The sequence below is a fragment of the Tardiphaga sp. genome (genome assembly GCF_028290495.1).
In the GTDB taxonomy this organism is placed as follows: domain Bacteria; phylum Pseudomonadota; class Alphaproteobacteria; order Rhizobiales; family Xanthobacteraceae; genus Tardiphaga.
Genome location: NZ_JAQGJT010000062.1, coordinates 1 through 51,199 on the forward strand (window position 1 = coordinate 1; position 51,199 = coordinate 51,199).

General features: G+C 63.8%; 43 protein-coding genes and 1 pseudogene. 26 read left to right on the top strand and 18 right to left on the bottom strand.

Features of this window, described 5'->3' with window-relative positions; translation table 11 throughout:
* The 10 genes from JWQ24_RS11620 to JWQ24_RS11665 all read left to right on the top strand — a co-directional run.
* The coding region (locus JWQ24_RS11620) for a nitronate monooxygenase family protein (protein WP_299807777.1) at window positions 1-706 on the top strand (706 nt) is incomplete at its 5' end.
* Between the two features lie 31 nt (window positions 707-737).
* Window positions 738-1,928 carry an ABC transporter substrate-binding protein gene (locus JWQ24_RS11625; RefSeq protein WP_299807779.1) on the top strand — a complete coding sequence of 397 codons (1,191 nt, stop codon included), beginning with the start codon at window positions 738-740 and terminating at the stop codon, window positions 1,926-1,928.
* A gap of 73 nt (window positions 1,929-2,001) precedes the next feature.
* Window positions 2,002-3,522, top strand: a complete 1,521-nt coding sequence (locus JWQ24_RS11630) for an acyl-CoA synthetase (RefSeq protein ID WP_299807781.1) — start codon at window positions 2,002-2,004, stop codon at window positions 3,520-3,522.
* A 362-nt stretch (window positions 3,523-3,884) separates the two neighbouring features.
* Window positions 3,885-4,025: a hypothetical protein gene (locus JWQ24_RS11635; protein ID WP_299807783.1), complete on the top strand. Its 141-nt coding sequence runs from the start codon at window positions 3,885-3,887 to the stop codon at window positions 4,023-4,025.
* A gap of 10 nt (window positions 4,026-4,035) precedes the next feature.
* Window positions 4,036-4,125, top strand: a complete 90-nt coding sequence (locus JWQ24_RS11640; protein WP_299807785.1) for a K(+)-transporting ATPase subunit F — start codon at window positions 4,036-4,038, stop codon at window positions 4,123-4,125.
* A gap of 13 nt (window positions 4,126-4,138) precedes the next feature.
* Window positions 4,139-5,842 (top strand): potassium-transporting ATPase subunit KdpA, encoded by a 1,704-nt coding sequence (gene kdpA, locus JWQ24_RS11645; protein WP_299807787.1) that lies wholly within the window; start codon window positions 4,139-4,141, stop codon window positions 5,840-5,842.
* A 22-nt stretch (window positions 5,843-5,864) separates the two neighbouring features.
* Window positions 5,865-7,982: a potassium-transporting ATPase subunit KdpB gene (gene kdpB / locus JWQ24_RS11650; protein ID WP_299807789.1), complete on the top strand. Its 2,118-nt coding sequence runs from the start codon at window positions 5,865-5,867 to the stop codon at window positions 7,980-7,982.
* A gap of 11 nt (window positions 7,983-7,993) precedes the next feature.
* Entirely contained in the window at window positions 7,994-8,599 is a 606-nt protein-coding gene (locus JWQ24_RS11655; protein WP_299807791.1) for a K(+)-transporting ATPase subunit C, read from the top strand.
* A 54-nt stretch (window positions 8,600-8,653) separates the two neighbouring features.
* Window positions 8,654-11,377, top strand: a complete 2,724-nt coding sequence (locus JWQ24_RS11660) for a sensor histidine kinase KdpD (RefSeq protein WP_299807793.1) — start codon at window positions 8,654-8,656, stop codon at window positions 11,375-11,377.
* On the top strand, window positions 11,374-12,063 hold the full coding sequence (locus JWQ24_RS11665; RefSeq protein ID WP_299807795.1) for a response regulator transcription factor: 690 nt from the start codon (window positions 11,374-11,376) through the stop codon (window positions 12,061-12,063). Before JWQ24_RS11660 ends, JWQ24_RS11665 begins: the two co-directional genes overlap by 4 nt.
* A gap of 47 nt (window positions 12,064-12,110) precedes the next feature.
* Here the strand turns inward: JWQ24_RS11665 and JWQ24_RS11670 are convergent, their stop codons facing one another.
* Window positions 12,111-13,079 (bottom strand): tripartite tricarboxylate transporter substrate-binding protein, encoded by a 969-nt coding sequence (locus JWQ24_RS11670; protein WP_299807797.1) that lies wholly within the window; start codon window positions 13,077-13,079, stop codon window positions 12,111-12,113.
* 66 nt (window positions 13,080-13,145) lie between these two features.
* Window positions 13,146-14,219, bottom strand: coding sequence for a tartrate dehydrogenase (locus tag JWQ24_RS11675; RefSeq protein WP_299807799.1), 1,074 nt, complete (start codon window positions 14,217-14,219; stop codon window positions 13,146-13,148).
* Window positions 14,220-14,356: 137 nt separating this feature from the next.
* On the opposite strand from JWQ24_RS11675, the gene JWQ24_RS11680 reads away from it, so the two are divergent.
* The gene (locus JWQ24_RS11680; protein WP_299807801.1) at window positions 14,357-15,262 is read left to right on the top strand and encodes a LysR substrate-binding domain-containing protein; all 906 of its coding nucleotides are present in this window, start codon (window positions 14,357-14,359) and stop codon (window positions 15,260-15,262) included.
* A gap of 155 nt (window positions 15,263-15,417) precedes the next feature.
* Here JWQ24_RS11680 and JWQ24_RS11685 read toward each other — a convergent pair whose 3' ends face one another.
* Window positions 15,418-16,473 carry a 2-dehydropantoate 2-reductase N-terminal domain-containing protein gene (locus JWQ24_RS11685; protein WP_299807803.1) on the bottom strand — a complete coding sequence of 352 codons (1,056 nt, stop codon included), beginning with the start codon at window positions 16,471-16,473 and terminating at the stop codon, window positions 15,418-15,420.
* Window positions 16,474-16,724: 251 nt separating this feature from the next.
* Here JWQ24_RS11685 and JWQ24_RS11690 point away from each other — a divergent pair, with 251 nt between their 5' ends.
* The 6 genes from JWQ24_RS11690 (at window position 16,725) to JWQ24_RS11715 (ending at window position 23,251) form a co-directional block, all read left to right on the top strand.
* Window positions 16,725-17,711 carry a tripartite tricarboxylate transporter substrate binding protein gene (locus JWQ24_RS11690; protein WP_299807805.1) on the top strand — a complete coding sequence of 329 codons (987 nt, stop codon included), beginning with the start codon at window positions 16,725-16,727 and terminating at the stop codon, window positions 17,709-17,711.
* Between the two features lie 173 nt (window positions 17,712-17,884).
* On the top strand, window positions 17,885-18,889 hold the full coding sequence (locus JWQ24_RS11695; RefSeq protein WP_299807807.1) for a zinc-binding alcohol dehydrogenase family protein: 1,005 nt from the start codon (window positions 17,885-17,887) through the stop codon (window positions 18,887-18,889).
* Between the two features lie 244 nt (window positions 18,890-19,133).
* Window positions 19,134-20,144, top strand: coding sequence for a 2-keto-3-deoxygluconate permease (locus JWQ24_RS11700; RefSeq protein WP_299807809.1), 1,011 nt, complete (start codon window positions 19,134-19,136; stop codon window positions 20,142-20,144).
* 4 nt (window positions 20,145-20,148) lie between these two features.
* A complete protein-coding gene (locus JWQ24_RS11705; protein WP_299807811.1) occupies window positions 20,149-21,399 on the top strand; it encodes a four-carbon acid sugar kinase family protein in 1,251 nt (416 codons plus the stop codon).
* Window positions 21,396-22,394, top strand: coding sequence for a 4-hydroxythreonine-4-phosphate dehydrogenase PdxA (pdxA, locus tag JWQ24_RS11710; RefSeq protein WP_299807813.1), 999 nt, complete (start codon window positions 21,396-21,398; stop codon window positions 22,392-22,394). Before JWQ24_RS11705 ends, pdxA begins: the two co-directional genes overlap by 4 nt.
* 92 nt (window positions 22,395-22,486) lie before the next feature.
* Window positions 22,487-23,251: a DeoR/GlpR family DNA-binding transcription regulator gene (locus tag JWQ24_RS11715; RefSeq protein ID WP_299807815.1), complete on the top strand. Its 765-nt coding sequence runs from the start codon at window positions 22,487-22,489 to the stop codon at window positions 23,249-23,251.
* A gap of 128 nt (window positions 23,252-23,379) precedes the next feature.
* Here the strand turns inward: JWQ24_RS11715 and JWQ24_RS11720 are convergent, their stop codons facing one another.
* From JWQ24_RS11720 to JWQ24_RS11780, 13 genes are all read right to left on the bottom strand, one after another.
* Window positions 23,380-23,967: a TetR/AcrR family transcriptional regulator gene (locus tag JWQ24_RS11720; protein WP_299807817.1), complete on the bottom strand. Its 588-nt coding sequence runs from the start codon at window positions 23,965-23,967 to the stop codon at window positions 23,380-23,382.
* A 29-nt stretch (window positions 23,968-23,996) separates the two neighbouring features.
* Window positions 23,997-24,941, bottom strand: coding sequence for a fatty acid desaturase (locus JWQ24_RS11725; protein ID WP_299807819.1), 945 nt, complete (start codon window positions 24,939-24,941; stop codon window positions 23,997-23,999).
* 17 nt (window positions 24,942-24,958) lie between these two features.
* Window positions 24,959-25,978 (bottom strand): alpha/beta fold hydrolase, encoded by a 1,020-nt coding sequence (locus JWQ24_RS11730; RefSeq protein WP_299807821.1) that lies wholly within the window; start codon window positions 25,976-25,978, stop codon window positions 24,959-24,961.
* Between the two features lie 251 nt (window positions 25,979-26,229).
* Window positions 26,230-26,751: a carboxymuconolactone decarboxylase family protein gene (locus JWQ24_RS11735; protein ID WP_299807823.1), complete on the bottom strand. Its 522-nt coding sequence runs from the start codon at window positions 26,749-26,751 to the stop codon at window positions 26,230-26,232.
* 204 nt (window positions 26,752-26,955) lie between these two features.
* Window positions 26,956-28,407: an amidohydrolase family protein gene (locus JWQ24_RS11740; protein ID WP_299807825.1), complete on the bottom strand. Its 1,452-nt coding sequence runs from the start codon at window positions 28,405-28,407 to the stop codon at window positions 26,956-26,958.
* Window positions 28,407-29,444 carry an ABC transporter substrate-binding protein gene (locus tag JWQ24_RS11745; RefSeq protein WP_299807827.1) on the bottom strand — a complete coding sequence of 346 codons (1,038 nt, stop codon included), beginning with the start codon at window positions 29,442-29,444 and terminating at the stop codon, window positions 28,407-28,409. Before JWQ24_RS11745 ends, JWQ24_RS11740 begins: the two co-directional genes overlap by 1 nt.
* Before the next feature lie 120 nt (window positions 29,445-29,564).
* Window positions 29,565-30,146, bottom strand: a complete 582-nt coding sequence (locus JWQ24_RS11750) for a TIGR00730 family Rossman fold protein (protein WP_299807829.1) — start codon at window positions 30,144-30,146, stop codon at window positions 29,565-29,567.
* 22 nt (window positions 30,147-30,168) lie between these two features.
* Complete coding sequence (locus tag JWQ24_RS11755; RefSeq protein ID WP_299807830.1) at window positions 30,169-31,116, bottom strand: acetamidase/formamidase family protein; 948 nt, start codon at window positions 31,114-31,116, stop codon at window positions 30,169-30,171.
* A gap of 10 nt (window positions 31,117-31,126) precedes the next feature.
* A complete protein-coding gene (locus JWQ24_RS11760; RefSeq protein WP_299807832.1) occupies window positions 31,127-31,903 on the bottom strand; it encodes an ABC transporter permease in 777 nt (258 codons plus the stop codon).
* Window positions 31,900-32,739: an ABC transporter ATP-binding protein gene (locus JWQ24_RS11765; protein ID WP_299807833.1), complete on the bottom strand. Its 840-nt coding sequence runs from the start codon at window positions 32,737-32,739 to the stop codon at window positions 31,900-31,902. Before JWQ24_RS11765 ends, JWQ24_RS11760 begins: the two co-directional genes overlap by 4 nt.
* Before the next feature lie 4 nt (window positions 32,740-32,743).
* Entirely contained in the window at window positions 32,744-34,171 is a 1,428-nt protein-coding gene (locus JWQ24_RS11770) for a dihydroorotase family protein (RefSeq protein ID WP_299807834.1), read from the bottom strand.
* An 8-nt stretch (window positions 34,172-34,179) separates the two neighbouring features.
* Window positions 34,180-34,974, bottom strand: a complete 795-nt coding sequence (locus JWQ24_RS11775; protein WP_299807835.1) for an SDR family NAD(P)-dependent oxidoreductase — start codon at window positions 34,972-34,974, stop codon at window positions 34,180-34,182.
* 141 nt (window positions 34,975-35,115) lie between these two features.
* Window positions 35,116-36,165: an ABC transporter substrate-binding protein gene (locus JWQ24_RS11780; RefSeq protein ID WP_299807836.1), complete on the bottom strand. Its 1,050-nt coding sequence runs from the start codon at window positions 36,163-36,165 to the stop codon at window positions 35,116-35,118.
* A 156-nt stretch (window positions 36,166-36,321) separates the two neighbouring features.
* Here JWQ24_RS11780 and JWQ24_RS11785 point away from each other — a divergent pair, with 156 nt between their 5' ends.
* Window positions 36,322-37,227 carry a LysR family transcriptional regulator gene (locus tag JWQ24_RS11785; RefSeq protein ID WP_299807837.1) on the top strand — a complete coding sequence of 302 codons (906 nt, stop codon included), beginning with the start codon at window positions 36,322-36,324 and terminating at the stop codon, window positions 37,225-37,227.
* A gap of 27 nt (window positions 37,228-37,254) precedes the next feature.
* On the opposite strand, the gene JWQ24_RS11790 is transcribed toward JWQ24_RS11785, so the two are convergent.
* A complete protein-coding gene (locus JWQ24_RS11790; RefSeq protein ID WP_299807838.1) occupies window positions 37,255-38,433 on the bottom strand; it encodes an acetate/propionate family kinase in 1,179 nt (392 codons plus the stop codon).
* A gap of 6 nt (window positions 38,434-38,439) precedes the next feature.
* Window positions 38,440-40,844: pseudogene (locus tag JWQ24_RS11795) on the bottom strand (phosphoketolase family protein).
* Window positions 40,845-41,132: 288 nt separating this feature from the next.
* Here JWQ24_RS11795 and JWQ24_RS11800 point away from each other — a divergent pair.
* The 8 genes from JWQ24_RS11800 (at window position 41,133) to JWQ24_RS11835 (ending at window position 51,024) form a co-directional block, all read left to right on the top strand.
* A complete protein-coding gene (locus tag JWQ24_RS11800; RefSeq protein WP_299807839.1) occupies window positions 41,133-43,835 on the top strand; it encodes a bifunctional acetate--CoA ligase family protein/GNAT family N-acetyltransferase in 2,703 nt (900 codons plus the stop codon).
* Window positions 43,836-43,974: 139 nt separating this feature from the next.
* Window positions 43,975-45,105 (top strand): ABC transporter substrate-binding protein, encoded by a 1,131-nt coding sequence (locus tag JWQ24_RS11805; RefSeq protein ID WP_299807840.1) that lies wholly within the window; start codon window positions 43,975-43,977, stop codon window positions 45,103-45,105.
* Between the two features lie 61 nt (window positions 45,106-45,166).
* Window positions 45,167-46,069 carry a branched-chain amino acid ABC transporter permease gene (locus JWQ24_RS11810; protein WP_299807842.1) on the top strand — a complete coding sequence of 301 codons (903 nt, stop codon included), beginning with the start codon at window positions 45,167-45,169 and terminating at the stop codon, window positions 46,067-46,069.
* 11 nt (window positions 46,070-46,080) lie between these two features.
* Window positions 46,081-46,923 (top strand): branched-chain amino acid ABC transporter permease, encoded by an 843-nt coding sequence (locus JWQ24_RS11815; RefSeq protein ID WP_299807844.1) that lies wholly within the window; start codon window positions 46,081-46,083, stop codon window positions 46,921-46,923.
* Complete coding sequence (locus JWQ24_RS11820; RefSeq protein ID WP_299807846.1) at window positions 46,920-47,708, top strand: ABC transporter ATP-binding protein; 789 nt, start codon at window positions 46,920-46,922, stop codon at window positions 47,706-47,708. Before JWQ24_RS11815 ends, JWQ24_RS11820 begins: the two co-directional genes overlap by 4 nt.
* Window positions 47,705-48,418, top strand: coding sequence for an ABC transporter ATP-binding protein (locus JWQ24_RS11825; RefSeq protein WP_299807848.1), 714 nt, complete (start codon window positions 47,705-47,707; stop codon window positions 48,416-48,418). The genes JWQ24_RS11820 and JWQ24_RS11825 overlap by 4 nt, the downstream gene beginning before the upstream one ends.
* A 92-nt stretch (window positions 48,419-48,510) precedes the next feature.
* Complete coding sequence (locus tag JWQ24_RS11830; RefSeq protein ID WP_299807850.1) at window positions 48,511-49,215, top strand: GrlR family regulatory protein; 705 nt, start codon at window positions 48,511-48,513, stop codon at window positions 49,213-49,215.
* A 189-nt stretch (window positions 49,216-49,404) separates the two neighbouring features.
* Window positions 49,405-51,024, top strand: a complete 1,620-nt coding sequence (locus JWQ24_RS11835) for an ABC transporter substrate-binding protein (protein ID WP_299807852.1) — start codon at window positions 49,405-49,407, stop codon at window positions 51,022-51,024.
* Window positions 51,025-51,199 lie beyond the last annotated feature (175 nt).

A 51,199-nucleotide genomic window follows, 5' to 3' on the forward strand; every position in this document is an offset into this window, starting at 1 on the left:
GCTGATGAAAGACATGGAGACCTGCGTCAAGCACCAGGTGCCGATCATCATCACGTCGCTGCGGCCGCCCTCCGAAATCGTCGACGCCGCGCATTCCTATGGCGGCGTGGTGTTCCACGACGTCATCAACGTCAAGCACGCGCGTAAAGCCGCCGAACAGGGCGTCGACGGCCTCATTCTGGTCTGCGCCGGCGCCGGCGGTCACGCCGGAACGCTGTCGCCGTTCGCGCTGCTGCGCGAGGTCAAGCAATGGTTCAAGGGCACTATCCTGCTGTCGGGTGCGATCTCCGACGGCTGGAGCATTGCGTCGGCGCTCGCGCTCGGCGCCGACCTCGCCTATATGGGCACGCGCTTCATCGCGACCGAAGAAGCCAACGCGGAGCCGGCCTACAAGAAAGCGCTGACCGAATACGCCGCGCAGGACACCGTCTACACCAATCTTTTCACCGGCATTCACGGCAACTACCTCGGCCCCTCCATTGCCGCAGCCGGCCTCGATCCGGAGAATCTGCCGGTGGCCGACAAGAGCAAGATGAACTTCGGCTCCGGCGGCAACATGAAGGTCAAGGCGTGGCGCGACATCTGGGGATCGGGCCAGGGTATCGGCCAGATCGTGGACGTGCCGCCGGTGGCGGAACTCATTGATCGCCTGAAGCGCGAGTTTGCAGACGCGACCGGAGACTTTGCGAGACGGGCACGCGCATAAGCGCGGTTCGATCAACTGGGAGAAGACGACCATGAAGCGATCAGCGGCGCTGACGGCGCTTGGACTGCTCACGCTTGCGTTGGGCATGAACGCGGCGAATGCCGATTCCAAAGGGGAGATCAGGATCGGACAGACGCTGCCCTATAGCGGGCCGCTGTCCGGCTTCGGTGCCATCGGCCGTGCGCAGGAGGCCTATTTCGGCAAGCTCAATGCCGAGGGCGGCATCAACGGCCGCAAGGTCAAATTCATCAGCCTGGACGACGCCTACTCGCCGCCCAAGACGGTGGAGCAGACGCGCAAGCTGGTTGAGCAGGACGAGGTGCTGCTGATGTTCGGCACGCTGGGGACGGCGACCAACAATTCGGTGCACCGCTATCTCAATGGCAAGAAGGTACCGCAGCTGTTCGTGCTCAGCGGCGCCGCGAAATGGGCGGATCCCAAGGCCTTCCCGTGGACGATGCCGGGCATGGCCGCCTATGAATCCGAAGGCGTCGTCTATGCCAAATACATCATGCAGGCCAAGCCGGACGCAAAAATCGCGATCCTGTCGCAGAACGACGATTTCGGTCGCGACTATCTGGCGGGATTCAAGCGCGCGCTGGGTGCCAAGGCCGCAACAATGATTGTTTCGGAGGCGACTTACGAGAGCAGCGCGCCGACCGTCTCCTCGCAATTGGCGACGCTCAAGGCGTCTGGAGCGAATGTGCTGTTCGGGGTGACGCTGGGCAAGTTTACCTCGCAATTGATCAAGGGCATTACCGAGATCGGCTGGAAGCCCGAGATGGTATTCGTGCCAACCTCCGCCTCGTCGGTTTCCTTTCTCGAGCCTGCGGGGCTGGAGAACGCTGTCGGCCTGCTGTCGTCGAGTTATCAAAAAGACGTCAACGACGAGCAGTGGGCGAGCGACGAAGACGTCAAGGCCTATTTCGCCTTCATGAAGGAGTCGATGCCTGGCTCCGATCCCCGAAACACCAACTACGCGACGGGTTACCTCAACGCACACCTGATGGCCCACGTGCTCAAAGCCTGCGGTAACGATGTCAGCCGGGAGAATATTTTGCGCCAGGCAACATCGCTGAATAAAGTGACGCTCCCGTTGCTGCTTCCCGGAGTGACGGTCACCACCGGAAAGGACGATTACCTGTCGTTCCAGCAACTGCGGCTGCGGCGCTTCAGTGGCAAGATCTGGGAAGGTTTTGGCGAACTTCTGGACGATCAATAGGCCCGTTTCTGCGCAGATCCCAAATCAGCGACCGGAGGGTTTGACCTTCGGTTGGCCACATCAAGGACAGAACATGATCGTCAGCGGCGACCGACAAATCGGCTTTCCGGAGATGCAGGAACGCATCGCGCGGGCGGCGAGCGGCTTCGAGGCATTGGGATTACAGGCGGGTGCGCCGGTGGCGCTGATGCTGCGCAATGATTTCGCGCTGTTCGAGGCCTCGTCGGCGGCGGCCAGGCTGGGATCGCCGGTGGTGCCGATCAACTGGCACTTGAAGGCGGAGGAGGTCGGATACATTCTTGCCGACTCCGGCGCGGCCATCCTGGTCTGTCATGCCGATCTGCTGCCGCAGATCGCCGCGGGAATTCCCGTAGGCGTGAAGCTCCTGATCGTAGCCACGCCCCCGGAGATCGTGACGGCCTTCGGGCTTTCCCCGGATGCTGCGCGCGTGCCGGATGGTTGCGAGGACTGGGATCATTGGCGCGACAGCCATGCGCCGTCGTCAAAGGTGCCGATGCGCGCAGCCGCAATGTTCTACACGTCCGGCACGACCGGGCGACCGAAGGGCGTGCGTCGCGATGCGATGCGCCCCGAACAACTCGCTGCGTCCGAGCGCGTGGGGGCTATCACCTATGGCATCAAGCCCAATGAGGGGCAGGTGATCCTGATGAACGGCCCGATGTATCATTCCGCACCGAATTCGTTCGGCATGATGGCGTTCCGCCACGGCTGCGACATCGTGCTGGAGCCGCGCTTCGATCCGGAAGACCTCCTGCAACTGATCGAGCGGCACCGCGTCACGCATATGCACATGGTGCCGACGATGTTCGTGCGACTGCTGCGCCTGCCGGAGGAGATCAGGAACCGCTATGACCTGTCGTCGTTGCGCTTCGTGGTGCACGGCGCCGCGCCATGCCCGGTGCATGTCAAGCAGGCGATGATCGCGTGGTGGGGGCCGGTGATCAACGAGTATCTTGGCTCGACCGAGACCGGCATTCCGATCTGGCACAATTCGCAGGAGGCGCTGGCCAAGCCCGGCACGGTCGGGCGGGCGATCGAGGGCGGCGTGGTCCGGATCATCGATGAGGACGGCCAGCCATGTGAGGCCAACGTCCCCGGTGAAATTTTCATGCGGCAGACGGCAGTGGCGGATTTCGATTATCAGGGGCGTTCTGCGGAGCGCGCCGAGGCGGGACGCGATGGTCTCGTCAGTGTAGGTGACGTCGGCTATCTCGACGAAGACGGCTATCTCTTCCTGTGCGATCGCAAGCGCGACATGGTCATCTCCGGCGGGGTCAATGTGTACCCGGCGGAAATCGAGGGCGTGCTGATCGGGCTGGATGGCGTGCGGGACTGTGCCGTCTTTGGCGTGCCGGACGACGAGTTTGGCGAACGGATGGTCGGTTGCATTCAACTACAGGACGGGGCTGCACTCTCGGTAGAAGCCGTGAAGGAATTTCTGCGGCCTCGCCTCGCGAATTTCAAGATCCCGAAAGAGATTTCCTTCGTCGCCGAGCTGCCGCGCGAAGATAGCGGGAAGATCTTCAAGCGGAAGCTGCGGGACGAGTATCTGTCCAGGTTGCCTCACAAGTGAGGCCTGGCAGGCGCATCAATTCGGTGGGGCGTCCGGCCGACACCTAGATATTTCTCACGAGGTTTGAATTGCGCTCGGCGCTTGCCTCTCCCCGCAAGCGGGTAGAGGGAACTGAACTCCGACTCTGCATTCGGAGTGGATCAGACTCCAACACGTCGCCCTGCGTCCTGTCTCGACAAGGGTGTCCGAGCAACTGACGCCGGTTGAGCCGCCAATGGCTGTTCCCACCTGCCGTCCGTGCGGCCCGTTTCGCGACAGGCGATAGCCGCGCGCTCGCGCAGGCAAGCCGCCGCGTCTTTATGAGATTCCTATATCTCCGCCCGCTCCCTCATCTCGAAAACCTACGTCGCCGGTGGCACCTCATGGCCATCACGGGCACGCCGCCTTGGTCGTCGCTCTCAGCGCATCCGGAGTTTTCCATGCTGGACATCGTCATGCTGGCCCTCGGTCTGGGCTTCTTCGTTTTATCGGTGGGCTACGCCTACGCCTGCGAACGGTTGTGAGGAGCACATCATGATTTTCGATTACACGCTCGCCGGCATCGTTACCACCGGACTGCTGATCTACCTCACCTATGCGCTGTTGCGCCCCGAACGGTTCTGAAAGGCCCGGTCACATGACAATAATTGGCTGGATTCAAATTATTCTATTCTGTGCGGTCGTCGTTGCGTTGGTGAAGCCGCTCGGCTGGTACATGACCCGCGTGTTCAACGGCGAGCGCACCTTCCTGTCCCCCGTTCTGCGGCCGGTCGAGGCCGGGCTGTACTGGATGGGCGGCGTGGACGAAAAGCGCGAGCAGCATTGGCTCACTTATACGGTGGCGATGCTGTTTTTCCACGTCGGTGGCTTTCTGATCCTCTATGCCGTGCTGCGGCTGCAGGCAGTTCTGCCGTTCAATCCCGCGGAGCAGTCTGCGGTGGCGCAGGACCTGTCGTTCAACACGGCGGTCTCCTTCATCACCAACACCAACTGGCAGAACTATGGCGGCGAAAGCACGCTGTCCTATCTGACCCAGATGGTCGGCCTGACGCACCAGAACTTCCTGTCGGCGGCTACCGGCATCGCGCTGGCCGTGGCTTTGATCCGCGGCTTCTCGCGTTCGTCGATGCGCACCATCGGTAACTTCTGGGTCGATGTGACGCGCTGCACGCTCTATGTGCTGCTGCCGATCTGCATCGTCTACGCGCTGTTCCTGGTCTGGCAGGGCATTCCGCAGACCCTCGGGTCTTATGTGGATGCGACGACGCTTGAGGGCGCAAAGCAGACCATCGCGGTCGGCCCGGTGGCGTCTCAGGTGGCCATCAAGATGCTCGGCACCAATGGCGGCGGCTTCTTCAATGCCAATGCCGCGCATCCGTTCGAGAATCCGACGGCGCTGTCGAACTTCATCCAGATGATTTCGATCTTCGGCCTCGGCGCTGCCATGACCAACGTGTTTGGTCGCATGGTCGGAAACCAGAAGCAGGGCTGGGCTATCCTCGGCGTGATGGGCGTGCTGTTCATCGTCGGCGTCGCGGTCACTTACGGCGCCGAAGCCTCGGGCACCACGGGCCTCAACGCGCTTGGCCTCACCGGCGGCAACATGGAAGGCAAGGAGCTTCGCTTCGGCATCGTTGCCTCCAGCCTGTTCGCAGTCGTCACCACAGCGGCATCGTGCGGCGCGGTCAATGCGATGCACGATTCCTTCACCGCGATCGGCGGCATGATCCCGCTGATCAACATGCAGCTAGGCGAGATCATCATCGGCGGCGTCGGCGCCGGCCTTTATGGCATGCTGCTGTTCGTCGTGCTGGCGATTTTCGTTGCCGGCCTGATGGTCGGTCGCACGCCGGAATATGTCGGCAAGAAGATCGAGGCGCGTGAGGTGAAGATGGCCATGCTCGCCATCCTGGTGCTGCCGCTGATGTATCTCGGCTGGACCGCGGTGGCGGTGGTGCTGCCTTCGGCGGTCGCGTCGATGGCCAATGCCGGCCCGCACGGGTTTACCGAGGTGCTCTACGCGTTCACTTCGGCGACCGGCAACAACGGCTCGGCGTTTGGCGGCCTGACCGGCAACACCTTCTTCTACAACCTCACCCTGGCGAGTTCGATGTTCGTCGGCCGCTTCTTCATGATCGTTCCGGCGATGGCACTGGCCGGTTCGCTGGCCGCCAAGAAGTCGATCCCGCCGTCGGCAGGGACGCTTCCAACCACCGGCGGGTTGTTCGTCGGCCTGGTGGTCGGCGTGATCCTGATCATCGGCGGTCTCACCTTCTTCCCGGCGCTCGCGCTCGGGCCGATCGTGGAGCACCTCGCGATGACCGCCCACACTTTGTTCTGATCGAATAGCCGGAGTACTCTCTATGGAAACGTTGAAACTGCAGAAGCGGGTGCCGGTCTCGGCCATGCTCGATGCGAAAATCGTCATCCCCGCCATCGGCTCGGCCTTCGCCAAGCTCGATCCGCGGCTGATGATCAAGAACCCCGTGATGTTCGTGGTCGAGGTCGTCGCCGCGCTGACGACGGTGATCTTCGTCAAGAACATCGTCACCGGCGGGGAGGATCTGGGTTTCGCGTTCCAGATCATCCTGTGGCTGTGGTTTACGGTGCTGTTCGCCAATTTCGCCGAAGCGGTCGCCGAAGGCCGCGGCAAGGCGCAGGCCGAGTCGCTGAAGAAGACCCGCACTGAAAGCCAGGCCAAGCTGCTGACCGGCAGCGCCGGTGACAGGAGCTACCGCATGGTCTCGGGCACCAGCCTGAAGATTGGCGATGTCGTGCTGGTGGAAGCCGGCGACAACATCCCGTCCGACGGTGAAGTGATCGAGGGCGTGGCATCGGTCAACGAGGCGGCCATCACCGGCGAGTCCGCGCCGGTGATCCGTGAATCCGGCGGCGACCGTTCCGCGGTTACCGGCGGCACGCAGGTATTGAGTGACTGGATACGCGTTCGCATTACCGCGGCGCAGGGCTCCACCTTCATCGATCGCATGATCAGACTGGTGGAAGGCGCCGAGCGGCAGAAGACGCCGAACGAGATCGCGCTGAACATCCTGCTCGTCGGCCTCACCATCATCTTCGTGTTCGCCACCGTGACGATTCCGAGCTATGCCGCCTATGCCGGTGGCTCGATCTCCGTCGTCGTGCTGGTGGCGCTGTTCGTGACGCTTATTCCGACCACGATCGGCGCGTTGTTGTCGGCGATCGGCATCGCCGGCATGGACCGGTTGGTGCGGTTCAACGTGCTGGCGATGTCCGGACGTGCGGTGGAAGCCGCCGGCGACGTCGATACGCTGCTGCTCGACAAGACCGGCACCATCACGCTGGGCAACCGTCAGGCGACGGCGTTTCGTCCGGTGCGTGGCGTCACCGAGCAGGAACTGGCTGATGCTGCGCAGTTCGCTTCACTGGCTGACGAGACGCCGGAGGGCCGTTCGATCGTCGTGCTCGCCAAGGAGAAGTACAATATCCGCAGCCGCGACATGGCTGAGCTTGGCGCGAGCTTCGTGCCGTTCACGGCGCAGACCCGCATGAGCGGCGTCGATGCCGGCGGATCCTCGGTTCGCAAGGGCGCGGTCGATTCGATCCTGGCCTATGTCAACGGCGGCGGCACCTTCGCTGTCTCCGGCAACACCGCGCAGGCCATGCAGCCCGCGACGATGTCCGATACGGCCCGGGAGATCCAGGCGATTTCCGACGAGATCGCCAAATCCGGCGGCACGCCGCTGGCGGTGGCCCGCGACGGCAAGCTGCTCGGCGTCATCCACCTCAAGGACATCGTCAAGGGCGGCATCCGTGAACGCTTCGCCGAACTGCGCACGATGGGTATCCGCACCGTGATGATTACCGGCGACAATCCGATGACCGCGGCTGCGATTGCCGCCGAGGCGGGCGTCGATGACTTCCTGGCGCAGGCCACGCCGGAGGACAAGCTGCAACTGATCCGCAATGAGCAGGCCAAGGGCAAGCTGGTCGCGATGTGCGGCGACGGCACCAACGACGCGCCCGCGCTGGCGCAGGCCGATGTCGGCGTCGCCATGAACACCGGCACGCAGGCGGCCCGCGAAGCCGGCAACATGGTCGATCTCGATAGCAACCCGACCAAGCTGATCGAGATCGTCGAAATCGGCAAACAGTTGCTGATGACGCGCGGTGCCTTGACGACGTTCTCGATCGCCAACGATGTGGCCAAGTACTTCGCCATCATCCCGGCGATCTTCCTCGCCTTCTATCCGCAGCTTGACGCGCTCAATATCATGCGGCTGCACAGCCCGCAGAGCGCGATCCTGTCGGCGATCATCTTCAACGCGGTGATCATCATCGCTCTGATCCCGCTTGCGCTGCGCGGTGTTGCCTATCGCCCGATCGGCGCGGGCGCTTTGCTCAGTCGCAACCTGCTGATTTACGGCGTTGGCGGCATCATCGTTCCCTTCATCGGCATCAAGGCGATCGATCTCGTCGTCACTGCCCTGCATCTGGTCTGAGGAGACACATCATGTTGAAAGAAATTCGTCCCGCCGTCATCCTGCTGCTCGGTCTCACGGTCATCACCGGGCTGGCCTATCCGCTGGGCATGACCGGCATCGCCGGGCTGTTGTTCCCGACCCAGGCGCAAGGCAGCCTGATCGAGCGCGACGGCAAGGTGATCGGCTCGGCGCTGATCGGGCAGGAGTTCACCTCCGACCAGTATTTCCACGGCCGCCCCTCGGCAACGACGGGACCCGACCCCAAGGACGCCACCAAGACCGTGCCGCAGCCCTACAACGCCATCAATTCGATGGGCGCCAATCTCGGCCCGACCAGCAAGGCGCTGATCGACCGCGTCACCGAGGACACCGAAAAGCTGAAGGCTGAAAATCCCTCGATGCCGGTGCCGATCGACCTGGTCACGACGTCGGGCAGCGGCCTTGACCCCAACATTTCGCCGGAAGGCGCCTTGTTCCAGGTCCCGCGGATCGCCAAGGCACGTAAATTGTCCGAGGATTTGCTGCGCCAACTGGTGATGGAGAAGACCGAGGGGCGCTTTGCCGGCCTGCTGGGCGAGCCCCGCGTTAACGTCCTGGCGCTCAATCTGGCGCTAGATGGTGCCGCAACCAAGTAGCCGTTCTTAAGGTAGCGCAGTGGCCCCGGCGGGGCGCGGAGACTATATTGCCTTATGGCAAATCAACGCCGCGATCCCGAACAACGTCCCTCGCCGGAAGCGCTGCTGGAAGCAGCCCGGCGGGCGGACCACCGCGCCGGTCGGCTGAAGATTTTCGTCGGCGCCGCCCCCGGCGTCGGCAAGACCTACGAGATGCTGCAAAGCGCCCATGCCAGGCGGAAGGCCGGCGTCGATGTCGTGGTCGGGGTCGTCGAGACCCACGGCCGCGCCGAGACGCAGGTGCTGCTGGCGGGGCTGGAAGTGATCCCGCGGCGGCGCTTCGACCATAAGGGTCAAAGCCTTGAGGAAATGGACCTCGACGCCCTGATCGCCCGTCACCCGCAGATCGCGCTGGTCGATGAACTCGCCCACACCAATGCGCCCGGCAGCCGCCACCCGAAACGCTATCTCGACGTCGCCGAATTGCTGTCGCACGGCATCGACGTCTACACCGCCGTCAATATCCAGCACATCGAGAGCCTCAACGACGTGGTCGCGCAGATCACCCATGTGCGGGTGCGCGAGACCGTGCCGGATTCGGTGTTCGACGGCGCCGACGGCATCGAGTTGATCGACCTCACGCCGGATGACCTGATCCAGCGCCTGCGCGAGGGCAAGGTCTATGTCCCCAAGCAGGCCGAGCGCGCGCTGGAGCATTATTTCTCGCCGGGCAACCTCACGGCGCTTCGCGAACTGGCCTTGCGGCGCACCGCCGAGCGGGTCGACGAGCAGTTGCTCACCCATATGCAGGCCAATGCGATCGCCGGCCCGTGGGCGGCCGGCGAACGCATTCTCGTCTGTCTCAGCGACGATCCGCGCTCCGCGGGCCTTGTGCGCTACACCAAGCGCCTCGCCGACCGGTTGCGCGCGCCGTGGACCGCGATCAGCATCGAGACGCGGCGCAGCCTGCAGCTCACCGAGGAACAGCGCGACCGGCTTGCCGACACGCTGCGGCTGGCCGAGGCGCTGGGCGGCGAGGCGCTGACGATCCCCGGAGCGGGGCGTCGCATCGCCGACGACGTGCTGGCCTATGCGCATGGCAACAACGTCACCCAGATCGTGATCGGCAAGGCTTCGCGGTCATGGGCGTTCGAGCTGCTGCGCGGCTCGGTGGTCCACGATCTGGTGCGCCGCTCGGGCAATATCAGTGTTCACGTCATCGCCGGCGACGCGCTCACTGCGGAGCCTGTGGCGAAGAAATCCGTCCAGGCGGCCGAGCGCGTCGAACCGCTCGATACCATGCCCTATCTGGCGGCGCTGGCGATCGTGGCGGTGGCGCTCGGCGTCGCCACATTATTGCGGCCGGCCTTCGGAATCGAGAATGTCGATCTGGTATTCCTCACCGCGGTTGTCGGCGTGGCGGTGCGGTTCGGGCTGTGGCCCTCGCTACTTGCCAGCGTCGCGGCGTCGCTGAGCTATAATTTCTTCTTTCTCCCGCCGGTGTATACTTTGACCATCACCGACCCGACCAATGTCGCGGCGTTCTTCTTCTTCATGGTGATCGCGATGCTGGTCTCCAACGTCGCGGCGCGGGTACGCACCCAGGCCGTTTCGGCTTTCAGCCGCGTCCGCACCACGGAATCGCTGTATGCCTTCAGCCGCAAGCTGGCCGGCACCGCCAAGCTGGATGACGTGCTGTGGGCCACCGCCTATCAGATCGCGCTGATGCTGCGGGTGCGCGTGGTGTTGCTGCTGCCGGAGCAGGGCGTCATCACCGTCAAGGCGGGCTATCCGCCGGAGGATCAACTCGACAGCGCTGATCTCGCCGCGGCGAATTGGGCGTGGGGCAACGACCGCCCGGCCGGCCGCGGCTCCGACACGCTGCCCGGCGCCAAGCGTCTGTTCCTGCCGATGCGCACCGGCCGCGGGCCGATCGGCGTGATTGGTATCGATGATGATCGCAGCGGTCCGTTGCTGACGCCAGACCAGCGCCGGTTGCTCGATGCGCTGGTTGATCAGAGCGCGCTGGCGATCGAGCGCGTGCAGCTCGTCGAAGATATGGACCGCGCCCAGCGCAGTGTCGAATCCGACCGGCTGCGCGCGGCGCTGCTGACCTCGATCTCGCACGATTTGAAGACACCGCTGGCTTCGGTGCTCGGCGCCGCCAGCACGATGCGCGACCTGGCGCCCAAGCTCAGCGACGCCGAGAAGGTCGATCTGCTCACCACCGTGATCGACGAATCCGAACGGCTGAACCGCTTCATCGCCAATCTGCTCGACATGACACGGCTGGAAGCCGGTGCGGTGCTGCCCAATGCGTCGCTACAGGATCCCGGCGAGATCATCGGCAGCGCATTGCGCCGCGCCGGCAAGATACTGGTGCGGCATCCCGTTCGGCTCGAACTCGCGCCAGAGCTGCCAATGCTGCGGCTCGATGCCGTTTTGTTCGAGCAGGTGCTGTTCAACCTGCTCGATAACGCCGCTAAATACGCACCGGCTGACACCGCGATCGCCATCAAGGCGACGCGTGACGCCGACTGGGTCACGCTGCAGGTGATCGACGAGGGTAGCGGAATTCAACCCAGCGACCTGGAGAAGATCTTTGACAAGTTCTTCCGGGCGCAAAAGGGCGACCACGTCCGCGCCGGCACCGGTCTCGGCCTTGCGATCTCGCGCGGTTTCATCGAGGCCATGCACGGTACCATCGAGGCCGCCAACCGCACGGATCGGTCTGGCGCCATTCTCACCATTCGCCTGCCGGTCCCGCCTGCGACCGAAGCCCTGGACACCGCCGCATGAACGCTGCCGCCATCAAGGTCCTCGTCATCGATGACGAACCGCCAATCCGCAAGCTCTTGCGCATGGGGTTGAGCACGCAGGGTTACGACATTCTGGAGGCGAGCAACGGCAAGCTCGCGCTCGAACTGCTGGTGCAGGATCCGGCGTTGATCATCCTCGATCTCGGCCTGCCGGACATTCAGGGCCATGATCTGCTGCGGATGATCCGTGCCCGCAATGATCACGTGCCTATCGTGGTGCTGTCGAGCCGGGGCGACGAGGCCGGCAAGGTGCAGGCGCTTGATCTGGGCGCTGACGACTACCTGACAAAACCTTTCGGCATGGACGAATTGCTGGCGCGGATGCGCGCGGCGCTGCGGCATCAGTTGCAGGTGCATGGCGAGCGGCCGGTGTTTCGCACCGGCGAATTGTCGGTCGATCTGGTGCGGCGTCTGGTGAAGGTCGGCGAGCGCGACGTCAAACTCTCTCCGAAAGAATACGACCTGCTTCGCGTGCTGGTACAGCATGCCGGCAAGGTGCTGACGCATCGCTTTTTGCTGAAGGAATTGTGGGACGAGCTTACCGACCCGCAATATTTAAGGGTCTATGTGCGACAGCTCCGGCAGAAGATCGAGCCCGATCCGGAACGGCCATGCTTCGTGCTGACCGAAACCGGAATTGGATATCGCCTGAGGGCGCCAGACTAGATGCCGGTGCGACAACCAGCCCTTCGCAGGGCCGGTTGTCGATGCGCTCAATCCGCAAACTGGTTTGTGGCGCGGATGATCGGCGCCCAGCGGTCGACTTCGCTGATCAACTGCGCGTGCAGCGCGGCCGGCGTGGCCTGGTCCTGCGCGACGGGATCGGTGTTGATGTCGTGAAAACGCTTGATCAGGTCCGGATCACTCAGAGCCTGTTGCAGTGTCTTCGACAGTTTCTGGACGATCTCGTCCGGCGTTCCCTTCGGTGCGTAGATGCCGTGCCAGGCCCCTACTTCAAACCCCTTCAGGCCGGCTTCGTCCGCGGTAGGCAGGTCGGGCATCGAGGACAGGCGCGCTTTCGTGGTGATGGCATAGCTCTTCACCAGCTTGGCCGCGATCGGGCCGGTGGTGTTGGTGGTTTGATCGCAGGTGAGATCGATCTGTCTGGCGATCAGATCGTTCATCACCGGACCGTTGCCCTTGTAGGGAACCGGCAGGATCTGCTTGTCGACGGCCGTCATGAAGAGCATGCCGCAGAGCTGCGATGCCGCGCCAAGGCCGGCATTGCCGAAGGTCATCTTGTCACCGTTTGCCTTGATGTAGGTGACCAGTTCGGCGAGCGTGTTCGGCGGCAGATCGGGGCGGCCGATAATGGTCATCGGGGCGTTGGTGACCAGACCGATCGGCGCGAAGGCCGTCTTGGTGTCGTAGGGCAGCTTGCGATAGAGCGTGGCGGCCGTCGAAATGCCAATGTGATGGATCAGCAGCGTATAGCCATCGGGGTCGGCGCGCGCCGCGCGGGCCGCGGCAATCGTGCCGCCGGCGCCGGTGGCGTTTTCGATGATGATAGTCTGGCCGAGCAGCTTCGACATGGTGACGGCCGTGACACGCGCGACCGTATCTGTGGCCCCGCCGGCGGCGAACGGCACCAGCAACGTGATCGGCCTGCCGGGGTAGTTCTGCGCACAGGCCGGGTAGCTGGTCATGGCGAATGCGATAGCAGCAATGGCTTTCAGCTTCATGTTTGCCTCCCTGGATTTAGTTTTTATAATTCACGATCATCCTCCGCTTTTTGCGAAGAATGCCATTCAGACGTTGGAGCTCTGGATTGCCTCCACGACGGCATTGGTGACGTCTTTGGTCGTTGCGGTGCCGCCGACGTCGGGGGTCATGATGCCGGCGCCGGTGACCTTCTCGACCGCGCGCATCAGGCGCGCTGCGGCGTCCGCCTCGCCGAGATGATCGAGCATCTGCGCGGCCGTCCAGAAACTGGCGACGGGATTGGCGATGCCCTTGCCGGTGATATCGAAGGCCGAACCGTGGATCGGCTCGAACATCGAGGGGAAACGACGCTCCGGGTCGATATTGGCGGTCGGCGCCACGCCGAGGCTACCGGCCAGCGCGCCAGCGAGATCCGACAGGATGTCAGCGTGAAGATTGGTGGCGACGATGGTGTCGAGGCTCTGCGGCTTCAGCGTCATGCGGACGGTCATGGCATCGACCAGCATCTTGTCCCACGTCACATCCGGAAATTCTTTGGATACTTCTTCGGCGATTTCATCCCACATCACCATGCCGTGGCGCTGCGCGTTCGACTTGGTGACGACCGTGAGAAATTTTCGCGGGCGCGACTGGGCCAGCCGGAAGGCATAGCGCATGATGCGCTGCACGCCGACGCGGGTGAAGATCGCCACCTCGGTGCCGACTTCTTCCGGCAGGCCGCGGTGCACGCGGCCGCCACAGCCAGCATATTCCCCTTCGGAATTTTCCCGCACGATCACCCAGTCGAGATCGCCGGTTGAAACATTGCGCAGCGGCGAGGTGATGCCTGGCAGGATCCTGGTCGGGCGCACATTGGCGTACTGGTCAAATCCTTGGCAGATCGGCAGTCGCAGCCCCCAGAGCGTAATATGGTCCGGGACATCCGGCGCGCCGACCGCGCCGAAATAGATCGCATCGAACTTCTTCAACTGTTCCAGGCCGTCGGCGGGCATCATGACGCCGTGCTTGCGGTAGTAGGCCGAGCCCCAGTCAAACGTCTCGACGTTGAATTTCACATCGCCGATGCGCTGCTGCAGGCTTTCGAGCACGGTGGTGCCGGCGGCGATGACTTCGGGACCGATACCATCGGCCGGAATCGCCGCGATGGAATATTCACGCATCTGATGTTCCTCACCTGTGCCGTCTTGGTCTTTGCGCCGCGCATTCGGCGGCGCGTCACCGTGCCGCTACGCTGATCCGAGCTCAAGCGCATTGGTTTATACAAATAAATGATATAATCGGAGGCAGGAGAGACCCGATGGATCTGCATCAGTTGCGCTGTTTCGTGGCCGCCGCCGAAGAACTTCACTTCGGACGGGCGGCGCAGCAACTCGATATGATGCCCTCGGCGCTGGGTCGTCATATCCGCATGCTTGAAGACGATCTCGGCACAAGGTTGCTGACGCGGACGACGCGCAGCGTGGCGTTGACCGATGACGGGACGGCGTTGCTGAAGCAGGCGCATGAATTGCTCGCGCAGGCCGACCGGCTGGCGGCAAGCTTTCGCGCCCGCGGCCGGGCGCATGGCGCAACCATCCGCGTCGGTGCGATCGACAGCGCGGCGGCCGGCCTGCTGCCGGCGCTGCTGCACGATATTCGTGAGCTGCAGCCGGAGGTCAGCGTGAAGCTGGTGGAAGACAAGACCATCCGCCTGCTGCCGCGGTTGCTGTCAGGACGGCTGGATCTCGCTTTGGTGCGGCCGCCGGAAACGGCCGACAAGCGGCTGGAATTTCTGTTCCTGCTTCATGAGACCGCGGTGGTCGCCGTCTCCGAGCGGCACGCCTTCGCGGACCGGCCGAGTTTGACGATCGCTGATCTTGCGGGCGAGCCGCTGATCGTACCCGAGCGCCGGTCGCGGCCGCATAGCCATGACCTTACCATGAAATTGTTCGCGGAGGCCGGCCTTCAGGCTGACGTCGTGCAGATCGCGGACGAGAAGCAGACCATCGTCAATCTGGTGGCGGCTGAAATCGGCGTCGCCATCGTCCCGCGGTGGACGTCACGAATGGCCGCCCGCGGCGTTCGCTACGTGCCGCTTGCCATGTCAGCCATGAACAAGCTCCCCCTCGCCGCGGCCTGGACCCGCGGCACGCGCGATCCTGTTCGGGACAGGTTGATCAAGATGCTTCAGGTCAACCTGCCGCGCTATGCGACGGAGGGCTGAAACGCTGCTCCCGGCGTCATTGCGAGCCAACGGGTCGGCGCGAAGCGCTGTCCCGTTGAGCGAAGAAATCCAGAAAGCCGCAAGTCCAGACTGGATTTCTTCGTCGCAAGAGCTCCCCGCAATGACGAGGCGATTCAGGTTGGGAACATCAAATACTAGATGCCGCCGGCCTCGATACGCTCGTTGAGTTTTTGATCGACGACCTGGACGGTGCGGTCGATATTGGCGTTGGACATGCCGAGCTGGTGCGAAATCAGCTTCACCAGCAGGTCGACGCGCTCGATGAACGGCGCGCCGTTAGCCACTGCGCGGGCCGCCGAGGACGGCTTGAGCAGGCTCTCCGCCGCCTTGGCGTACTTTGCGAACGGCACCTGATCCTGCGGGTCGGCGCCGAGACGCCGGGCGACGGAATCGACGTGCTCATAGATCGATTGCGATACCGCGAGATCGCCGTGAACCGCATCGCGGATCGACTGCGGTTCTTCGGGCGTGATGCAGCGATAGTTGCCGGTCAGCAGCATCGACCACTTCGCCAGCGGCACGAACAGCGACTCGAACACTTTCAGCTTCACCGGAACGTCGTGGCCATCCAGCCGCACCGCGTCGATGTCCGCTTCCAGCTCGCGAAGCAGCAGGTTATGCGCCTCGTCGGCAAAGACGGACGCCTTGAAGTTGGTGGGAAGGCCAACGTGGAGGACGTTCGCGGCTTCTTCCGGCGGGCGGAACGCCTGCGGATCTGGCGAGCAGAGCGTCACCAGTCCCGGTGTGAAGCGTTCCCATACCTGGGCGTTGGTGTAAGCCTCTTCGAGGTTCATGTCGGCCAGCCCCGGGATGCGCTTGAGATAGGGCAACGGCGGCATGTTCATGATCGACAGGCACGGCAGCTTCGCCGCAGCGATCTTGATCATCAGAACCCGGATCGTGTGGTTGGTGTATTGCGGCTCCTGCATCGCAAGGCCCACCAGGTCATAGCGGCTGAGGTCGACGCTATCCGGCGAAGTCGCATCGAGTTTGCCAGGCTGGTCGCGCGAGAAGATCGACCGGTGGGTCGGCTCGTCGCGTAGCTTGATGCGGACTTCGGTGCCGTCGCGGTTGATGAGTTCGGCGGTCTTCTTCCGGCAAACCAGGGTCACGTTGTGACCAGCCATCAGCAGCTTCGTCGCCAGCAGTGAGCCGTACGAGGCGCCGAGGATGAGAATATTGCGCGACATGGTATTTCGTCCCCAAAAGTTTGTTTTTACCGCCCGACCGAAGGCCTGACGTGTTTCTGGTTTAGTTGGCCGATGTCGCTGCATCGCAGCATATCGATCCCGGTCGCATATTTCACCTGTATATGCGGTGCGGTAGTTGAGCAAGTGCGCTGCCGCAGAATGCAGCCTGTGATGCGCCAATCTGTCTCGACTTTCGTATGTCACGCAGGGAGGACGATGCAGTACTGTCGTAAAAAACAGGGGAGGCAGATATGGTCGGAATAGATCGCCGTCACTTCATGGTTGCTGGGTCGGCGGCGGCCGCGATGCCGTTCCTCTCGCGACAGGCTTCGGCGCAAGCCGCTTGGCCGTCGCGGCAGATACGCGTGATCTGCAGCTACCCGGCCGGCGGGCAGACCGATCTGCTCGCGCGCGCTTTTGGCGACTACATCTCCAGGCAGGTCGGGCAGAATGTCATCATCGAGAACAAGGCGGGTGCCTCCGGTGCTATCGGCACGGCGGAAGTCGCGCGTGCGGAGCCCGATGGCCACACTATTCTTTGCTCGATCTCGACTACCTTTGTGATGAACCGGGTGATGATGAAGACACCGGGCTACGATATGGACAAGGACCTGACGCTGGTCAGTATCATCCCCGGCGCCGGGCTGCTGCTGGTTGCGAGCGCAAAATCCGGCGTTACAACGCTGGAGGAATTCGTCGCGTTCGCGCGCAAGAGCGGCAAGGTGAATTTCGGTACCTATAGTGCGGGCTCGTCGCCGCATATGACGATCAACGAACTCAACCGGCAATACGGCCTCACCATCGAGCCGATCCACTATCGCGGCGAAGCGTCGATGTGGACGGGGTTGGCGGAAGGCACGCTCGATGCCGCGATGGGCAGCTACACCGCCGCGCAATCGGTCCTGCAAAGCAATCGCGGCGTGGCGTTCGCCGTGCATTCCAAGAAGGTCGACGCGATTCCGAACGTCAGGACGTTGCCTGAGCAAGGCGCGACCTCGAAGTTCTTCACCGTCAGCGGCTTTTCGGGATGGGCACTGCCGAAAGCGACGCCGCAGCCGATCGTCGATCGGCTGGCGCAGCTCTGCGTCGCGGCGAACAACGATCCGAAGGTCAAGGAAGTTCTCAATACCTTCGTGCTGGAGCCGGCGCTCGGCTTCAAGGAAACCAACGCCCTGTATCAGCGCGAATTGCCGGTCTGGATCGAGAGCGCTCAGGCGCTTGGCTTGCAACCGGTCTAGCTCAATTGAAGAGCAAGCTTGGCCGCATCCGCCAGCGCAAGCGGTTCGCTTGCGCTGGCGGATGCGTTGGTCATGGAAGCCGGGGAGGCTATGCTTCCAGGACCGCCGATCAAGTGAGTCGGAAGTAACGATGCCGCTGTCCTTGATCGGAAAAATCGAAACTGGAGCGCAACTTGTCCGGACTTGATACTGCGGCGCGCTCGGTGCGCCTGAATGCCAAATGCACCGATGCCGCGTCGATCGCGCCTGTTGTCACCGAGCTGGTGCCGCTGGCGCGCGTTGCAGGCGATGTCGTCGTGGAGATCCATGCGGCCGGCGTCAATCCGTCCGACGTCAAGGCGGCGACGGGCCTGATGCCCTATGCGGTGTTCCCGCGCACGCCCGGCCGGGACTTTGCCGGCGTTGTGGTGGACGGCCCCCCGGAATGGCTCGGCAAGGCGGTGTTCGGATCGTCGGGCGACCTCGGCATTCGCCGCGATGGCACCCACGCCACCCATCTGGCCATCGAGCCGGCAGCGCTTATCGCGAAGCCCGACAGTATTTCGATGGCAGAAGCCGCCGGCGTCGGCGTGCCTTTCGTCACCGCGATCGAGGGCTTTCGCCGCGCCGGGTTTCCGGCTCCGGGCGACACCGTGCTGGTGATGGGGCTGAACGGCAAGGTCGGGCAGGCGGCGACGCAGTTGGCTACCGCCGCCGGCGCGCGCGTGATCGGCGTTGTCCGCAAGGACGAGGCCTATGAGGGACATGCCAGCGGTGGCGTCGAGGTGGTCGTCTCCTCTGCAACCGACGTCGCCGTGCGCGTGCGCGAGATGACCGACGGGCGTGGCGTGCAGATCGTTTTCAATACCGTAGGCGATCCGTATTTTCAGGATGCGCACAAGTCGCTCGCCGTCACCGGCCGGCAAATCCTGATCGCGGCCGTCGACAAGATCGTGCAGTTCAACATCCTGGAGTTCTATCGCGGCCGGCACACCTATGTGGGCATCGACACGCTCGGGTTTTCGTCGGTGGCCACGGCCGACGTGCTGCGAACCGCGCTTCCGGGCTTCGCCAGCGGCGATCTCAAGCCGTTTCCGATCCTGCCTTCGGCGGTCTACGCGCTGGCCGATGCCAAAGCGGCCTATGTCGCCGTGAGCGGCTCGTCGCGCCACCGCATCGTTCTGGATCCGCGGCGCTAGGTACTGCGCGCGTCGATCATTGAACCTCATGACACGAGGCCTCGCGGCAGGACCGATCGCGCCTGACCGCCCGTGACCTTTCTGTGGGAAGGATGGGGCATCATTTCCCACAGCGACTATGCGCGAACTGCGCAATTAATGTTGAATGTTGCGTAATATGCGCATAAAAAGCTCGCAATGCGCCGCATTTGAAAGATTGTTGCGCAAAATGATCAATATGCGCAATGCGCGGGAAGGAAACAGAATGCAGATTCCAATCAAGCGGGCGATCGAGAAGGTCCCCGGCGGCATGATGGTCGTGCCGTTGCTGGCTGGCGCCCTGATCGCCACCTTTTATCCCGAAACCCCGAAGTATTTCGGCTCGTTCACCGGGGCGTTGTTCTCCGGCGCGCTGACAATTCTCGCCGTGTTCTATGTCTGCATGGGCGCGAGCATCGATTTCAAGGCGACCCCCTATATCGTCAAGAAGGGCGGCACCCTGCTGATCGTGAAGGTCGGCATTGCCGTGCTGCTCGGCCTGGTGGCCGGCCACTTCCTCGGCGAAGCGCCGATCGTCGGCGGCATGTTCGCGGGCATTTCGACCCTCGCTATCGTCGCCGCCATGAACGACACCAACGGTGGTCTCTACATGGCGCTGATGGGCCAGTACGGACGTCCGCGTGACGTCGGCGCCTACACCATCATGACGCTTGAGAGCGGCCCGTTCCTCACCATGATCACGCTCGGCGTGGCCGGCCTGTCGGCCTTCCCGGTGCAGACCCTGATCGGCGCGATCCTGCCATTGCTGGTCGGCATGATCATCGGCAATCTCGACCGCGAGATGCGTGACTTCCTGAGCAAGGCCGTTCCGGTGATGATCCCGTTCTTTGCCTTCGCGCTCGGCGCCGGGCTTGACCTGTCGAAGGTCTGGCAGGCTGGACTGCTTGGTCTCGGCCTCGGCGTTGCCGTCGTCGTGGTGACCGGCATCCCGCTGTTCCTGGCCGACCGTCTCACGGGTGGTAACGGCGTTGCCGGCGTCGCCGCGGCGTCCACCGCAGGCAATGCCGCGGCCGTGCCGGCCATCGTCGCTGCTGCCAACCCGATCTATGCCGATGCCGCCGGCCCTGCCACGATCCTGATTGCGGCCTGCGTCGTGGTCACCGCGATCCTGGTGCCGGTTCTCACTGCCTGGACGGCCAGCATCGTTGGCCGCGACGTAGAACCCGTCGATGGCGACGCGGCGTCTGCCGCTCCCGCCGCGCTGGCCCGGGACTGAACCGATGGCCCGTGACTGGCTGATCCTCGCGGACGATCTAACCGGCGCCGCGGACTGTGCGATCGCTTTCGGAAGAAGGGGACGTGCGGCTGCGGTGATGTGGGAGGAAGTCGCCGACGCGTCGGATCACCAGTTGCCGGTGCTGGCCTATGATGCAGCGAGCCGCGGCCTTTCCGCCGCGGCCGCTTCCCGCCGCCACGCCAAAGTGCTGGCGCGGCTGGGCGAACCTGGCCGCATTCTGTTCAAGAAAATCGACTCGACGCTGCGGGGACAACCCGCAGCGGAGATGGTTGCCGCGCTCGCGCACCTCAATTCACAATCGGGCCCGGCCTTCGGCGTGTTTGCCCCGGCGTTTCCGGCTACCGGCCGCACGACCCTCGATGGACGAATCCACGTCAAAGGCCGTCCGCTGGAAGAGGCCGAGGTCTGGCAGCGCGAGCACACTTACCCCAACGCGGATCTCGTCGATGTTCTCGCCACCGCGGGCATTCGCGGCGAGAAGGTCACGCTCGCCACGGTGCGCGGCACCGAATTGAAAGCCACCTTCGCGAGGCTGGCCGCCGAAGGTGATGTCATCGCGGCCTGCGATGCCGAAACTGATCATGATCTGCATCTGATCGCAGAAGCCAGCCTGAACGCGTCGCCTTCGACCTTCTTCATTGGCAGCGCCGGTCTGGCGCATGCGTTGGCGGGCCTCGATGCAGACGCAGACGTCGAGCCGCTGCGGATTCCCACCAGCGCACAGGGCACGCTGATCGTCGTCGGCTCGCTTGCCGGCGCGTCGCGTGCGGCGGCGCGCGAGCTGGCCGCGACCGGCACTGTTGAACATTTCCCGGTTGCGCCTGACCTTTTGCTCGGCGAGGGCGCCGACCGCGCCAAACTCGCCGCGGATGTCATGAAGCGCCTGTTGGCCGGCGGCGATGCGCTGGTCGAGATCATGATGAATGATGCGCCGGATATGGCGCTCGGCCCGCAGCTCGCGCAGGGGCTGGCGGACGTACTGGCGCCCGTGGCGCCCGCGATCGGCGCCTTCGCCGCGACCGGCGGCGAGACTGCTGCGGCGCTGCTGTCGCGCTTCGGCGTCAACGGTATCCGTCTCGCCGACGAGATCGAACCGGGCGTGTCGCTCGGTCTGACGCTCGGCGCTCTGTCCGTTCCGATTGCTACCAAAGCGGGGGCGTTCGGCGACGAACTCAGCCTCATCCGCATCAGCGAACGGCTTCGCGCCGTCCGAACCGAAGGAAGTTTCACATGACCCGTCCCACCATTGCGATCACCATGGGCGATCCGGCCGGCATCGGCCCCGAGGTCATCATGAAGGCGCTGGCGCAGCCTTACGCCAACGAGATTTGCCATCCGCTGGTGATTGGTGACGCCAACCGCCTGCGCAAGGCCGCCCGGATGGTCGGCGTGGCGCTCGAGGTGGACGCGCTGACCGACGCCAAGGACGCGAACTTCGCCTCCAGGGCGGTGCAGTGCGTGGACCTGAAGAACGTGCCGGACGATTTGCCGTTCGGCCAGATGTCGCCGGTCGCCGGCGACGCGGCCTATCGCTACATCGAGAAGGCCGTGCAGGTCGTGCAGTCCGGCATCGCGCAGGCCATTTGCACCGCGCCGCTCTCCAAGGAAGCGCTGCATGCCGCCGGCCACAAATATCCCGGCCACACCGAATTGCTGGCGCATCTGACCGGCACGCCGGAAGTGTCGATGATGCTGGTATCGCCGAAGCTGCGCGTGATCCACGTCACCACGCATATCGGCCTGATCGATGCGATCAAGAAGATCGAGCCGGGTCTGGTCGAGCGCGTCATCACCCGTGGCCATCAGGTGCTGGTGAAAGCCGGCATTGTCAATCCGAAGATCGGCGTCTGCGCCATCAATCCGCATGCCGGCGAGAACGGCCTGTTCGGCTACGGCGAGGAAGCCGAGAAGATCACCCCGGCTGTCGAAATCTGCCAGGCCAAGGGTTGGGACGTGCGCGGTCCGCTGCCGGCCGATACGCTGTTCTTCCTGGCCGGTCGCGGTGATTACGACATGGTGGTCGCGATGTATCACGATCAGGGCCACGGCCCGATCAAGGTGCTGGGGCTGGAATCCGGCGTCAACATCACCGTGGGTCTGCCGATGATCCGCACCTCGGTCGATCACGGCACCGCCTTCGATATCGCCGGCAAGGGCATTGCCGACGAGCGCAGCCTGATCGAGGCGTTGCGGCAGGCGGCCGATCTGGCACCGAAAAAGGCAGCCTGAGCCAAGGATATTTACAAGCATATTTGCAAGGATATTCGCACGGCCGGTGTCGCGTGCTATCGATCGGCGGCACCGGAGTGATGTGAGATTCGATGTCGATGCGCAGCAAGGAGCGTCACGCCCGTCTGTTGGAAGCGCTGAACGCCGGCGAGATCGATGTCGACGATCTCGCGCGGCGCTTTGACGTCTCCGCCTCCACTGTGCGGCGTGACCTGCAGCATCTGTCCCGCAACAATGCCGTGCGCCGCACCTATGGCGGCGCCATTCTTACCGGGCATGCGACCGAGACGACGCTCGAGCAACGCCTGGCGGTGCAGGGCAAGGAAAAGCAGGCAATCGCGCGCGCCGCGATCGATCTGGTCGAAGATGGCGACACGTTGATTCTCGACGCCGGCTCGACGGTGGCAGCATTTGGCCGGCTGTTGCTGCAGCGGCGGTTGCGCGTCATTACCAATAATCTCGCGCTGCTGCCGTTTCTGGCCAAGGCGCCTTCGATCGAACTGGTGGTGCTGGGCGGCACACTGCGCACCACCAGCATGAGCACGATGGGGCCGCTCGCCCATGACGCGCTGCGGCGCATGACGGCGGACCGCGCCATCATGAGCGCCGACGGCGTGGTCGGCGGGCGCGGATTGTGCGAGGCGGATCTCGAGCAGGTCGCGCTGAAGTCGCTGATGATGGAGCAGTCCAGGGACGTTATCGTTCTCGCCGACGCCGGCAAGCTCGGCCGTGCCGAACAACTCGCGTGGGCGCCGCTGCCGCCGCGCTGGACGCTGGTGACCGATGCCGGGGCCACCGAAGAGCAGCGCCAGAGCGTCACGGACGCCGGCGCTCAGGTAATTGTGGCTGAAACGTAATCGCCGTCATTGCGAGGACCGAAGCGACGAAGCAATCCAGCTCTTTCCGCGCGTGCGGCTTACTGGATTGCCGCGTCGCAAGGGCTCCTCGCAATGACGAGCCCGTGGGTCGGTCAATCCGAACTTAGCTATTTTTCCGCCAGCACCGCATCGACCAGTTTTTCCGCATAGTCCTTCGTCAGCGTCCGAAATCCAAACACGTATTGATAGAACAGCGTGCCGTAGATCCGGTCGTAGAGATCACCCGCGGGGTCTGACGCTTTGATGCTGTTGTCTTGCTGCCCAAGCCTGATGATCTGCACGGCGACGTCACGCCGCATCGCGAGATAGCGGTCCGAGAAAATCTTCGCCGAACCGGTGCCAGCGATGCATTCGGAGATCACCGCGAGCTGCACCTTGCCGAAATCGCCGTTCAGCGCCCGGACATAGGCCGCCGCATGCTTGCGCAGCCGTGTCAGGGGATCGCCGGTTTCGGGCAAAGGCAGGATCGACGACGCCTGCCGGAGAAACGCATCGATCAGCAGCGCCTCCCGCGACGGCCACCATTTGTAGATCGTCATTTTCGAGACGCCGCAGTCGCGGGCGATGGCGTCGATGCTGGCGGCGGCAAGCCCCTGCGCCGCCATGATAGCGTAGGCACTCTCCAGGATCGCCTGCTCGGTCTCCGCCGAGCGGGGACGACCGCGACGCGCCGGCTTGGCATCAAGGCCGGACATTGGCTGCTCCCTTATGACGCGTGACGCAACTATGGCGCAGACTGACGCGCCCGGCGGAACCACGCAAATGTCTCGCGCGTGACCGCCCGGTAGCCTTTGCCGCGATAGGCGATCCGGTTGGCGACGATGCCGTTCAGTTTCGGCAGCGCGTGGAATGGCACCGAGGGATAGGCATGGTGTTCGACGTGGAACGGCATGTTCCAGGCGAACCACTTCATCACCTCGCCGGTATAGGTGGTCCGGGTATTTTCAAAGGCGCTGCGGGTGTGCTCGCAGCCGGTGTGCTCGGCATAGAGATAGGGCCGCAGGAACAGTTGTCCGATCGCCAGCGGCAGCAGCCAGACCCACAGCAACAGCGCGCTCGACAGCGCCACCGAGCCGATCAGCAGCACGATGTAGACCAGCGCATAGGCGCGCGCCTCAATGACCACCATCGCGCGCTTGTTCTCCGGAATCCAAGGTGCCACGGCATTGCCGGTGATGGCGCGGCGAAACAGCAGGACAATCCGGTTGTAGAGCTGCACGATGCCGGTATAGGCGATCGCCAGTTTTGTATCCGAGGTCGGGATCGTGGCGGTGACCAGCTCCGGGTCACGCGCCGGGTCCTGTGTGAAGCGGTGATGGTCCCAGTGGAAAAGCGCGTAACCCTCATAGGGCAGCGCGATGACGAGGCCGGAGGCGTGGCCGAGCAGGCTGTTCAGAAGGCGATGGCGGAACACCGTCTTGTGGGCGGCCTCGTGCAGCGCCATGAACAGGAAGGCGACCAGATAGCCCTGCACGGCCATCAGTGGCACTGCCCACAGCACGCCGTAAGTCGCCGTCACCCGCCAGATCAACGCGCACATCATCGCGATGGCGCCGTAATGCGACAGCGAGCGCAGCAGGCCGGGGGCGTTGGATCGCATCGACAGTTCTTTCAACTGCCCCGGGGTGAGGGCGCGTCCTTCGGCGATGCGGTCGATATGCATGGTCATGGAATATCCCGGGAGGTTCAGTGGTTGAGAAAGGCGGCGATGCTCGCGTTGAGAAACGCGCGATCCGCCGGGATCAGCGCCGGGTTGCCGGCCCGGTGGCCATACAGCGACGGGATCGGCGTCAGTTCGACCGAGCGGGCGTTGACGAGCAGCGGCAACTCCGCCTCGTTATCGCCCACCTGGAAATAGCCGTCGGTCTGGCCCGGCATCAGCAGCACGCGCGCCTTGATCGCGGCCATCGCCTTGGGCAGGTTGCCGTCGAATGCCGCGCAGCGGCTGATGTCGCCACGCTGCCAGATCGAGATTTGCGCCAGCAGGTCGTTGGCGTCGCGGCGCGCGAACGCGCCGTCCCACGATCGCGCCAGAAAATCCTCCAGCGAGGTAAAGCCCAGTTCGCGCCACAGTTCGTCGCGGTAGAAGCCGTGCGACATCGCCCAGCCGGCATAGACGCGTCCCATCGCGCGCAGCCCGGCAGCGGGCTTGCTATGGAAACGACCGTCGACAAAGGCGGGATCAGCGGTCAGGGCGGCCTTCACGCCTTCGAGGAAGACGTGGTTGAACGGCGAGCATCGGGCGCTGCCGCAGACGATTGCCGCGCGCTGTACCATCTCCGGATAGGTCGCGGCCCAGTGATAGGCCTGCATGCCGCCCATCGACCAGCCATAGACCAGAGCGATGGTGGATACGCCGAAGTGCTCGGTCATGAGCCGGTGTTGAACCGACACGGCGGCGTGATAGCTGACCTGCGGGAAGGGAGATTCGGGGGTGTTCGACGGCGACGACGACAACCCGTTGCCGAACAGGTTCGGGATGACGATAAAGTAACGCTCGGGGTCCAGCGCGTTGCCAGGTGCTACCAGCCACTCCGTATCGTAGTGCTGCGCGCCGAACGACGTCGGGTAGACGATGACGTTGTCGCGGGCCTCGTTGAGACGGCCGTAGGTCTTGTAGGCCAGCCGCATGCGCGGAAAGACCTCGCCCGACTGCAGCGTCACGTCGCCGGCATCAAATATCTCGTAGTCGATGGACGTTGCCATGAATGAGCTTCCGATCGGGCGCGAGCCACGATGTGGTGGTTGGTTCCTATTAAGTGGATAATTTGTACAGTAATAAGGATGGCGCGCCAAGGCCGGATTGGCGGCATGGCGGTGCAATAGCGGGCAAGTGGTTGCCCGCTATTTGCGCGGCATCCTAATGCCGGCTTTGAAACGCCCTGCGCCTCCTGACGATGCTTCACATCATCAGGAGGCGCAAAGCGTTGTGTCCGGGATAAAAAGCGAAGTCTGGATCAGACGTCGATGTGCAGCGCTTCGCTGAAGCGGTTGAAGAAGCCGCACAGGGTGATCCGCAGCGTCAGCTCGACGATCTGCGCCTCGCTGAAATGTTCGCGCAGCCGCGTGAACAGCGCTTCCGTGACGCGGTTCGGCGTTGTCCAGGCGACCACGGAGTACTCGGCGACGACCCGGTCGATCTCGGTCAGTTCCGGGTGGTCGGCATAATCGAGCAAGCGGTCGATTCCGTCCGGGGAGATACCCTCGACGGTCAGGAACGGCTTGTGCATGGCAACGCAGTAGTTGCATTCATTGAGCTTGGAAACGATCACGATTGCGATTTCGAGATAGCGCTTCGGCAGCGTCTTGGCCTCGCGCAATTCCATTAGCATCGGCATCAGGTGGCGCAAGGCTGCGGGTACGTGCGCGATCACCGACACCTGCGAGGCGAATGGTCCATAGGTCGTCGTGTATTTGTCGTAGATCGAAGCCAGGTCGGCAGGCAATTCCGAAGGTGCAATCTCGCTTACCCTGGGCATAGGTCTCATTCCTGTATGTCGATCGGCATTCTGTTCGCCGATGCTGTCAAAATCCTGATGGTTCGATGGTAGAACGAGCGTTTTACCGATCGAACAGCGGCGTTTAACATCAGTTTGGCGTCATGCCGATTCTATTTCTGGCATCCGGACGCGGCCGAAATCCCGGGTTTGGCCGGTCCGGCAATGATGCGGCGTGCGGTCTCGTCAGCAGCAGGGCGGATCGGCGAGGTGGTGATGCGCGATACACTGGTCGAGCGCGTCGAGCGCCGTTTCCAGATGGCCGTTGGCGGCCATGCCGGCGCGCATCTGTGACAGCACTTCCTCGCGCGCCGCCGGCAGGTCGATGCCGGTGACGCGGTGGTCCTTGATCACGCTGCGCCCGCCGACGATCAGTTCAGCGATGTGGCGCGCGGTGCCACGCGAGAACAACAGGTTGACCGGATCAGGCTGCGCCAGCAGCGCGTCGTCGTCGAGCGCGCCCCAATCCAGCAGCAGCATGTCGGCCACGGCACCCGCCTCGATCGCGCCGCTGTCGCGAATGTTGCTCACCGCGAAGCACCCGTTGGCGACGGCACTGTGCAACGCTTGATGCCGCGTGGCATGACCAAAGCCGGTGCCGGCATGCATCAGGTAGGACAGCCGGAGTTCGCGCAGCGAATCGTCGTCATCGTCGAGCGCCTTGCTGTCGATGCCCAGCGCGACCGCGCAGCCGGCCTCGCGCATTTTCTGAGCCGGTGCGATGCCGGAATGCAGATGCAGGTTCGAGCTGGTGTTGACGGCAATGGTGACGCCGCGCTCAGCCAGCAGTTCAAGTTCGTCAGGACGGGCCCAGACGCAATGCGCGAGCGTGAGCCTTGGTGACAAGAGACCGATCCCGTCGAGCATTCGCACGACGCCCTGCGGATAGTTCGCGTCGGCCCATTGCCGCTGATATCTGGTTTCCAGGAGATGCATGTGGACGCGGCGGCCGGTGCGCTGCGACGCCTCGGCAATTGCCTGCAGCAGCGCGTCGCTGCACCATTGCACGCCGTTCGGGCCATACTGCACGTCGAAGCCGGGACCGGCCGATGCCGCGGCGACATCGTCCACCAGCTTCATGTAATCCTGCGGCGACAGCGGTTGGCGCAGGAAGCGTTGTTCGACTTCGGCGCGCAGCGGCGCCGGCAGGGCATTGAGGATCGGCTCAGACGGGCCATAGACCAGCGGGTTGCGATCCTTCATCGACACCGCGAATCCGGCGCGGACGCCGACATCGCGGGCGGCGCGCGCGACTGCGGCGGCTTCCGTCGGCAGATCGGTGAAGCCCTGCGCGCGGGTGTAGTGCACCATCACCGTGCCGGCGCCGCCGAGCGCGCTGTTGGCGAAGGTCATGCAGGCCGCGAGATAGGGATCGACCGCGGGAAACAGCGCGAGATAGTGGATCCAGGATTCCAGCGGCTTGGCGTCGGCGCCGATCGAACTGGTGCGGATCGCGCGGCCGTGGTCATGCGCGTTGACCAGCGCCGGCATCGCCAGCAGTTTTTTTGTCGTTGGGACCGACGATGGCGAGATCGACGCGATCCTGCCGCCGTCGATGTGAATGGCCTGGGCGCCGGCCAGCGGCCCGTTGGGGCCGATGACATGCGCGCAGTCGATATTGCGGGACGTAAAAATCATCAGGGCGCGATGGTCGGTGGAACGCGGTCGGCCTTGGCCGGCAGGAAGGAGCGATTGAACACCGTGCCCACCGCCGGCTTGTTCGGCAGTTCGAACGAGGTCGCGATGGTGGCGATCGACGACGTCAGCTTGGCATCCGAGAGATCGCCGAGACCGAGTTCTCGGACTTCCGGCGTGTTGACCAGGTTGTTGTAGACATAGAGCAGCCGGCGCTTCTCGAGGTCCTTCTTGATCAGCGGCTCGACCTCGGCCAGCACGTCGGTCGCGGCGTCCGGGTTCTGCACGGTCTCCTTCAGCGCACGGTTGATCGCGCGCAGCAGGCCCTTGACGGCCTCGGGATGTTCCTTCGCCAGCTTCTGCGACACCATCACGCCGTTGGAATACAGATCGAGACCAAGGTCCGAGTAATACATCCAGCGGAAATCCTTGTCCGGATCGAGCTTCAACGAGACAAAGTTGAGATAGCTGGTTGCGGAGAAGACCGCGGAGGCATCGACCTGGCCCTGCAGCAGGATCTGTTCCTGCAGTGACGGCGTCACCTGGGTGATGTTGATCTTGCTGAAATCGACATTGTTCTGCTTGGCGAGCAGCGGCAGCAGCTTGAACGAAGCGCCGCCGGCAGGCGAGCCGAGTTTGGCGCCTTCGAGGTCCTTCAGCGTCTTGATCGGGCCGTCGGCTTTGACGACCAGCGCGAACGGCGCCTTGTTGTAGATCATGTAGACCATGACCGGCGCATCGGCAGGCTTGGTCGCGGCGTTCTGGATGATCGCGTTGATGTCGCCGAAGCCTGCGTCATAGGCGCCGGACATGATGCGCGTCACGGTAACGGCAGAGCCTTCGCCCTGGTCGATGGTGACGTCGAGGTTCTCCGCGGCGAAGTAGCCCTTGGCCTTGGCCCAGTAGTACCAGTCGTGCAGGCCCTGCAGCTTCCAGTCCAGCGTGAACTTGATTTTCAGCGGCTCCGCGGAGGCGCCGCCTGCAGCCAGCGGCAGGATCAGGCAGCTTGCCAGAGCGAGGGACTTCAGAAGGCGGTACATGGTGGAAAGTCTCCGGTGCAGGGGGCTTGATGACCGCAAGCTTCGTGGTTTGGAGTGCGGCATTCAACCGCTAAAAACGGAATGCACCGATGCCGGAACGGCCTCACTGAAAACGGTGGGTCAAAGCCACTTGGGAACGTCGCTGCGCTGATAGGCTCGCAACTGGTCGAGCAGCGGTGCGGCGTTTGGATCGACGCAGATCGAGTGGCGGTGCGCGGGCGGCAGAAATTTGGTCTCGACCATGTGGTCGATGAAAGTCAGGAACGGCGCGAAGAAGCCATCGATGTCGAGCAGGCCGACCGGCTTGTCGATCTCGGAGAGTTGGTTCATCGTCCAGACCTCCATCATCTCCTCCATCGTGCCGATGCCGCCGGGCATCGCGATGAAGGCGTCGGCGAGTTCGGTCATCCGCTCCTTGCGGTTGCGCAACGTGGTGACCATCTCGCTACGCGTCAGCCCGGCATGCGAATGGCCGCGCAGGTGCAGCCGTTCGGTGATGACGCCGTGCGCGCTGCCGCCGTTATTCAGCACGGAATCCGCGACGATGCCCATCAGCCCCTTGGTGGTGCCGCCATAGACCAGCGTGATGCCTGCGCGGGCAAGTTCGGTGCCGAGCTGCCGCGCGCCATCGGCATAGGCCTCGGAGGCTCCGAAGTTGGAGCCGCAGAAAACCGCGACGCTGTTGATGGAGCGCTGATGCATCGTCATTTCCGTTGTTTCGGCGTTAGCGCTTCGATTGGTTCAGGATCGCATGCGGGATCATCACATGGATGCCCTTGCTGCGGTTGACCAATTGGGTGACGCGCAGATCGGCCGCAAGGCTGCACAGCCGATAGGCGTCGTCGGCCGTTAGCGTCGTACGCGCCACGATCAGCGCAATCATCCGCCGCAGCGCAATCCGCGCGGCCTCGTCGAGGTCCTCATCGAACGCCATGGCGATCAGATGTGTCGCGGTCTCGGCATAGGGCGCGTCAAGCTTCGCGTCTTTGACGAGATCAATCTTGAAGGTCCCCGTCAGGCCAGTCTCGACGGCGGTGAGGCAGACCTCTCCGTCGCCTTGCAGGGCGTGACCGTCCCCGCACGAGAACAAGGCCCCTTCGACCGCCACCGGAAGATACAGCACGGCGCCGGCGCCAAGTTCCTTGTTGTCGATGTTGCCGCCGAAAGACGAAGGCATCACCGAACTGACGCGGCCGATCTCACGCGCCGGTGCGACACCCATCACGCCAAAGAACGGTCGCGCTGCCAGACTCATCCCCCAGGGCGTCTGGATGGTGCGCTTGACGCGATCGATGCCGAGATAGACCCGCCGCTCATACGGGAAGTCGTCGGGCAGCGTGCCCATGCCGGGCTTGACGATGTTCCAGCCCCAGTCGTCGGCCAGTTCAATGTCGACGATCTCGACGCGCAAGGCATCGCCGGGCATTGCGCCACGCACGGCCAGCGGGCCGGTCAGGATATGCGGACCCAGTTCCGGCGCGAGCGCGGCGCGGACCGCCTGCAACTCGGGACGGACCGTCATGCCACCCTGCGTCGGTACGGCGTCGGGCTCGCCGCTGACGGTTTTGATGATGATGGTCTCGCCGCTATCAATGGTCGCGACGGGCTTTAGCGAGGCGTCGAAATAGCCCCAATGCACGTTGGCCGGAGCCGGCAGAACCGTTTGTGTCATTGCTACGTCCCTAACCGCCGGCGGCAAAATTGTCACTGCGCACCGCCCATCCGGTGACGCGGCCCTCGATCAGCGAGAAGATGACATAGAGTCCGACGCCGAGGAAGGCGAGGATGAACAGGCCGGCGAACACCAATGGCACGTCGAACGACGACGAGGCGATCATCATCAGATTGCCGATGCCGCGGTTGGAGGCGACAGTCTCCGAAATCACCGTGCCGACGAAAGCCAGCGTCGCCGCGACCTTCAGCGAGGCGAAGAAATACGGCATGGTGCGCGGCAGCCCGACATTCCACAGGATCTCGAACTTGGTGGCGCGCAGCGTCTTCATGACGTCCTGCAATTCCGGCTCGGTGGCGGCAAGCCCGGTGGCGACGTTCACGACGATCGGGAAGATGCACATGATCATCGCGGTCAGCACGGCCGGCACGGTGCCGGAGCCGAACCACAGCACGAAGATCGGCACCACGGCGACTTTCGGGATCGACGAGAACCCGACCAGCAAGGGATAGGCGACGTCGTAAGCGAGCTTGGACGAGCCGATCAGCGCGCCGAGCGCGATGCCGATCAGGATGCCGAAGCCGAAGCCGACCAGCGTGGTGGTCAGCGTCTGCAGCGCATGCGGCCAGATCGCCGGGAAGCGCGCCCACAGCGTCGCGATCACCTGGCTCGGCCGCGGCAATACGATGTCCGAGATGTGGAATGCCAGGCACAGTACTTCCCACAGCACGAAGAAGCCGAGGATGCAGGCGACGGAGAGGATGCGGCGTTTGGTGACTTCGTTCATAGCGCGGCTTCCTGGATGGCGCGGGCGGCGACGATGCGCTGGCGCAGCCGCTGGGTGAGCGTCACGAATTCCGGCTCGAACGATACTTCGATGGTGCGCGGGCGCGCGAACGGCACCAGGCTGTCATCGACGATCCGGCCCGGCCGCGCCTGCATCACGCAGATCCGCGACGCGAGATACGCGGCCTCCTTGAGATCGTGGGTGACCAGCAGCACGGTCGGCCGCTTCTCGATCCACAGGTTTTGCATGATCTCCCACAGCTCTTCCCGGGTGAATTGATCCAGCGCGCCAAACGGCTCGTCGAGCAGCAGTAGCGTGGGATCGTGGATCAGTGCCCGGCACAGCGATGCCCTTTGCTGCATGCCGCCGGACAACTGCCACGGATATTTGTCGCCGAAGCCGCCGAGGCCGACTTGCGTCAGGGATGCCTCGACGCGGTCGCGGTATTCCTTCTTGCGCTTCTGCGCGAAGGTCTCCTTGAACGGCGGCACGATCTTCAGCGGCAGCATCACGTTGTCGCGGATGTTGAGCCACGGCAGCAGCGTCGGATTCTGGAACGCCATCCCGATCCGCACCTCGTTGGCGCCGACCTCGCGGCCGGCGACGAAGACGTGGCCCTGCGTCGCATTCAGCGTGCCGGCGACCAGTTTCAGGATCGTCGACTTGCCGCAGCCGGACGGGCCGACCAGCGCCACGAACTCGCCGCGCGCGATGCGCAGCGAGGTTTCGGTCAGCGCGGTGACGGCGTTCCTGGCGCTGCCGAAGGTGACGCCGACCTTTTCCAGCTCGATCACATTGTCGACCCGCGATGTGGTCGGCGCCGGGCTCGCATTCATCAGCCTATCTTCCCGTATTCGAGGTGATCGCCTGCATCGTTGAGTCGGTGTTGCGCGGCGCAGGTTTCGGCATCTGCTGGATCGCATGCACCGAGCGGCCAGTGCCGCGGGCATCCTCCTGCAAGATTCGGTCCTTCATCACGAAACGGCCGCGCACGATCGTATGAATCGGCAGCGCTGTGGCTTTGCGGCCGTGCCAGGGCGAGATTCTCGATGTCGATTGGATCAGCGCGTCGTCGACCGTCCATTCCCGGTTGAGGTCGACGATGGCGATGTCGGCATCAGAGCCGACGGTCAGCGTGCCCTTGCGCGGGTACAGGCCCCAGATCTTGGCCGGAGCGTCCGCGCTCCAGCGCACATAGTCCTGGATCGTGGCGCGGCCCTTGTTGATCTCGGTCAGCATCAGGGGCATCTGCGTCTCGACGCCGGGAAAACCGCAATCGACGGTCCAGATGTCCGGCCGGGTCTTTTCTTCCGGCGCGTGGGGGGCGTGGTCGGTGGCGATCATGTCGATTGTGCCGTCCACCAGCGCGTCCCAGATCGGCTGCTGGTTGGGCTTCTCGCGGACCGGCGGATTGACGCGAACGACGCCGCCGAATTTATCGTAATCGGTCTCGTCGAGCAGCAGATATTGCGGGCAGGTCTCGCCGGTGATCTCGACACCGCGCGCCTTGGCTTCCGCCAGCGGGCGCAATTCGGCGGCCGATGAAATATGCAGCACATGGATACGCGCGCCGGTCCATTCGGCAAGCGTTGCTGCTCGCTCAACCGCTTCCACTGCCACCACGGCGGGACGCGCGGCGAGATGCGCAATCGGCTCGGTGCGACCGGCGGCGCGCAAACGTGCCTCGCGGCGCTCCATGATCGAATTGGTCTCGGCATGCAGCGAGATGCGCTTGCCGGTCGGCGCCACCACCTCGAAAGCCTCCAACATCGCGCCGGTGGAGGGCGAGGGGATGCGGCCAAAGGTATTGCCCATATAGAGCTTGAAGCCGATCACGCCTCCCTCAATCAGCGCAGGCACATGCGCGATGCTGTCGTCGCCGAGCACGGCGTAGAGGCCGTAATCGACATAGGCTTTTGCGCTGGCGATCTTGTGCTTGTCGGCGAGCGACTCCGCATTATTGATCGTCGGCAGCGTATTGGGCATGTCGAATACGCAGGTGACGCCGCCGAAGGCCGCCGCAGCGGTGCCGCTGGCAAAGTCTTCCTTCTGCGGATAGCCGGGATCCCTGAAATGCACATGGACATCGATCGCGCCGGGCAGGATGTGCAGCCCGGTGGCGTCCAGCGTTTCTTTCGCCGGCGGCATCGCGTCCGCCGCGCCGATGGCGTGGATCAAGCCGTCCTTGATGGCGATACTGGCCCTGTACGAAGCATCGGGCGACACGATGGTGCCGCCATGGATCACGAGGTCTACGGTTTCTGCCATGTTCATGCTCACAGCATCGCCCAGCCGCCATCGACCGGCAGGTCAACGCCGGTGACCTGGCGCGACACGTCGCTGGCGAGGAACAGGCAGGCATTGGCAACATCGGCATCGACGGTGACGCGCTTCAAGGCGTAGTCGGCGGCGTGGCGTTCGGCGGCTTCCTCTTCGGAAATGCCGAGCTTCAGCGCCATGTCGCGGCATACCTTGTCGCGGAAGCGCGGGCCATCGACCATGCCGGGTGCGACGCAATTGACGTTGATGTTGTGCTGGCCGACTTCGAGCGCAAAGCTCTTGGTGATACCGCGCAGGCCCCATTTCGAGGCGGAGTAGGCGACGCGGCCGGCGCGGCCGCGCATGCCAAAGGTGCCGCCGACATTGACGACCTTACCGTAGCGTTGCTCGATCATGGTCGGCAGCGCTGCGCGCATGGTGTGGAAGCAGCCGTTCATGTTGAGCGTGACGATCTCGTCGAATTCCTCCGGCGTGGTCTGCACGCCGGTCTTGCCGATCGGACCTGAGCCGCCCGCGACGTTGACAAGAATATCGATGCGCCCGCCGAACGCCGCCTTGGTCGCCGCGGCCGCGGCTTCGCACTGGCTGGACTGGGTGAGGTCGCAGGCGATCACGATGGCCTCGCCGCCCGCAGCAATGACCTCATCGGCGACCGGCTGGATCGCCGCGATGTCGCGGCCGAGCAATGCCAGTCTGCAGCCCTCGGCGGCAAAAGCGTGGGTGATCGAGGCGCCCATGCCCTTCGCCGGGCCGGTGATCATCACGACGCGGTTTTCCAATGATAGCTTCATGATTGTTCCTTTTCAGTCGAACTCAGTCCTCATCCTGAGGTGCGGCCGCTTGGCCGCGTCTCGAAGGATGGGCGCCACACTCCCTCATGGTTCGAGACGGCGCTGAAGCGCCTCCTCACCATGAGGGGACCGGCGTGGTCGTTACATCGCCGCCTTGATTGCGGTTGGCCGGTCGGCCAGCGGCGGCATGAAGCTGCGGTCGAAGATTTCCTTCACGGCCGGCGCGCGCGGTAGTTCCTTGGCCTGCACCAGGATCTCGATCGACTTCGCCATCCGGGCTTCGTCGATGTCGCCAAGCCCGATGGTCGCCACTTCGGGATGGCTCATGTCGTCGGCCATCGTCGCCTGCAGCTTGGCCAGTTCGAGGTCGGGCTTGATCAACGGCTCGCGCTTGGCGACGGCGGCCACGGCGGCGTTGGGATCGGCCATCGCATCCTTCACGCCCTTGGTCAGCGCCTTCAGGAAGCCCTTCACCGCTTCCGGGTGCTCCTTGATGAATTTGGAGGAGACGATGATCGAGTTCGAGTACAGGTCCATGCCGTAATCGCCGAACCGGATCAGGCGCAGCTGCGTGTCGGGATCGATGCCGATGCCCTTGGCGGCGAAGCGCAGCGTGGTGACATAGCCGAACACGCCATCGACCTGGCCCTGCATCAACATCTGCTCGCGCAGGTTGGGTTGCATGTTGCTCATCTCGACCTTGGCGCAGTCGATCTTGGCGATCGTGCACAGCGCCGGGAACAGCTTCAGCGCGCCGTCATTGGCGGGGCCGCCGAGCTTGCGGCCGGGGAAATCGGCTGGCGTCTTGATCGGACCGTCGGCTTTCACCGCGATGGCGAAGGGCGGGCGGTTGTACAGCGAGTACACGCCGACCGGTGCGTTTTCCGGCTTCTTGGCGGTGTATTCGATCAGCGCGTTGACGTCGCCGAAGCCCATGTCGTAGGCGCCGTTGGCGACCTGCGGCACGGCGGCGCCGGAGCCGTTGCCTTGATCGAAGGTGACGTCGAGGCCTTCCTGCTTGAAGTAACCGCGGTCATCCGCGAGGAAGAACATGCCCTGCGGGCCTTCATACTTCCAGTTCAGGATCAGCTTGATCCTGGTCTGGGCATGGGCCGTCGCGACCGAGCCGGCGGAGACCGCCAGCGCCAGCGCAAGCGCCTGCATTCCACGAAACGTATGGTGTCCGATCATCGGTGTCTTCCTGTTGAAGAGTGCGACCCGTATCCAGCCGTCCCGGCTCTGCCTGCCGTCCCGAACGCCAAGACCAAACTTAACGCTATCCGAGTGAGCTTATCTGCTGCTATCTTTCTCCATGAGCGGTGCAAAAAAGGCTTCACTGGAGGTTGGATGCGACATCTCAAGCTGCTGACCCATGTCGTCGAGGTCGCCCGCATGGGCTCGATCCGCAAGGCGGCGGAGCATCTCAATCTGACGCCGTCGGCGATGAACCGGCGCATCCAGGACCTCGAGGCCGAGGTCGGCACGCCCTTGTTCGAGCGCCGGCCGCGCGGCGTCAAGCTGACCACCGCGGGTGAGATGTTCGTACGCTATGCGCGCAGCCAGATTGCCGATGCCGAGCGAATGAAATCGCAGGTTGAAGATCTGCGCGGGTTGCGGCGCGGGCCGATCCAGATCGCCTGCAGCCAGGCTCTGGCGTTCGATTTCCTGGCGTCGCAGGTCGCTGCGTTCCAGAAACAGCATCCGAAGGTGGTGTTCGATCTCAAGGTGATGGACCACGACCGTGCGCTGGTGGCGCTCGCCGCCTATGAGGTCGATCTGGCGCTGGTGTACCGCCCGACGATGTGGCCGTCGGTGCGCGTGATGGCCACCGTACCGCAGCGTCTCGCGGTGGTGGTGCGCGCTGACCATCCGCTGGCTGGCAAGAAGACGGTGCGGCTGTCGGATTGCGCCGAATACCCCGCCGCGCTGCCGGACCGCACGCTGAGCGGCCGGCAGATCCTCGACGAGGTCACCGCGCGGCGCGAAATGCGGCTCAACATGCAGGCGGAATCGAATTCCTTCGAGATGCTGCGCGGTCTCGTCTTCCGCTGCAACATGATCTCGTTCCAGATCGAGATCGGCGCGCCGTCGGGCGATCTCGGCACCGGTCTGGTCGGCCGCCCGGTCGATACCCGCGATGTGCCGACCGCCGATCTGGTGCTGTGCCAGCTTCGCGGCCGCGGCCTGTCGGTGGCGGCGGCGACCTTCGCTGAAATTCTGGCCAAGAGCATGCAGGTGATGAAGCCGGCGTAGCCGGGCATTGATGGGCCGTGAAAGAGGCTAGCGGTTGGCCAGCAAGCCCACGCAATCGCGCGCGATCGTCGTCTCTTCGCTGGTCGGAATGATGTGAAGCTCGATCTTGCTGCCGGGGGCGGCGATGTCCGCGGCGTTGGCATCATTGGCGGCGGCGTCCAGCTTGACGCCGAGAAATCCGAGCCGGGCGCAGATGCCCCGGCGAATTTCCGGGCTGTGCTCGCCGATGCCTGCGGTGAAAACAAGACAGTCCAGTCCGCCGAGGCTGACGGCCATCGCCGCGATTTCCTTGGCTGCGCGCTCGACATACAGTTCCACCGCTTCGATCGCGTGCGGCTCTGCGCTTCCGGCCAGCACGCGCATATCGGCCGAGAGGCCGGACACGCCGAGCAGGCCGGACTCACTATACAGCATCCGTTCGAGTTCGGACGCCGACATGCCGTGGACCTGTTGCAGATACAGCAGTACGCCGGGGTCGATCGCGCCGCAGCGCGTGCCCATCATCAGCCCATCGAGCGCGGTGAGGCCCATCGTGGTGTCGATGCTGATGCCGCCCTGCATGGCGCACAGGCTGGACCCGCTGCCGAGATGCGCGACCACCGTACGCCCGGCGGCCAGCGCCGGTGAGAGTTCGGCGAGGCGATGGGCGATGAACTGATAGGACAGGCCGTGGAATCCGTAGCGGCGGATGCCGAGTTCGTCGAACCGGCGCGGAATCGCAAAGCGGCGCGCCCGCGGTCCGAGGTCGTGGTGAAAAGCGGTGTCGAAACAGGCAATCTGCGGCAGTTCCGGCCGCAGCGACAGCAGCGGCTTGATTGGCTGCAGGCTGCGCAGCTGGTGCAATGGCGCCAGTGGCGTGAGCGCCTGCAGCGCGTGCAGCACATCGCCGTCGATCAGTACCGGGGCAACAAAGTCCTGGCCGCCATGCACGATGCGATGGCCGATCGCCACCAGATCGTCGCACGCCAGATAGCCATCGACCCAGGTCAGGATGTCGTCGAGCAACCCGGCCTCGTCGGCGCGGTCGGGCTGTTGCTTGTCGAACAGCACTTCGCCCTTGCCGTCCTTGATGGTCAGCCGCGGCTCGGCGTCGTGTTCGTCGAGCAGTCCCTTGCACAACAATTGCGGGCCGTCCGACGCGATGTCGAACAGCCCGAACTTGATGGTGCTCGATCCGGCGTTCAGAATCAGGATGGCATCGGACATGCGAGGTCAGTCTCCCGCTTTCGCCGCTGTGCCGTAGGGCCAGCTCCAGTCGCTGATTTCCGGCATGTCCTCGCCGTGCTCGCGCACATAGCGCGTGTGTTCGAGCAATTTGTCGCGGAACTGTTGTTTGACCGCAGCCGCGGCGACGCCGAGGCCGGGAACGCGTTCGATGACGTCGATGGCCAGGTGGAAGCGATCGAGACGATTCAGCACCACCATGTCGAACGGTGTCGTCGTGGTGCCTTCTTCCTCGAAGCCGTGCACATGCATGCGGGCATGGTTGGCACGGTTGTAGGTGAGGCGGTGGATGAGATGCGGGTAGCCATGAAACGCGAAGATCACCGGCTTGTCGCGGGTGAACATGTCGTCGAACTCACGGTCGCCGAGCCCGTGCGGATGTTCCGTGTCGGGCTGCAGCGTCATCAGATCGACGACGTTGATGACGCGGATATTCAGGTCCGGATAACCTTTCGCAGCAAATCTACCGCGGCCAGTGTTTCCAGCGTCGGCACGTCGCCGCAACATGCCATCACCACGTCGGGCTCGTTGGCGACATGCTCGGTGCCGGCCCACGGCCAGATGCCGATGCCGGCGTCGCAATGGACGGCTGCCTGATCCATCGCCAGCCATTGCGGCGCCGGCTGTTTGCCGGCGACGATGACGTTGATGCGGTCATAGGTGCGCAGCACGTGGTCTGTGATCCACAGCAGCGTGTTGGCGTCCGGCGGAAAATACACGCGGACGATGTCGGCCTTCTTGTTGGCGACCAGATCGACGAAGCCGGGGTCCTGATGGCTGAAGCCGTTATGGTCCTGGCGCCAGACATGCGAAGTGAGCAGATAATTGAACGAGGCGATCGGCCGTCGCCACGGCAGGCCGCGCGACACCTTCAGCCATTTGGCGTGCTGGTTGAACATCGAATCGACGATGTGGACGAAGGCCTCGTAGCAGGAGAAAAGGCCGTGGCGCCCGGTCAGCAGATAGCCTTCGAGCCAGCCCTGGCAGAGATGCTCGCTGAGCACTTCCATCACGCGGCCATCCTGCGCCAGATGCACGTCGTAGGGCTCAATGCCCTCCATCCACTGCCGCTCGGTGACTTCGAACACCGCATCGAGCCGGTTCGAAGCGGTCTCGTCCGGGCCCATGATGCGGAAGTTGCGCTGCTCTGCGTTCAGCGTGATGACGTCGCGCAGGAATTTGCCCATCTCGCGGGTAGCTTCGCCGAGCACCGCGCCCGGCCGGGGCACGTCGATGGCGTAGTCGCGATAATTCGGCAACGTCAATTCGCGCTTCAGCAGACCGCCATTGGCATGCGGGTTGGCGCCCATGCGGCGGTTGCCTTCCGGCGCCAGCGCCTGCAATTCCGGCTTCAGTTGGCCGGCTTCGTCGAACAGGTCGTCCGGCCGGTAACTGCGCAGCCATTCTTCCAGCAGCCGGAGATGCTCGGGATTGCCGCGCGGATCGCTGATCGGCACCTGATGCGAACGCCAGAATCCCTCGACCTTGAGGCCATCCACTTCCTTCGGCCCGGTCCAACCTTTCGGGCTGCGCAGCACGATCATCGGCCACTTCGGCCTTGCGGTGTTGCCGCCCTCGCGGGCCGCCTTGTGGATGTCGCGGATTCGCGCAAAGGCGGTCTGCATCGTATCGGCCATCAGCTGGTGCATCGTGGCGGGGTCGCTGCCCTCGACGAACAGCGGCTCGTGGCCGTAGCCCTCGAACAGTTTTTGCAACTCCTCGTCGGCCATGCGGGCAAGCACAGTAGGATTGGCGATCTTGTAGCCGTTGAGGTGCAGAATCGGCAGCACCGCGCCGTCATGGACGGGATTGAGAAACTTGTTGGAATGCCATGATGCGGCCAGCGCGCCCGTCTCGGCCTCGCCGTCGCCGATCACGCAGGCGACGATAAGGTCGGGATTGTCGAACGCCGCGCCATAGGCGTGAACCAGCGCATAGCCGAGCTCGCCGCCCTCGCTGATCGACCCCGGCGTTTCCGGCGCGGCATGGCTGGGAATGCCGCCGGGAAACGAAAATTGCCGGAACAGTTTCTGAACGCCGCCGGCATCGCGGCTGATGTCGGGATAGATCTCGCTATAGCTGCCTTCGAGATAGGTGTTGGCCACCATGCCCGGGCCGCCATGTCCGGGGCCGCAGACATAAAGTACGTTGAGATCGTCGGCGCGGATCGCACGGTTGAGATGCGCGTAGACGAAATTGAGGCCGGGCGTGGTGCCCCAATGGCCGAGCAGCCGCGGTTTGACGTGCTCGCGCAGCAGCGGCTGGCGCAACAGCGCATTGTCGAGCAGATAGATCTGCCCGACCGACAGATAGTTAGCCGCGCGCCAGTAGCGGTCGATCAGGTTGAGTTCATCATCGGTTAGGGAAGAACAGGTGGGTGAAGCATCGAGCATGGTGAGCCTTTCACCGCGGACCGAAACACGCTTCGGCCGCTGACATCCATAATGTATAGTTGGGCGGAGCTGCTTCGCGCCGCGATGTCGTCCGTGGCAATCACTGTTCCGCTTTGGGGATGACGTTGAGATGACGATGCCTTGCGTTGCAATCTTGCATGGCATTGAATCCCGTAATTGAGGCAGATCAATAGGCACAACCGGGCTATAACGTGCGTCACCGGCCGGCGCGAGAACCTCGCGCGGGATGCCGTGACGCGGAATGTCGAACAATTGAGGCCTTGCCGGATGTCTATCTATCGCCTGAGCAACCTGCTCGCACCGCGTTCGGTTGCGCTGATCGGCGGCAGCCCGCGGCCGGGCTCGGTGGGCAGAGTGGTACTTCGGAACATCCTTGATGCGAAGTTCGGCGGCGAGTTCGGCATCGTCAATCCGCATCACCGTGAAATTGCCGGCATCGCCACCGTCCGTCGCCTCGCAGACCTTTCTTTCGTGCCGGACCTGATCGTGATCACCGCGCCGGTAGCAGCGATTCCGGGCCTCATCGAGGAGGCGGGCCGCCTCGGCGTGCCCGGTGTGCTGATGATCTCCGCGGGGCTCGGCGAAGGCGAAGGCTCGCTGGCGCAAGCCGCCGAAGTCGCCGCCCGCCGTCACGGCATGCGGCTGATCGGTCCGCAAAGCATCGGTGTGATGATGCCGAACGCCCGACTCAATGCCAGCTTCGCCGCGCATATGCCCCGGCCGGGTAACCTGGCGCTGATCTCGCAATCCGGCGCGATCGCTGCCGGCATGGTCGGCTGGGCGGCACAGCGTTCGGTCGGCTTCTCCGGCATCGTCTCGATCGCCGACCAGCTCGATGTTGATATCGCCGATCTGCTCGATTACTTCGCGCTCGACAGCAAGACGCGCGCTATCCTGCTCTATGTGGAATCCATCAAGGACGCCCGCAAATTCATGTCGGCGGCCCGCGCCGCGGCGCGCATCAAGCCAGTGATGGTCGTCAAGTCCGGACGCCTGCTGCAGGGCGCGGCTGAGGCTGCGACGCACACCGGCGCGCTGGCCGGTTCCGATGCGGTGTATGAAGCCGCCTTCCGCCGCGCCGGCGTGCTGCGGGTGTCCGACCTGCGCGAATTGTTCGACTGCGCCGAGACGCTCGGCCGCATCACGTCGCCGGCCGGCAAGCGCCTTGCCGTGCTCACCAATGGCGACGGCATCGGCGTTCTGGCCATCGACCGGCTCAACCAGCTCGGCGGCATTCCGGCGGTGATGTCGCCGGCCGCGCATCAACAGCTGGAGTCGGTGGTGCCGCGCGCCTGGTCCGGCTCAGGTCCGGTCAACATCGTCGGCGACGCCAACGCCGAGCGTTACGTCGCGGCGCTGGAAATCTTGCTGGCCGATCCCGGCAACGACGCTATCCTGGTGATGAATGTCGAGACCGCGATTGCTTCGGCGGATGATATCGCCGGCGCCGTGACGCGGCTGGTCAAGCAGTACGTTGAGTCGCATCGCGGCTTTGCCAAGCCGGTGCTGGCGGTGTGGGTCGGCGCCGCCCCGAGGATTCTTGCGGTGCTCAGCGCCGCGGGCCTGCCGAACTATCCGACCGGCGGCGACGCGGTGCGTAGTTTCATGCATCTGGTGCAGCACCGCGAGGTGGTCGAGACGCTGGCGCAGGTGCCCCCGGCGCTGCCCGAAACCTTCGTGCCGGATATCGATGCTGCGCGCTCGATCGTGGCGGATGCGCTTGGCGAAAACCGGCGCTGGCTCAGCCCGGTCGAAATCCGGCGGCTGCTACAGGCCTACCAGATTCCGATGATCGCGACCTTTGTCGCCGCGGACGTCGAAGAGGCCGTGCAGCATGCCGCGACGATCCTGGCCGGCGGCGCGACGGTGGTGCTGAAAATCCTCTCGCGTGACATCGTTCACAAGTCCGACGTCGGCGGCGTCGTGCTCAACCTCACCAACGTCGAGGCGGTGCGCCTGGCTGCCACCGACATCCTCGCGCGCGCCAGCAGGCTGCATCCGCAGGCACGGATTTCGGGCATCATTGTGCAGCCGATGATGGTGCGGCCGAAGGCCCGCGAATTGCTGCTTGGTCTCGCCGACGATCCTACCTTCGGCACGGTGGTGGTGTTCGGCCGCGGCGGCACCGCGGTCGAGATCATCAACGACAAGGCGCTGGCGCTGCCGCCGCTTGATTTGCCGCTGGCGCGCGACCTGGTCGGGCGCACCCGCGTGTCGCGGCTGCTGGCCGGTTACCGCGACGTGCCGCCGGTTCAGCCTGATGCGGTGTCGCTGGCTCTGGTCCGGCTGGCGCAGATGGCGGCGGATATTCCGGAAATCCGCGAACTCGACATCAATCCGCTGCTGGCCGATGAAAACGGCGTGCTGGCGCTCGATGCCCGCATTGCGGTGGGCGCAGTGCCGAGAAAATTCAGCGGCAAGGGTCCGGCCAATTTCGCCGTGCGCCCCTATCCCTCGCAATGGCAACGCCATGTCGACCTCAAGGACGGCTGGCGCATCTTCATGCGGCCGATCCGCCCGGAAGACGAGCCGACCATTCACGGCTTCCTCAAGCACGTCACCGACGAGGACCGCCGGCTGCGCTTCTTCGCGCCGATGAAGCACTTTACCCATGAGTTCATCGCGCGGCTGACGCAACTCGATTACGCCCGCGCGATGGCCTTCGTCGCCTTTGACGCCGCGACCGGCGAGATGGTCGGCGTGGTCCGGCTGCATTCCGACTCGCTGTACCAGAACGGCGAATATGCCGTGCTGCTCCGCTCGGACCTCAAGGGCAGGGGGCTGGGCTGGGCGCTGATGCAGTTGATCATCGAATACGCGAAGTCGGAGGGGCTGACGCAGGTATCCGGCGAGGTGCTGCGGGAGAACACCACCATGCTGGAAATGTGCCGGGCACTCGGTTTTGCGGTGAAATCCGACCCTGATGAGCGCGACATCTGCAATGTGACGCTGACGCTGGACCGCGCGTAAACTCCGGTAACGCGGTACGTGGCCGCGGCTCTCCCGGAGCCATGCGCGGCGGTTGCCCACAGTATGAAATAAAACCGTTGGAAGACGGTGCCGCGACAGATAAAGACGGCGGCAACGCATTTTCGATCGGGAAATTACCATGAATACGAGAATTCTTGCCACTTTGGCCCTGTCTGCGCTCGGCCTGGCCTCCGCCTCGATTGCCCCGGCACGGGCACAGGATGTCACGATCGGCGCGATCGAAATCCTGACCGGCCCGAACAGCCGCTATGGCTTCGCGATCCGCAACGGCTTCGACCTGGCGCTGGAAGAGGTCAACAAGACCGGCGTGCTCGGTGGCCGCAAGCTGGTGATCCAGTATGAAGACAGCGCCGGCAACAAGGACCAGGCGGTTAACGGCGCGCGCAAGCTGATCGGCATCACCAAGGTGCCGGTGATCCTCGGGCCGACGCTGTCGAACGAAATGTTCGCCGCCGGTCCCGTCGCCAATGCGCAGAAGGTTCCGATCGTCGGCACCTCGACCACCGCCGCCGGCATCACCGCGATCGGTCCCTACGTGTACCGCACCTCGCTGCCGGAGAGCGACGTCATTCCGGTGACCCTGAAGCGCGCGCAGGAGAAGTTCGGCATCAAGAAGGTTGCCGTGATGTATGCGAACGACGATGCGTTCAGCAAATCCGGCTATGACGTGTTCAAGGCGTCGCTGGACAAGATGGGCATCCAGATCCTGACCACCGAGACCTTCGGTTCCAAGGACAGCGATTTCTCGGCGCAATTGACCAAGATCAAGAGCCTGAACCCCGACGCCATCGTGGTTTCGGCACTGGTCGAGCCGGCCTCCGGCATCCTGCTCGGCGCGCGCGCCGTCGGCATCGATCCGAAGGTGCGCTTCATCGGCGGCAACGGCTTCAACTCGCCGAAGCTCGGCGACATCGCCGGCGAAGCCGCCGACGGCACGATGGTCGGCAGCCCGTGGTTCATCGCCAAGGATGACGCAGCCAACACCAAGTTCGTCGCCGCCTACCGCGCCAAGTACAAGGACGATCCGGACCAGTTCGCAGCGCAGGCCTATGACACGCTGCACATCGTCGCTAACGCCATCAACACCGCCGGCGCGCCGGAGAGCGAGAAGATCAAGGCGGCCCTGCAGGCCACCAAGTATTCCGGCGTGATGGGTCCGTTCTCCTTCACCGACCAGCGCGATCCGGCCGATGCGTCGGGCGTCGTGGTGATCGAGATGAAGAACGGAAAATTCCAGATCCTCAAGTAACAGAAAATCGAACCGGCGGCCGGCGCTCACGCGACGGTCGCCGCTTTGACTGGCACTGATTATGTTAGCGCAAATTCTCCAGCAGCTTCCCCAGCAGCTCATCAACGGGCTGGTCCTGGGATCGACCTACGCGCTGTTCGCGCTGGGCTTTACGCTGATGTTCGGCGTGCTCGGCGTTATCAATCTCACTTACGGATTCTATTTCACCACCGGCGCGTTTCTGGCGCTGTACGGCGCCAAGATGCTGGCGCTGCCGATCTGGCTGGCGCTGCCCGCGGCCGCGATCCTGACCGGGCTGCTCGCTATCGTGCTGGACACCATCCTGCTGACGCCGCTGCGCCGCAAGAAGGCGCCGGAACTCTCGTCGCTGATGGTCACTCTCGGCGGCACGCTGCTTTTGTATTCGTCGATGACGGGAATTTTCGGCACAGAAATCCGCCGCCTGCCGCCGGCCATCATCAGCCACGCCGCGATCACGTTCGGGAGCGTGCGCATCAACCTGTCGCAGATCCTGATCGTCGTCACCACCGTGCTGATCGTCGCCGTGCTGCTGGCCGTGGTGCGCTTCACGCGCTTCGGCCTGTCGATGCGCTCGCTGGCTGAAAATGCCGAGGCCGCGGAACTGATGGGCGTCAACACCGACGCCGTGGTGCGGCTGGTGTCCTTCATCTCCGGCGCGCTCGGCGCCACTGCCGGCGTGCTGATCGGGCTGAACTTCAACGCGATCCAGCCCTATATGGGCGAGGCGATGATGCTGAAAGGCTTTGCCGTCATCATCATCGGCGGCCTCGGCGACATCAAGGGCGCGCTGATCGCGGGCCTGGTGATCGGCGTGCTCGAGGCGCTGACCGCAGGCTTCATTTCCTCCGAGCTCAAGGATGCGGTCGCCTTCATCCTGTTGATCGCCACGCTCTGGTTCCGCCCGGTCGGCCTGTTCGGCCGTGCGCCGGTCAAGCGCGCCTGACGGGAAATCCAATGTCCGCTTTTCTCGACAACTTCATGTTTTCGTACCAGGCGGTGATCTTCGCCGTCGGCATCAACGGCCTGTTGGCGCTGTCGATGTATGCCGTGCTGGCGGTGGGCCAGCTGTCGCTCGGCCAGGCCGCCTTCATGGGCATTGGTGCCTATGTTTCGGCACTGCTGACGCTGCACCTCGACTGGCCGTTCGCCGCGGTGCTGCTGGCGGCGATGGTCGTGCCCGCGCTGCTCGCGCTGTTGATCGGCGGCCCGACCTTGCGCCTGACTGGCGTCTATCTGGCGCTGGCGACCATCGCCATCGTCGAGATCCTGCGCATCTTCCTCAATGCGTCGAGCTATACGGGCGGCGCGCTCGGCCTGTCGGGCATTCCCAACAAGACCACCGTCACGCTGATTTACGGGTCGCTCGCCGTGGTGCTGCTCGGCTTCGTGATGGTGGCCCGTTCCAGGCTCGGCCGCGCGATGGAAGCCGTTCGCGAGGACGAAATCGCGGCTGGCGTGATGGGCATCAACCTGCCGGCGATCAAGCTCGGTGCGCTGATTGTCTCGGCGATGATCGCAGGCCTCGCAGGCGCGCTCAACGCGCACGCCAACAGCTTCATCGGCCCGAACGACTACAGTTTCGAGCACGCGGTGACGATCATCAGCTTCGCGTTGCTTGGCGGCATCGGTTCGCCGTTCGGCCCGGTGCTGGGGGCTGCGATCCTGACGCTGCTGCCGGAGTTTCTGACCTCGCTGCAGGATTTCAAGCTGGTGGTGAACGGCTTCATCATCGTCGTGGCGGTGCTGTACATGCCGCGCGGCCTGTTGACCTGGCGCATCGGACGGGTGGGACGATGAGCAACGTTCTGGACATCAACGAGCTCACCGTGAACTTCCGCGGCCTGGTCGCGGTCGACCATGTCAGCTTTGCGGTTGCGGCTGGTACCGTGCATGGGTTGATCGGCCCTAACGGCGCCGGCAAGACCACCTGCTTCAACCTGATCTCCGGCCTGATCCCGCCGACCTCCGGCAGCGCCACGCTGGCCGGGACGCGGCTTGAAGGCTCTTCGTGGCAGCGCACCCGCGCCGGCCTGTCGCGCACCTTCCAGAACATCCGCATGTTCCAGGACATGACGGTGCGCGAGAACGTCATGACCGGGATGCACTCCCGGCTGAACGCTTCGCTGCCGGAAATCCTGTCCCGCCTCGGCCGCTTCATCAAGGAAGAGACGGCCGCGATCAAGCGCGCCGACGAGTTGATCGAATTCGTCGGCCTCGCGGCCGCCGCGAACCGCCGTGCCGGTGACCTGTCCTATGGCGACCAGCGCCGGCTCGAAATCGCTCGCGCCGTGGCATCCGAGCCCCAGGTGCTGATGCTCGACGAGCCAGCCGCCGGCATGAACCCGACAGAGACGCAGCAGTTGGTCGAGTTGTTGCTGCGACTGAAGCAGAAAGGCCTGACGTTGCTGTTGGTCGAGCACGACATGCACTTCGTCATGAGCCTGTGCGACCGCATCACCGTGTTGAATTTCGGCCGCAAGATCGCCGAGGGCAGTCCGCGCGAAGTGCGCGAGAACCCCGCCGTGGTCGAAGCCTATCTCGGCGCCAAGGTCGCCGAGCGCCTGAAGGGAGGCGCGGCATGAGCGTGCTCAAGGTTCGCGGCCTGACGCTGGGCTATAACCGCAGCGACGCCGTCAAGGGCATCGATCTCGACGTCCCCGAGGGCGCGGTGGTGTCGCTGATCGGCGCCAATGGCGCCGGTAAGACCACGACCCTGCGCGGCCTCAGCGGCCTGCTCAAGGCGCGCAGCGGCTCGGTGCTGTTTGACGGTGTCGAGATGGCCGGGCAGGCGGCCTACAAGACCACCCGCGCCGGGATCGTCCAGGTGCCGGAAGGCCGTCAGATCTTCGCCAACATGACGATCGAGGAAAACCTGCGGATGGGGGCCTATCTGGTGCCCGTCGCCGCCGAGATCGCGCGCCGCCGCGCCGGCGTACTGGACCGCTTTCCGCGGCTCGGCGAACGGCTGACGCAACTCGCAGGCCTGTTGTCCGGCGGCGAGCAGCAGATGCTGGCGATCGGCCGCGCCCTGATGGCCGATCCGAAGCTGCTGCTGATGGACGAGCCGTCGATGGGTCTGGCGCCTTTGTTCATCGAGGAAATCTTCGCGATCATCCGTACGCTGAAAACCGAAGGTCGCACCATCCTGCTGGTTGAGCAGAACGCCCAGGCGGCGCTCGAGGTCTCCGACCACGCTTACGTGCTGGAAAGCGGCCGCATCAAGCTGCAGGGCCCGGCGCACGAGATCGCCAACAATCCGGAAGTGATCGCGGCCTATCTGGGCTCGGGCTAGGCGCGCCCGCCTTGTCATAAATCCAATATGGACATTTTCGGTGACCTGCCGCGCAATACCCTTTAGGTAGAAGGGTGGCAGGAGTTATTGTCTTGTTCGACGGATTTTTTAAAAGCGCATTTTCAGTCAACGACGTCCCGGGCCGAAGCGTGACCCATGTCCGTGGCGGCAAGCTGCTGGGCGGCAATTCGGCGTTTTCCCATACCGGCAGCTATGTCGAGGACAATGGCGAGATCATCCTTGAGGTGACCAGCCGACGCCATGTGGTGGACCCCAAATATCCCTCTTTGCTGGGCGCGGACGTGGCGATGATCCACGTTTGCGGCCATGCCGACGGCCGCAACTATCGCTTTGAGGGCACCTCGCCGCAGCTGCCCGGCGCCGTGTTCCGCTCGCTGATGACGCCGCTGGGCGACGAGGACATGCCGCCGGCCGGTGTGATCGGCGAAGGCGGCATCGCCAACGGTCTGTACGCCGTGCACTTCCGGATGCTCGACGGTCTGGCCGGCGGCCTCAATGGCGTGATGCTGCTCAACGACGGCCGCATCCTCGGCGGCGATGCGTATTTCTACTATCTCGGCTCCTATTCGTCCGCCAATGGCCGCTGGAAGGGCGAGATCCTCAACCAGGAGCACACCCCGGCCAGTAGCGAACATCCGCTGTTCAGCGGCCACGAGGTCGGCATCGGCTTTGCCGGCACCTGCGATCACGAGGGCGCCGAGTTGGAAGCTACTGCGTTCGCCGGCAAGCGCAGCATCCGGCTCCACGCCACGTTGAATCTAGTCTGCTCAGCTTGACGGCACCCTTCGTCTCAGCGTTCTGATCAATAAATAAGCAAATTTACGTTTTTGTATGCAATGCACAAAATCATCATTGTGCGTGGCGGCAGCTGCACTTTGTTTTTGTTGAACAAACCAGCCCGGTGCGAGTGGCACGAACCTTGCGAAGCAGGTTCCGGATCGATTCCCTGAAGCTGGAGCACCGTGATGAAGCGTCGCGACTTTCTGAAAACCGTTACCGGCGTGGCTGCCGGCGTGATGGTGCCCGCACCGGCGATCTGGTCGGCCGCGAAGGCTGATGCCCGTTCCGAGACGCTCCTGATCGTCTCCGAGAGTGGGCCGAACAACATCGACATCATGGGCGTCGGCACCAACGTGCCGGGCTACGAGGTGTCGTGGAATTGCTACGACCGCCTGATTACGCATGAGATGAAGAGCGGCCCGGGCGGCGTGCCGTATTACGACCGCGACAAGATCAAGGGCGAACTCGCCGAGGAATTCAGCGTCAACGACACATCGGCGACGTTCAAGCTGCGCAAGAACGCCAAATTCCACGACGGCACGCCGATCACCGCCAAGGACGTCAAGTGGTCGCTCGACCGTGCGGTCTCTGTCGGTGGCTTCCCGACCTTCCAGATGAGCGCGGGCTCGCTGAAGAAGCCGGAACAGTTTGTGGTTGTCGATGACCACACGGTGCGGGTCGACTTCCTGACCAAGGACCGGCTGACGATCCCCGATCTCGCCGTCATCGTGCCGTGCATCATGAATTCGGAACTGATCAAGAAGAACGCTACCGAGAAGGATCCGTGGGGTCTCGAATATACCAAGCAGAACATTGCGGGGGGCGGCGCCTACAAGGTCACCAAGTGGACCCCCGGCACCGAAGTGATCATGGAGCGCAATGACGACTGGGTGAATGGTCCGCTGCCGAAGATCAAGCGCGTGATCTGGCGCATGGTGCCGCAGGCCGGCAACCGCCGCGCGTTGCTCGAGCGCGGCGACGCCGACATGTCGTATGAACTGCCCTACAAGGATTTCCAGGAGATCAAGGCCAACGGCAAGCTCGATGTCGTGTCGCTGCCGTTCTCCAACGGTATCCAGTATATTGGCATGAACGTCACCAAAGCACCGTTCGACAATCCGAAGGTGCGCCAGGCCGTGGCCTATGCGCTGCCCTATCAGAAGATCGTCGATGCCGTGTTGTTCGGCCTCGCCAATCCGATGTTCGGCGCCTCGGCCGACAAGCCGACCGAAGCGGCGTGGCCGCAGCCGACCAAATACAACACCGACATGGCCAAGGCGAAGGCGCTGCTTGCCGAGGCCGGCTATCCCAACGGCTTTGAGACCACCATCTCCTTCGATCTCGGTTTCGCCGTCGTCAACGAGCCACTCTGCGTGCTGGTGCAAGAAAGCCTCGGCCAGATCGGCATCAAGACCACGATCAACAAGATCCCCGGCGCCAACTGGCGCACCGAACTGAACAAGAAGGAAATGCCGCTCTACACCAACGTAGTCTCGGGCTGGCTCGATTACCCCGAATACTTCTTCTACTGGTGCTATCACGGCAACAATTCCGTCTTCAATACCATGAGCTACAAGTCGCCCGAGATGGACAAGCTGATCGACGGCGCCCGCAACGCCGCGGCGAGCGGCGACATGCCGACCTACGATGCCGACGTCAAAGGTTTTGTGGATCTCGCCTTCAAGGACATACCGCGCATTCCGCTGTATCAGCCCTACGTCAACGTCGCGATGCAGAAGAATATCTCGGGCTATCAATACTGGTTCCACCGCAGGCTCGACTATCGCGCGCTGGTGAAGGCGTAAGCGGGCGAGTAGCGAATAGGGAGTAGCGAATAGTGAAAGAGAGCAGCGACGGTCGTCCATTCGCCATTCGCTATTCGCCATTCGCACGGCGCGCGAGCGCGCCATGCTGACCATGATCGGCAAGCGGCTGATGTTCGCGATCCCGAGCCTGATCGGGGTCGTCATCGTCACGTTC

Excerpts from the sequence above, each read along its gene's own strand:
- JWQ24_RS11625 (WP_299807779.1), top strand. The coding sequence starts at position 738 with ATGAAGCGATCAGCGGCGCTGACGGCGCTTGGACTGCTCACGCTTGCG.
- JWQ24_RS11630 (WP_299807781.1), top strand. The coding sequence starts at position 2,002 with ATGATCGTCAGCGGCGACCGACAAATCGGCTTTCCGGAGATGCAGGAA.
- JWQ24_RS11635 (WP_299807783.1), top strand. The coding sequence starts at position 3,885 with ATGGCCATCACGGGCACGCCGCCTTGGTCGTCGCTCTCAGCGCATCCG.
- JWQ24_RS11640 (WP_299807785.1), top strand. The coding sequence starts at position 4,036 with ATGATTTTCGATTACACGCTCGCCGGCATCGTTACCACCGGACTGCTG.
- kdpA (WP_299807787.1), top strand. The coding sequence starts at position 4,139 with ATGACAATAATTGGCTGGATTCAAATTATTCTATTCTGTGCGGTCGTC.
- kdpB (WP_299807789.1), top strand. The coding sequence starts at position 5,865 with ATGGAAACGTTGAAACTGCAGAAGCGGGTGCCGGTCTCGGCCATGCTC.
- JWQ24_RS11655 (WP_299807791.1), top strand. The coding sequence starts at position 7,994 with ATGTTGAAAGAAATTCGTCCCGCCGTCATCCTGCTGCTCGGTCTCACG.
- JWQ24_RS11660 (WP_299807793.1), top strand. The coding sequence starts at position 8,654 with ATGGCAAATCAACGCCGCGATCCCGAACAACGTCCCTCGCCGGAAGCG.
- JWQ24_RS11665 (WP_299807795.1), top strand. The coding sequence starts at position 11,374 with ATGAACGCTGCCGCCATCAAGGTCCTCGTCATCGATGACGAACCGCCA.
- JWQ24_RS11670 (WP_299807797.1), bottom strand. The coding sequence starts at position 13,079 with ATGAAGCTGAAAGCCATTGCTGCTATCGCATTCGCCATGACCAGCTAC.
- JWQ24_RS11675 (WP_299807799.1), bottom strand. The coding sequence starts at position 14,219 with ATGCGTGAATATTCCATCGCGGCGATTCCGGCCGATGGTATCGGTCCC.
- JWQ24_RS11680 (WP_299807801.1), top strand. The coding sequence starts at position 14,357 with ATGGATCTGCATCAGTTGCGCTGTTTCGTGGCCGCCGCCGAAGAACTT.
- JWQ24_RS11685 (WP_299807803.1), bottom strand. The coding sequence starts at position 16,473 with ATGTCGCGCAATATTCTCATCCTCGGCGCCTCGTACGGCTCACTGCTG.
- JWQ24_RS11690 (WP_299807805.1), top strand. The coding sequence starts at position 16,725 with ATGGTCGGAATAGATCGCCGTCACTTCATGGTTGCTGGGTCGGCGGCG.
- JWQ24_RS11700 (WP_299807809.1), top strand. The coding sequence starts at position 19,134 with ATGCAGATTCCAATCAAGCGGGCGATCGAGAAGGTCCCCGGCGGCATG.
- JWQ24_RS11705 (WP_299807811.1), top strand. The coding sequence starts at position 20,149 with ATGGCCCGTGACTGGCTGATCCTCGCGGACGATCTAACCGGCGCCGCG.
- pdxA (WP_299807813.1), top strand. The coding sequence starts at position 21,396 with ATGACCCGTCCCACCATTGCGATCACCATGGGCGATCCGGCCGGCATC.
- JWQ24_RS11715 (WP_299807815.1), top strand. The coding sequence starts at position 22,487 with ATGTCGATGCGCAGCAAGGAGCGTCACGCCCGTCTGTTGGAAGCGCTG.
- JWQ24_RS11720 (WP_299807817.1), bottom strand. The coding sequence starts at position 23,967 with ATGTCCGGCCTTGATGCCAAGCCGGCGCGTCGCGGTCGTCCCCGCTCG.
- JWQ24_RS11725 (WP_299807819.1), bottom strand. The coding sequence starts at position 24,941 with ATGACCATGCATATCGACCGCATCGCCGAAGGACGCGCCCTCACCCCG.
- JWQ24_RS11730 (WP_299807821.1), bottom strand. The coding sequence starts at position 25,978 with ATGGCAACGTCCATCGACTACGAGATATTTGATGCCGGCGACGTGACG.
- JWQ24_RS11735 (WP_299807823.1), bottom strand. The coding sequence starts at position 26,751 with ATGCCCAGGGTAAGCGAGATTGCACCTTCGGAATTGCCTGCCGACCTG.
- JWQ24_RS11740 (WP_299807825.1), bottom strand. The coding sequence starts at position 28,407 with ATGATTTTTACGTCCCGCAATATCGACTGCGCGCATGTCATCGGCCCC.
- JWQ24_RS11745 (WP_299807827.1), bottom strand. The coding sequence starts at position 29,444 with ATGTACCGCCTTCTGAAGTCCCTCGCTCTGGCAAGCTGCCTGATCCTG.
- JWQ24_RS11750 (WP_299807829.1), bottom strand. The coding sequence starts at position 30,146 with ATGCATCAGCGCTCCATCAACAGCGTCGCGGTTTTCTGCGGCTCCAAC.
- JWQ24_RS11755 (WP_299807830.1), bottom strand. The coding sequence starts at position 31,116 with ATGACACAAACGGTTCTGCCGGCTCCGGCCAACGTGCATTGGGGCTAT.
- JWQ24_RS11760 (WP_299807832.1), bottom strand. The coding sequence starts at position 31,903 with ATGAACGAAGTCACCAAACGCCGCATCCTCTCCGTCGCCTGCATCCTC.
- JWQ24_RS11765 (WP_299807833.1), bottom strand. The coding sequence starts at position 32,739 with ATGAATGCGAGCCCGGCGCCGACCACATCGCGGGTCGACAATGTGATC.
- JWQ24_RS11770 (WP_299807834.1), bottom strand. The coding sequence starts at position 34,171 with ATGGCAGAAACCGTAGACCTCGTGATCCATGGCGGCACCATCGTGTCG.
- JWQ24_RS11775 (WP_299807835.1), bottom strand. The coding sequence starts at position 34,974 with ATGAAGCTATCATTGGAAAACCGCGTCGTGATGATCACCGGCCCGGCG.
- JWQ24_RS11780 (WP_299807836.1), bottom strand. The coding sequence starts at position 36,165 with ATGATCGGACACCATACGTTTCGTGGAATGCAGGCGCTTGCGCTGGCG.
- JWQ24_RS11785 (WP_299807837.1), top strand. The coding sequence starts at position 36,322 with ATGCGACATCTCAAGCTGCTGACCCATGTCGTCGAGGTCGCCCGCATG.
- JWQ24_RS11790 (WP_299807838.1), bottom strand. The coding sequence starts at position 38,433 with ATGTCCGATGCCATCCTGATTCTGAACGCCGGATCGAGCACCATCAAG.
- JWQ24_RS11800 (WP_299807839.1), top strand. The coding sequence starts at position 41,133 with ATGTCTATCTATCGCCTGAGCAACCTGCTCGCACCGCGTTCGGTTGCG.
- JWQ24_RS11805 (WP_299807840.1), top strand. The coding sequence starts at position 43,975 with ATGAATACGAGAATTCTTGCCACTTTGGCCCTGTCTGCGCTCGGCCTG.
- JWQ24_RS11810 (WP_299807842.1), top strand. The coding sequence starts at position 45,167 with ATGTTAGCGCAAATTCTCCAGCAGCTTCCCCAGCAGCTCATCAACGGG.
- JWQ24_RS11815 (WP_299807844.1), top strand. The coding sequence starts at position 46,081 with ATGTCCGCTTTTCTCGACAACTTCATGTTTTCGTACCAGGCGGTGATC.
- JWQ24_RS11820 (WP_299807846.1), top strand. The coding sequence starts at position 46,920 with ATGAGCAACGTTCTGGACATCAACGAGCTCACCGTGAACTTCCGCGGC.
- JWQ24_RS11825 (WP_299807848.1), top strand. The coding sequence starts at position 47,705 with ATGAGCGTGCTCAAGGTTCGCGGCCTGACGCTGGGCTATAACCGCAGC.
- JWQ24_RS11835 (WP_299807852.1), top strand. The coding sequence starts at position 49,405 with ATGAAGCGTCGCGACTTTCTGAAAACCGTTACCGGCGTGGCTGCCGGC.